This is a genomic window from Atopococcus tabaci DSM 17538 (assembly GCF_000429585.1).
Classification (GTDB): domain Bacteria; phylum Bacillota; class Bacilli; order Lactobacillales; family Carnobacteriaceae_A; genus Atopococcus; species Atopococcus tabaci.
The window spans coordinates 1-46,561 of sequence record NZ_AUCD01000009.1; the positions used below are offsets into that span (position 1 = coordinate 1).

Below are 46,561 nucleotides of genomic sequence, written 5' to 3' on the forward strand. Positions count from 1 at the left end.
AACAATGTTGGAATACAAAGCAAAATGGTATGGAAAGCAAGTTTTCACAGTAGCAAAAAATTTTCCATCGAGTCAATTATGTTCAAATTGTGGCTATCAAAGTAAAGACGTTAAAAATCTCGGATTGCGTGAGTGGGAGTGTCCTAATTGTCATACCCATCATGACCGAGATATTAACGCAAGTTTGAATCTTAAAAATGAAGCCATAAGGCTTCTAACCGTAGGAACTACGGGGATAGCCTAATCAATAACTAGCCGATAGGCTGGTGTTCTTAGGAATCCACTATGGCTTTAGCCTAGTGGTAGTTCAACAATCTGCCGGTGAAAGATTTGGAGAAAAGCAACGTGTTCTTCCGCAAGATGGGATTTGAATTCAATCAAGATTACTGCGATGACAAAGGATGTTGTTTGGTTTTAGCCGATCACATATATGCCATGCTGTTGGTGGAAGACTTTTTTGCCGGGTTCACCAAAGCCGGCATCACCGATACTGCAAAAGACAATGAAGTCATCCTGTCCATTGCCGTGGATAATCCGGAAACCATGGAAGATATGATGGAGGCCGGATTGGAAGCAGGCGGCAAAGATCGTACCTCTCCTTTACTGCCGGAAGAAGAAGGCATGATGCAGTACTACAGATTGGAAGATTTGGACGGACACCTGTGGGAAATCACGTATATGAATACAACGGAGTCACTACCTAACCCAGCTCCAACTAACAACAATAAACCGGGCTGCCTTACCAGCAGCCCGGTTTATTGTTTTCAGTTTATTTTTGTTCGGGTGGATTGGCACTTGGCTCATTCATCGCATCCAACAGCTCTTTGGAGAGATTGTCAGAAGGCGGAAGATCTGTTTCCGGTGTGAGTGTGGAAGGTTCCATCTCTTCATCCACCGGAGACGGCGGCACATCCACGGCATCCATCGGCGGAGCAGTAGATGTCACTGTGTCCCCTTCCATACCTACAGAAGGTGAACTTGGAGGTTCGTTTTTCTGTCTGTGCATTTTATCTGTAACGGTTCCTTTTACATCCTGCATTTTGTGTGTAACCGTTCCTTTGACATCATGCACTTTGCCCTTGGCCTGCTCCATTCCTTTGTCTTTCATATCCATTGAACGAGTCTTCATGTCGGAGCGAAGTTCTTTCCCAGATTTAGGAGCAAACAACAATGCAGCGATAGCGGAAGCCCCGATGATCAACACCGATTTGGTCAAACTCAGTCCCCGCGTATGAGAAGTCGGTTCTTCCACTGGGACAGCCACAACCTCTTTCGTGCGTTTCTTCTTATCAGGCAACACATTTTTTGCTTTCTTCCCGTAATCGGCAGCATAATGAGAGGCCTTTGAAGCCATTTCCTTAGTGGTGGAACCGGCTTTCGAAGCATAATCCCTCGCTGCATCCGAAACTTTTGGTCCGTAATCTTTTGCCATCTTAACAACTTGCGGGCCGAAGCGTTTGGTCTGTTTGGCGACTTTGGCTAATTTAGGCATAGAAATACTCCTTCCTGATCAGTTCTTATTTACAACAGTTGAAAGAGATAAAAGTAACGTGTTTTTCTATATCTACTTTAAATGATTCTCTCCTTTAACCAAAGTGAAATGCTTTCCGAAGGTTGGTTTTCTAAAAAATCAGCAGCCCGAACGCAACCACAAAAATGATAAACAGCGTAACCGAAAGTATTGTCACCGTAGTTAGATTCATCGTGAACGGATACTCTTTCTCTCCTTGCAGAACGGAACTCTCTCTCAAATAATCAAACACGGCTTTGAAGCCGAACCATGCGTACACGAAACACATCAATCCCAGGATAATCAAGGCTCCACCAAGCAGTAAGGTGACATTTTGACTTTCCGAATCCCGCAACGCGGTTCCGAGTGTCCATCCTGCACCTGCAATGGTGAATCCCGTGCGAATCCAGGCAGCGTACATCCGCTCTGCCGCCTGCAGTGTCCTGCTTTCCGCCAATTCATTGCGAAGCTTCGCCAACTTGTTGCGGTCTTGTGCCAGCTCATTGCTGCTTTTGGAATTTTTGTCGGACTCTCCCATTTTTATCATCCCCTTTGACAGTTCTTTGCTAGTTTCTACAGTAACACTTTCCTCATTTATCCTAGCACATACGAACCGTTCAAACGAAAAAAAGATTGTTGACCGGCACAGCCTTAAAATGCGCTGCTTATGTAAAAAGCGTCTTCTCTTTAACATAGAAGGTCCTTTTCGCTATTTCTTTGTGAGAGTGCGCTCCTTTTCCACAAAAAAACCGCCCTTAAGAGGACGGCTTTTCCCATCAGATTTTTTGGTTAATTGGTAACTACAGGAATTTGCGCAAACTCTGCTTTGATTTTTTGCAGCAATGCTTCGTCATCGATGACGTCATATGCCGTGCGGACAAGCACTTCGATCGTGTTCATCATGGCTTGGTATCCAAATTCTGTCTTGGTGCACTCACGGAATTCAACGGTGTGCAGCGACATTTTTTTGCCGTTGGTGATTTCGAAGTACGGATTGATGGCCGGCACCACTTGGCTGACGTTCCCCATGTCGATGGAACCCATCGTCTCACGGTCATCATTTGACATGTCGATGCCGATGGCCGCTGCATTGCGGTTGTAGACTTCGGACAAGGTGTCATTGGTGATCATGTTGTGGTAGCTGTTTTCAAAGTTGCCATATTCCACCCGGCATCCGGCAGCAAGCGCACCGGCTTCCGCACAACGGATGACTTTTTCTTTCAATTCTTTCAAATACGGCAGGTCCATCGCCCGGACATAGAACTGGGCGTATGTGTAATCCGGAATCACGTTGGCTGCCTCGCCGCCGTTTTTGATGACGCCGTGAACGCGTGCATCCGGACGAATTTGCTGACGCAAGGAATTGATGTTGTTGAACATGTTGATGACCGCATCCAAAGCATTGACGCCTTCGAACGGAGCAGCGGCCGCGTGAGCCGTTTTTCCGTAGAACGAGAACTCCAAAGCTTCCATCGCCATGGATGTGCCGCTCTTATAGTTGCCGTCGGAAGGATGCGTGCACAACGCCACATCGATGTCGTCAAATGTGCCGCCGTCCGCCATGTTGACTTTCACTCCGCTCGTTTCTTCCGCTGGAGTTCCCAAAACCACAACCGTTCCGCCGATTTCATCGACCAATTTGGACAACGCGATGCCGGCACCTGTATCGGTGGTTCCCAACATGTTGTGGCCGCATCCGTGGCCGACGCCTGGAAGCGCGTCGTATTCAGACAGGAACGCGACTGTTGGACCGTCTTTTTTCCCGCGGTAAGTTGCTCGAAAAGCTGTTTCGAATCCCAAGTACGGGTATTCCACTTCAAAGCCATGTTTTTCCAGCAAATCGACATGTGCCTTTGAAGAAACTTTTTCTTCAAATCCCAATTCCGGATTGTCGTAGATAAAATCGCTGAGCGTCTGCAGCTCTTCACGCAAGCCGCTGACAACAGCATGAATGTTTTCTTTTGTCATGTGCTTTTCTCCTTAGAAACAATTTTTCTGTTTATTAAAACGGTCCGTAATTCATCCAATTCGCGAACAACAAGAAGGCCATTCCTATCAACAGCCAGATGATTATCAACGGCATCAAGAATTTCGCCCATTTTCCGTACGAAATTTTTGCCAGGGACAACTGCGCCATCAACACACCGGATGTCGGAATGATAGAATCCAAGAACCCGTCCCCCATCTGGTAAGCCAGTACAGCGGTTTGACGGGTGATGCCCAAGGAGTCTGCCAATGGAATCATAACCGGCATCGTGGCAGCCGCCTGTCCGCTTCCAGAGGGAATGAAGAAGTTGATGACAATCTGCGTGAGGTACATCCCAATGACAGCCAATGCATCAGGCAGTTGCCCGATAAGGTTCGTCAAAGCGTACACAAGTGTGTCCAAAATCAAGCCGTTTTCCATGACCACGAGAATACCGCGTGCCAGCCCGACAATCAACGCGGCAAAGACCATTTCTTGCGCACCTTTGACAAAGGACTCAGCAATTTGGTTAGGGTTCATTCCGCTGATCAAAGCACTCAACAGCCCCATCGCGAAGAAGACCGCGCCGATTTCAGTGATGAACCAACCATATTGGAACACACCAAAGGCGATTAAAATGAATCCTCCGACAAAGACAGCGGAGATGAGTGCGTGACGCTTGGTGAAGTCCGCTGTTTTTTCCGTGATATCTTCGTGGGCACCGTTTGCTCGTTCTTCTTTTTCCAATTCATACACAAGACTGTTTTCCGGGTTTCGTTTCACTTTTTTTGCATAGCGGATGATGTACCAAGAAGTGACAATCCATAGAGAAAAGAACAAGACCAAGCGCAATCCGACACCGGAAAACAGCGGCAGTTCCGCAATCTCCTGCGCGACCCCTACGCTGAACGGATTCATGAATCCTGCATAGAAACCAATGGCTGCACCCAACGCAATCATCGCCGTTCCAACCATTGCGTCGTATCCCAACGCCCGGGCCAGTGCCACTCCAAGGGCTACAAACACGATGGTTTCTTCTGCCAGTCCAATGGTGGCTCCTCCGATTGCCAACATCAACATGACAACCGGGATGACAATCGCTTCTTTCCCCTGCAACAGGCGAACGATTTTTCCAATAACCCCTTCAATCATGCCTGTTTCATTGATGAGCGCGAACGAACCGCCTGTCAAGAACAAGAAGAACGCAATATTTTGCACTTCCGCAAAGCCGTTCGGCAAAGCTTTCAATAAATCAAACCACCCCTGGGGATTGGATTCAATGATTTGGTAGGAACCCGGAACAACGACTGTCCGCCCGTCAATCATCACCCGTTCAAACTCTCCTGCAGGTACAACCCATGTCAACAGGGCCATCAATGCCATGATGCCGAAAAGCAATACATACGTATGCGGCATTGAAAACTTTCTTGGGAATTTGCTCAATACATTTTCCATCACAAAAAAACTCCTCCAAAAATTTTTTTGAACAGAGAGTATAGTCTTTTTGAGCAAACAAAAAGACTATGAGCAAAAGGAGCTCATAGTCTGTCTGCACAGTATCCCTTTTGCCCGCAACACGGCAAGCACACCTTGGAAGGATTTGGGCAATCCTCCCAGACAGTGACATACTTATTCAGCATGCCCCCAACACATTTCTGCATTTCGGCGGCCAACCCTTTCGCTTTCGCTACTCTTGTTGGTCGCGGCCTCTACACCGTATCGACTCGATTCATTCAATTGCTACCTATTCTAGCGGAGAAAAAACCCCTTGTCAAGAAGAAATCAAATTCAAATACGCGGTCTTTTTCGTTAAACAAGAAAGATTTCCGAAAATAGTCTATACTAGACTTAAAAGAAAGCAGTGTCAAAAAGGAGGCGTTTTATGGCTGACTCTCTTCAACCACACATTCAACTTCCCGCTACTTTAGACGTTCGCTACGCCCTGCTTCCCGGCGATCCAAAACGATTGGACAAAGTTAAACCGTTTTTGTCGGACCCTCAAGAACTTGCATACAACCGGGAGTACCGCAGCCTTATGGGCACGTACAAAGGCGTCCCTGTACTCGGTCTGTCCACCGGCATCGGTGGGCCTTCAGCCGGAATTGCAGTGGAAGAATTAGCTGCCATCGGCGTGACTACCTTAATCCGCATCGGAAGCAGCGGTGCCCTGCAGCCCGGCAGCCGGCAGGGAGATTTGATTTTTGCCACCGGGGCGGTTCGGGATGAAGGGACCTCTCATGCGTACATCGACGCTTCATATCCGGCGGTCCCCGATTCCGATTTGCTCTCCTTGTTGGAGGAAGCGGCTCGGGATTTTGATGTCCCTTACCGCAAGGGGCTTGTCCGGAGCCACGACAGTTTTTACACCGATAAAGAAGAAACCGTGGACACATATTGGAGCGAAATGGGCATCATCGGTTCGGATATGGAGACGGCCGCCCTCTTTGTCATCGGCCGCTTGAGAGGGTTGAAGACCGCATCGGTTCTCAATGTGGTGGTGCCGTATCAAGGAAGTTTGGAAAGCGGCATTCAAGACCTCGTTTCTGGCGAAGAAGCCGCCGACAAAGGAGAAACGCTGCAGATTCAGCTGGCCCTTGAAGCCATTTACAAAGATGCCACCAGATAAAGGAGGAACAACGATGAACAACAAAGGAAACCGCCGCAGCATGTGGTCGTTGAATTTGTCCACCGCCGCCATTGCATTAATTCCTGCCGCTATCGGGATCAACTATCTAGGGAAATTATTTGCTGGATTATTACGGCTGCCTCTGTGGCTGGACTCCATCGGCACGGTGCTTGCCAGTATCCTGGCCGGTCCGGTGATCGGAGCCTTGGCCGGCATCATCAACAACGTGATTTTCGGCCTCACCGCCGATCCCATCTCCACCGTCTATGCCGTTACAAGCGGCGCCATCGGGCTGGTGACCGGAATCATGGCTTACAAAGGATGGGTATCCAGCATCAAAACAGCCGCCATCACCGGGCTGGTGGTCGGATTGGTCGCCGCCGTCGTCTCCACGCCCTTGAACATCCTGTTTTGGGGTGGACAGACGGGGAATGTGTGGGGAGATGCCTTTTTCGCTTACCTCATCAACAATAACGTCCCGCTTTGGCTGGCTTCGTTCGGAAACAGTATCATCGTGGACGTACCTGACAAAATCGCAACGGTTCTCATCAGTTATTTCATCTTTAAAGCACTGCCGAACAACTTTAAAAACATTTTCCGCGGAGGCCATGAAATCGAAGAACTTTAAGAGGTGTTTCTTATGGGTGCGATGACATTGTATGTGAAACAACGCTCACCGGTTCATTCCATGGACCCATTGACGAAAATCCTTTATGTGATTGTCAGCATCGCCGTCACCTACATCTTGAGGGAGCTGTGGGCGATTGCCGCGATGACCGCTGTGACGTTTCTGCTGCTTGTGATTGGAAAAGTCTTCCGGAAAATCATTCCCGTTCTGGGACTCAGCCTGCTGCTCATTGTTTCCATCATCGTTGTGCAGGGTTTTTTCAACCCCGAAAACGAAACCGTGCTGTTTGAACTCGGCTTTTTGACCTTTTACGAGGAAGGGATGCGGGCGGCTGCCCTGTTCACGCTGCGCATTTTGAACATGATCGGGTCGTTCGGGGTATTGATTTTGACGACCAAGCCGGATGACTTGGTGGAATCCCTCATCAAACGTGGCTTCTCCCCGCGGTTCGGGTACATCCTGCTTTCGGTTCTCCAGTTGATTCCGCAGATGTCGGCGACGATGGGGAAAATCACGGATGCCCAGCGCTCCCGGGGAATGGAAACGGACGGAAACTTATGGGTGCGCACCAAAGCGTTCTTCCCGCTTATCGTCCCGGTGGTCTTGAACTCGCTGAACGAAACACGGGAACGCGCCATCGCACTGGAAGTCCGCGGTTTCAGTTCCAAAGGCAAACGGACCTTTTTGAACGTCACAGAAGACTACCCTTACCGGCATGTCATCCGCGGGGTGCTGCTGGCAGTGTTGATTGGGGCCATCGTTTGGAGGGTGTGGACATGAGTATCATCCAAGTACAAGAACTGAAATACCGGTACCCAGATACCGAGCGTCTGGCATTGGACAACGTGTCTTTCGAAATCGAACAAGGCGAATTCATCGGGATTGTCGGACGGAACAAATCTGGAAAATCGACTCTTTGTTATGCCTTGGCCGGGTTGGCCCCCCACTTTTTTGGCGGAGGGTATGGGGGAAAAGTCGTTGTCAACGGCCTGGAAATCCGGGCCAGTGAAATTGAAGAGATCACGTCAGATGTTGGTCTTGTATTCGAAAATCCTTTCTCCCAAATGACGGGGTCGAAGTTCACAGTGTTCGAAGAGATTGCGTTTGGTTTGGAAAACAAAGGCATCGACCGGACAGAAATGGTGCAACGGATTGAAGAAAGTCTATTTTTACTGGATATTGAAGAAATCAAAAACAAAAACCCGTTCAGCCTTTCAGGCGGGCAGATGCAGCGAGTCGCCATTGCCAGCGTCATCGCGATGAAACCAAATGTGCTGATCCTCGATGAGCCGACGTCCCAGCTGGATCCTCAAGGCTCCGAGGATGTGTTCCGGGTGGTGGAAAATTTGGCCAAGGAAGGCATCACCATCGTGATGGCGGAACATAAAATTGAAAAAGTCGCCCAGTATTCCGACCGGGTCCTTTTATTGGATGACGGCAAACTGGTGGACATCAACACGCCGGAACACATTTTTTCCAGGGACGATTTGGAAACGCACGGAATTCTCGCTCCGGCCGCCACCCGCATCGCCCAAGCTCTCGACATAAGAGATCCATTGACCGGCCTTTACCCCGTCACCCTCGCCGGCATTCAACGACAGAGAGGAGAGATTTGATGGCCAAACTGGAAACCCGCGGGCTGCATTTCTCCTACACCGCTGAAAAAAAGGTCCTGAACGGTATTGATTTGATTCTGGAAGGCCCACCGACCGCGATTGTCGGACAAAACGGCGCCGGCAAGACCACTTTTGTGAAAGTGTTGAAAGGTTTGCTGCGGCCGTCCAAAGGCAGCGTGTACTTTAACGGAGAAGACATCAAAGATCAAACTGTCGCCCAGTTGTCCCGGCACATCGGGTTGATTTTCCAAAACCCCAATGATCAAATTTTCAAAAACCGCGTGTTGGATGAAGTCATGTTCGGACCATCTAACATCGGTGCCTCTCGTGACGACGCCCGGGACCAGGCGATGGCGGCATTGGAACGGCTGGGATTGGAAGATGAAGCCGATGCCAACCCGTATGATTTAAGCCTGTCGGAACGGAAATTGATTGCGGTGGCGTCCATTTTGGCGATGGACCCGGACGTGTTGATATTTGACGAGCCGACGATGGGGCAGGATTTTGAAGGAAAAGATTTGTTGAAACAAATCATCCGGGAAGAACATGCCCGGGGAAAGTTGATTTTGTGCATCCTCCATGACATGGATTTTGCAGCGGATGTGTTCGACCGCACGATTGTGTTCAATCAAGGGAATGTGCTGCTCGACGGTCCGACACGCGAGGTGTTTTCGCAAAAGGACATCTTGGAGAGCGCCTTCTTGGAGCAGCCCTCGCCCACGCAGATTGCACGCGTGCTCGGTCTGGACGGCTGCTATTTGACGGATGCAGAACTGATCGCCGCTTTGAAGAACTAAAAAGACAGCCCCTTGCGCTATTATCTGCGCAGGGACTGTCTTTTTTTGCATTCTCTTTCCACTTGTCCGTAAAAGAGGTTTCTACGGACAAGTGATGAACGGTCAGCCGATTTCAATCTGGGCGTGGCTGCCGGTGGCATTTTTTTCCACTTTGATGTGCGCCGGGATGCGCGTTTTCAATTCGTCCACGTGGGATATGATGCCGACCAGGCGGCCTTTGGCATTCAAATCCAACAGGGTTCCGATGGCCATATCGAGCGAGTCGGAATCCAGTGTCCCGAACCCTTCATCGATGAACAAAGTATCCACGCTCACCCCGCCGTTTTGGCTTTGGATGACGTCGCTGAGTCCCAATGCCAAAGACAGCGAAGCTTTGAAGGATTCACCGCCCGAGAGCGTGCTGATGCTGCGTTCTTTTCCGGTGTACCGGTCCAACACGTCCACATCCAATCCTTGCGCGCCGGCACCTTTGCCTTTTTCCAATTTGCGCTGCATCTGGTAACGCCCATTGGTCATGTGGGCGAAACGTTGATTGGCTGCCAGCAGAATTTCATCGAAGTAAATCCCCAATACAAAGCGCTCAAACGAAATATAATCGGTCTCTTTTGAACCGTTCGCCATGCTGGACAGTTCGCCGTAGATCCGGTACTCCTGTTCCAGTTCTTTTCCTGACTGGGAGTACTTTTCGATGGTTTCTTTTGCGCGTGTGTTGCTGGACAGACGGCGGATCAGCGCTTCCCGTTCTTCTTCCAAGCGGCTTCGCTGTTCCTTCGCCTCTTCCAGACGTGTTTGATGGATGTCTTCCGTCTCCACTTCGTCTGCAGCGGACAGCTTTTCTTCCACTTCTTTCAACGAATGTTGGTTGACCAATCGTTTGTCTTCATGGTCTTTGATGGCTTGTTTCCAATCCTGAACCAGTTCGGGTGCCAAAAGGTATGCGGAAAACGTCTCATCCAACCCGGCTTCCTGCAATCGGTCCTGCCATTCTTGGAATTGGGCGCGGTGCTTCTCTTCCAGGCGGTGTTGTTCGTTTTGGTCGGATTCAACCGCAGTGTTCAAGCCCGCTTCTGTTGTTTCCAACTGTTGGATGGTTTCGCGCTGTTGGTTGTACGCCGATTCGGTTTCTTTGATATCTTTTTCCACTTGCATCCGTTTGTCAGATACAACGTCCAACGATTCGTGCGTCAGTCTTGCAGCGATGTCTTCAGCTTCTGCCTCCAACTCTTTTATCTGTTCTGTTGCACGTGTCAGAATCGTTTTCGCTTCCTGCTGGCTACGCTCCGCCTCCAATTGGGCAGTCCGGACTTCTTCCAGACGGGCTTTCACCTGCAGTTCGGCTTCCACCTGCAACTGAAGCCGGTGGCATGTTTCTTCTTGAGCGGCCTGCTCTTTCAGCAATTCCGCTTCTTGCTGCAACAATGTTTCCCACTCGTTTTCTGCATCCTCCGGTGTAATCTGCAATTCGTCCGCCAGTTGTTTCACGGTTTGGGTGATATGGGCAGTGCGGGAGCGTGCCGCTTCGTAACGTTGAAAAGCGGCGTCTTTCGCTTCATTCAATTCTTCCAGTTCGGCCTGGGAAACGGCATCGTGCGAAAGCCCGGCTTTTTCGGGGTGATCCAAGGATCCACAAACCGGGCACGGTGCGTTTTCTGCCAAATCCTGCGCCAACAAGCCGGCAATGTTGCGGCTGTACGCAAAGTACGCTTCATCGTAGCGGTTTTTCGCCAAGCGGTAGACGGATTCTGTTTCTTGGAAATCTTCCACCGCTTCTTTTTTCCGGCCAATTTCTTCCCGCAGTTTGTCCATGTCTTTTTTTCGGACGTTGAGTTGGGAGTGGGCATCGTTCAGCCGGTGCAGCGCTTCTTTTGCCTTATCCCACTCCGCGCGTGCTTTTTCGATGGCTTCCAACTCAGCGTTCAGCCCGTCGCTTTGCTCTCCCAGCTTTTCCAACGCTTGTCTGGATTGTTCCTGTTTGCGGGTGTGTTCTTGGACCCGCTCTTGTTCGGTTTCAATTTCTGTCTGTAGGTTACGTTTTTGGACAAACAGCTGCTCTTCGACTTTGAGTGCATCGACCTGCTGACGCATGGCATCCAGCCCGTTAAAGGCTGTTTTTAATGGGATCCACGCTTCGCGGGCCTCTTTTAACTGCTCCTGTGTTGCAGCCAGTTGTTGCCGGCGTTGGGTCAGTGTTTCCCGGCGTTCCGCCAGCTCGCGTTCTGTTTCATCCAACCGTTGCTTGTACTCCTGTATTTTCTCTGCTTTTTCATGCAGCGCGAGTTGTTCTTTTTTACCGGAAATGTCTGCTTCCATCTCATTCAACAACTGCTGTTCCTCCATCAGCTGCTGTTTCTGTGTCAGCCATTCCAACACCTGCTCGTTCCAGCGGACAACTTGATGGAGGGTATCTTCTTTTTCTTTGATCGAATCATAATGCTTGCTGTCCTGGTCGATGAGCGTACCTAATTCTTTCAACACCGCGGAGGCATCTTCTCGGGCGATAGCTTCTTCCAGTTCGCCCGCTTCCTCGTAGTCGATCAGCTCCATCGCCTGTTTGATGGCTTGGAAATAACTTTCCCGCTGTCCGGACAACGCTTTGGTTTTTTCTTTCAATTTCAATTGGAATTCTTCAAAAATATCCGTTTGGAAAATGTTTCGGAAAATCTCTTCTTTTTCCCGACTGTTGGAATCCAGCATGCGCTTGAACTCCCCTTGCGGCAGCATCACGATTTGACGGAACTGTTTGTAGGTCAGCGACAGCAGTTCCTGGATTTTTTGATTGGCTTCGTTGATTTTTGTTTCCACTCCGCCGTCGTAGTGAAACTCGACGGTGGCGGGATGCTCTTTCGTTTTGGTTCGTTTCCCGGGTCCGGTCTGGGCCGGCTGGCGGCGGACGAGGTACGTCCGACCGTTCAGTTCAAACTCCAATTCCACGTAACAGAGGTCTTCGTTTGTGGCGAACTGGGATTTGAACGAATCTTTTTGACGGCTGTCCCCGCTGGCATTGTCGTACAAGGCGTAGGCAATCGCATCAAAAATCGTCGTTTTTCCCGCCCCGGTCGGACCGCCGATCAAAAATAAATTGTGCTGGTTGAACCGGGTGAAGTCCAATTCCACTTTGCCTCTGTAAGGACCGAAGGCGTTCATCACCAATCTCAACGGTCTCATGTGCGTTCGCTCCTTTCCAATTCGTCCATCAAGGATGCCACCACTTGTTTTCTGGCTTCATCCAGTTCCCGGTCGGTGTAGCGGGCGTAGAAATCCGCAAACAAATCGGGAAGGTTTCGCTCTTCAATCGCCGCCTGCGTCAACACAGGCGCATCACTCTGCCGGTTCTGACGCGCCACATATTCCAACCCCATCGCATACGGGTACCGTTTCTTAAGTTGGTTCATCGCATCCATCTGGTACTCTTCATCCAGCAGTTCAAAAAAGATGTAGTCCTCGGAAGCCTGTTCCATCAAATCTGAAAAGAAGCCTTTGACGACACGCATGTCGCGCTTCCGTTCCAACTCAAACGGTTCCACCTCTACCCCGCTTTTGTCCAGCGTGACGTGCAGGAGCTGCTTTTTGTGACGGGTTTCCGATTTGGAATACTTCAATGGACTGCCGCTGTAGCGGACTTTTTCCCATTTGACCTTTTGGGCTTTATGTAAATGCCCCAGTGCCACATAATCAAAGTCTTCAAATAATTCCACCGGCACATATTCAGCGGTTCCGATGCTCAACGGCCGCTCTGAATCAGACGTCTCCACGCTCTCCAATCCACCGTTGACCACATAGCCGTGGGCAATTAGGACGTTCACCTCTTCCGGGTTCATCTCCTCTTTGATGCGTTCGATCTGGACCCGGGTGGCGTCTTCCAAATCGTGGATGGTGTCATCGTTGAGCAATTTTCGGATATACACCGGATCGGAAAACGGCATCAACCAAAAGTGAACGCCTTGAATGGTCACTTTCCGGGTAAGGGACTTGACGGTGCCTTCGATAAACAAGTCGCTCGCTTCCAATAGCTGCGAACCGTACTCCACCCGTTCGTTGCTGTCGTGGTTTCCGGCGATCGCCAGCACCGGAATGCCGACTTCTTTGATGATGCGGGTGAAGGTTTTGTTGGCCAGCGCGACGGCTTCTTTCGGTGGAAAAGCCCGGTCATACAAATCGCCGGCCATGATCAGCACGTCTGCGTCCATTGTTTTCAATTTTTCGATCAACTGATCCAAAAAATACTCTTGGTCTTCCAGCATCGAAAATTCGTTGACGATTTTTCCTAAATGCCAGTCTGCTGTGTGGACAATTTTCATCTTTTTTCTCCTCTCTTCCTATAGTGGTTAGTCAAAGGTCTGGATCAGCTCATGGAAACGCGGCTCTTCGACTTCCAAGTCTTCCAACAGACCGGTCAAAAATTGGATCATCACGCGGTGGCGCTCTTCTCCAATCCGCTTCGCTTCTTCGGTGTGGTACGACCCTTTCAGCTGTAGCAGTTTTTCGTAAAAATGATTGACAGTTGTCGCCTTCACCGTCCGGTCTTTGTATTCATCGGGCGTCAACCGCAGGCGCGGCTCAATGGTCGGGTCGAATAAAGCCTGTCCGGCGTGCCCGCCGTATGCAAACGTCCGCGCGATGCCGATATACCCCACCGCATCCAAGCGATCGGCGTCCTGTACAATTTTCCCTTCCAAGGTCTGCATGGCGGTCTTGTTTTCAGACCCTTTGTAAGACAAGTCCCGGATGATGGCCGCCACATGTTGGACGGTGTCTTCATCCGCTCCGTTGTCCCGCAGCCATTCCATGGCTAATCGTGGTCCCACGGTATCGTCGCCGTCATGGAACTTCCAGTCCGCGATATCGTGCAACAGCGCCGCCAGTTCCACCACTTCCGTCTGGACGGACTGCGGTTCTCGTTGGGCCAGGCGCCGCGCCATTTTCCAAACACGTTTCGTGTGTTCCCAGTCGTGTCCGGAAGCTTCGTTTTGTTGTTTTTCTCGAATCATTGCTTCTGTTTTTAAGAGGAGTTCAGTCGTCATGGGTTTCTCCTTACTCTGTTGTGAAGTGAACAATTGTTCGTACAGCAACATTCTACCAAATCTCCCCTCAATAAAACAGTCCCCCCTGTTTTCGACAAACAAAAAAAGCCTCTCCCAAATGGAAACAGCCCGGTCGCAATTTTTGATTACGGAACTGGCACCAACCGGTACTCCAAATTCTTGAACACCGCCAACTTCTGGACACCTTGGCGCTTCAATAAATCAAACGCTTTGTCGAAATGGGCTTCATAGTCTTCCACTTTGTGTGCATCGGAGCCGACCGTAAACAACTTTCCGCCCACCGATTGGTACAAGCCAATGGCGTATTCATAAAGATGGACGTTTTGGTGTTTGTACATACTGCTCGTATTGAGTTCAAACGCGATGCCATGTCGGATCATTTCTTCAAAGATGCGCTTCAATATCCTTTCCACCGTCTGCAGTTCTTCAATCGACACATCGTACCTTCGCAAGCCGTAATCAAAATGCGCCAACACATTTGCCTGCGGAAAGGACCGCACCCCCTCCAACATCATGGCGTAGTATTCCTCCAAAGTCCGGTCAAGCGGCACATCGTCATTGCCCACTTCCATGAAGTTGTACCAGCCGTTGTGGTGGATGCTCAACAACATCAAGTCCAATTCTTTTCCGTCTAAATAGTATAAGATGGCCTTTTCATCTTCTTTTCGAAACCCCACTTCCAACCCTTTCAAGATACGGTTGCCGTACCGGGCGTTCAATCGTTCAAATTCCGCTTCATAAGCCGCAAAATCCGGAATGTGGTCGGGTTTGTTTTGAGCAGGGGAAAAGAAATCAAGGTGTTCAGTCGTCACAATCGGTTTCTCCGAAAGCGCCAAGTAATTTTCAAACCGCTCCACGGAATCTGGAGAATGATGGGTATGCATGTGCTGGTCGTAGTACATCGTCGTTTCCTCCTTTCCTTCATTTTACCAGACTTCTGCAAAAGGACAGGATGATTACACCCACCGTCCAAAAACGACTGAACGTCTCTTGACGGTTTGTTCAAAAATATTTTTCCGATAAAACGTTTGCCTTTAAAACGGAACTTGTACCCCACTATATATGGTGGTATGATGGACAATGGATGTTAATTGATGACTACATATAGAGACAGGAGATCTGACTCATGGAAGGGGTAACCGGAGTGATTGTACTAGCAGGAATGATTGGTGCCGGTAAAAGCACGTATACAGAATTCATTTCCAACCAACTGAACAGCACTGCATTTTACGAGAGCGTGGATGACAACCGTATTTTAGAGAAATACTACAGCGACCCTGAGCGTTGGGCATTTTCTTTGCAGATTTACTTTTTAAACACTCGTTTCCGCAGCATCAAACAGGCGTTGACGCACCGCCACAATGTATTGGACCGTTCAATTTACGAAGATGCCTTGTTTACACAAATCAACTATGAAGATGGAAACATGAGCAGCGCAGAGATGGACCTTTACTTGGATTTGTTGGAAAACATGATGGAAGAATTGGACGATATGCCGAAAAAGGCGCCTGATTTGTTGATTTACTTGAGAGGATCATTGGACATCCATTTGCAGCGCATTGAATCACGGGGCCGTTCCTTTGAACAAATCGACGGCAATCCAGGATTGTTGGATTACTACAAAAAATTGCATTCCCGCTACGATGATTGGTTCAATGCGTATGACAAGAGCGACACGTTGGTCATCGATATCGACCAGACCGACCTTGATCGGGAAGAAGATCGTCAATGGGTGATGGAACAAATCACTCAAAAACTGAAAGCCGCGAACTGCACTGAGGTAAGAAGCTGAGACAATGAATCAAAAGACCCGCCGCATCCACTTGCCGGCGGGTCTTTTTTTAACTTACGGAATGATCAGTACTTGACCGACGCGGATGAGGTTCGGGTTGGTGATACGGTTGGCGGAAGCGATTCGTTGAACCGTCACCCCGTAACGACGAGCGATGCTGTACAAGGTGTCCCCCGCGCGGACTGTATACACTTGGCCACTTGGGGCAGAAGACAAATTCAACATTTGAGAAATGGTCACGAAGCGGTAACCCATGCTCTTCAAGCGCGTGATGATGGTCGGCAAAGCGCTCGGGGTTCCGGAAGCGCCCGCCCCGGTATGCATCAAAATGATGGCCCCTGGGGTGATACGGGACATGACGCGGTTGACGATGGTAGTGGCGGAATCTCCTCTCCAGTCAATCGTATCAATCGTCCACATGATGGTACGCGTGTACCCGGCATCCCCTACCGTTTGCAACACACTGGAGTTATATGCCCCATAAGGAGGACGGAAATACGGTTTGGTTGTTCTTCCCGTCAATTGTTGGATCAGTGTCTCTGTCCGCTGCAGTTCATTTCTCATCTGCGCAGCGCTGATTTGGGTGAAGTACGGATGAGTGTAGGAATGGTTCCCGATTTGATGCCCTTGGCTGGCGATGTTACGGATTTTCTGTCCGTGATTCGCTGCTCCCGACCCGGTCAAAAAGAAGGTGGCTTTGACATCATGGGTAGAGAGTGTTTGAAGGATACGTGAGATATTTGCGCCATCCGCTCCATCATCAAAGGTGAGGGCCACGACTTTTTCCGTTGTGTTTCCTTTACTGACGACTTGAGACGGAGCCGCTGAAACTGGCAATGCAAAGGACATCAAAAAGCCGAGCAATAACGTCACTAAGAGAGCAATGATGCTCTTTTTTCTCTTAGCCGTTCATGTTTCTCATCTCTTTTCAATCGCTAAGCAAAAATCAAGGCTTTCTTTACGCCTATATTATAACACTAACGTTACGAATGTTGCATAATTATTACACGGGAAAACAGAGAACTTTTGAGGATAAATCCAAAAAAGAAGCCGGAAACAAGCCGGCTTCTCTAAGTGGTACTGCTTATTCTTCTTCCATTTTTGCAATGCTCAACGCGCGCAGTTTTGGCGTTTTCTTATACTGGTGTTCCTGCATTTTTTCAAAAATTTGATGCAGCATGTCGACAGCTTCCACCACGTAGGCGCCTTTATTCAACATCACGCATTCCGCGCGGCCGCCTTCCGCCGCATCTGTCACTTCCGCACGGGTCGGGATGCCGGTGTTGATCATGTTGTCCAACACTTCCGTCCCCCATACCACTGGGATGTCCGCGGCTTCGCAGATCCACAAAATTTCCTGCTGCAATTCAGCCAGACGGATGTAACCCGTCTCCACCGCCAAATCGCCGCGTGCAATCATCACACTGAATGGATTCTTAGCGGATGCGGTCAAGAGGATGCGCGGAAGATTTTCCACTGCCTGCACGGTTTCAATCTTCGCCATCAACGCCATGCCGGCAGCTTTATCTCCAAGGATGGAGTGGATTTCCTGTTGAATCTGTACGATATCTTCCTCATCCCGGATGAAGGAACAGCCGATGATGTCCGCATGCTCGCAGGCGAAGGCCAGGTCTTCTCTGTCTTTCTCGGTCAACAGTTCGATGTCGAATTCCGTATCAGGAAAGTTCAAACCGTTTTCCGCTTTGATACGGATACTTGAACCATTGACGTGCTTTACCTCGACAACAGCCTCTTCATCGGTTACTGATACCACTTTCCCTTCGACCGCCCCGTCATCGATGGAAACAGGGTCTCCTTTTTTCAGTGCTTGAAAAATCTGCGGGATGCTGCAGCCGACGGTGACTTTTACTTCGTCGTTCGGAGGCAGGTCCGTGTAGTTTCTGGTCAATCGGAACCGGTCTCCCGGCTTCACTTTCGGTTTTTTGCGGGTAGTGAAGATCCAGTCGATACGAATCTTCGGTCCCGCAATATCCATCAAGATTTTCACGTCTTTTTTCTTTTGACCGGCCGCATGACGGATGTTTTCAATCATTTTCGTCCAAATCTTTGGATTGTCGTGGGCACAGTTGATACGGGCCACGTTCATTCCTTTGGCAATCAAATCTTTCACGAGTTGCTTGTCTTTGGCGGCTTCCGTAGGCATGGTCACCATGATGCGCGTGCTGCGTTTTTTTGGTTTCTTCCCGAATAAGTCTTCCGCATTCTGGAGGAGCCGCTCTTGGCCTTCCACAAACGATTCATACGACGGACGGGCCATCGGTGAAGACTCATCCGCCAGTTCTCCCAATGTGGCAATCACCGCTTCCAAGTTGCTGAGGGTTTTTGGTTCCAAGCGCCCCAAAGAAGACAATCCCCATGGACTCAATTCCGACTGCAGTCCCCGAATGTCCCGCCTTCTTAAGGCCAGATAATAACTCAAATTCTCTGCACTGTCGACAAAGGCATCCCGTTCAATCTTTGGTTCCCATTCTTTGAAAATTTCTCTTCCCTCAGAAGACACGTCGTCGTATAATTCGGTCATTTTTTTCAATAATGCTTTTGGGTCTTTTGCTTTTTTCTCTCGAGCCATTCCGTTCCCCTTCCTTCCTGCTTCTTTCCTTGATTATAACAACTTTCACAGTTAATCCCGCATACAACGCTTAACAGAAGGAAAGGAAAAACACATCAAGAAACACCGTCACCCTTGAATGTCCCGTTTGTTGTACCCGATGAATCCAATGATGGATGAACCAAGCGCAATCCCGCTGAGTGCCCATATCGGCGGCCACTCCATCTCTCCATAAGGAAGCTGCGGAATATGATGAAATGGGGACAAATTGTTCAGCCAATCGGGAAAGTCCAACAAATTCCCGATATATAAAATCAAAAAGGCCAGTAAAACATACCCCCAAATCCATTTCGCTCCTCGGGGAATCCAACCGACAAGCAGGACCGTCAACCCCAACATGACCCAGACAGCCGGAAGATAAACAAAGCTCGCCTCAAGAAATGTCTGTAGTGAAAGGGAGTCTTCCATGACTTGGCTCGCGGAGAGATACAGACCCAGCCCGATCCCGGTCTGCATGAGAACAGACGCCACTAAACCAAGTCCAAGGTAGCTTCCCAACACTGTATTGCGTGCCACCGATCGGCTGTAAAAGTGCTCTGTCCGCTGGAGTTGTTCTTCTTTCACTAAACTCAAGACCACTGACAAAACCGGAGCAATTGCGAAGATAGATAAAATGCCAATGATGAGTGCGAGAAATTGATCGATGATCGCCGTCGGGTCCAGTCCGCCGGGAATAATTTGTTGAAACAGCTCCATATCAGCAAAGTAGGTTTCAAAATCGCCCAAAACGGAGCCGGAAGCCACACTCATCAAGAATATTCCGACGACCCAGCCAATCAAAGAATTTCTTTCCAATCGCCAGACCAACCCTGGAAAAGTTTTTAAGAAGTTGGAGGCCCGATCGTTTCCTTTGCGAGCGGGGAGAAACCCTGCCTACATATCCCGCTTCTTGTTCAAATAAAAAGCCAAAAGCGCAAAAAGTGCCGCACCTGATACCAATGCCCCAATCGGCCACCAGTCATTTTCCAAAAACACGTTCGTCCGCACGGTCCATCCCAACGGAGACAGCAGCGACAAGGTGTCGCTCTGGACATCTCCCACTGCCCGCACAGCATACGCCAGAATCAACAAACCTAAGGAAAGGCCCTTGGTTCCCCGTGAAGATTCGGCCAGCTGTGCGCTTAAAGCAGTGACGCCTGCAAAAAACAACCCTGTGGCGGCAAGTACCGCCCCGTATAAAAACGATCCTTCCGTCATCATCGATTCATGCCCGAGCACAGCCAATCCGGCACCTAAAAGCAAAAACACCGATACATTTACCGCTGTGATCATTAAAATGGATGCACTCAAGTACGCGAGACGACCGACCGGGAGCGCGCGTATCATTTCCAATCGGCCTTCTTCTTCATCCAGGCGTGTACTGGAACTGACCAGCAAAATGTTCATGACGGCAACGGCAATGGCCGTAAACAGCAGCAACTCCGCTGCTAAAATCATGGCAATGGTGTAGCCTTTCAATGGATATGCTGGGCCAATCATTGCCACCATCGCAGGATTTTGCACTGTCACAGCGAATCCTAAAATGTCTTCTTGCGTCCGATACACTTCTGGAAAAGCCAACGCCGCTGCAAGCGTCACACCAATGATTCCTGTCACCCAAAGCAGGATTTCCAATCGGTTCTGCCGGAAAAGAAGCCTTGTGATGCGGCCCGTCCCTTTAAACAAATGACTCTTCATCGGCCGGCCCCTCCTTTGGAAACTTCCCCGCCTGTTCGTTCGTAGTGGCGCATAAACAAATCTTCCAGTGTCGGCGGCGCACTCTCCAGTTTCAGTATGCCGTGTGGGCTGATGCGGCGGATGACCTGGTCCAAGTCTTCCGTGTCCACTTGGAATTCGGCATGCACACCCGTCTGCTGCACTTCATGCACACCCGTCCATTCATTCAAACTTGTCAACGGATCGCGCGTTTCGACCGTTAATTTTGACCGTGTCAGATGCCGCAGTTCATCCAAGGTTCCTTTTTCGATGATTTCTCCTTCGCGGATGATGGCCACCCGGTCACACAACTTCTCCACTTCCGAAAGAATGTGGCTCGACAACAACACGCTTTTTCCCTGGGCTTTGACTTCCAAAACCAGTTCCTGGAAAATGCGTTCCATCAACGGATCGAGTCCGGAAGTCGGCTCGTCCAATACATACAAATCCGCATCCGAGGCAAACGCTGCAATCAAGGCGATTTTTTGTCGATTTCCTTTGGAATAAGTCCGGCATTTTTTTGTCGGATCCAAGTCAAACCGCTGGATCAGTTCATCGCGACGCGCCGTGTTTCCGTTGCCGCGCATACTCAAAAACAGGTCGATGACCTCGCCACCGGTCAAGTTAGGCCACAGATTGGCTTCTCCCGGAACATAAGCGATCCGCTTATGGATGTCCACCGCATCCTTCCACGCATCTTTTCCAAAAACCGTCACCTTTCCAGCAGTGGGCTTCAGCATCCCCAACAACACACGGATGGTCGTCGATTTTCCGGCTCCATTCGGTCCGATGAAGCCATATATTTCCCCTTTGTCCATTTTCAACTCAATGTTTTTCAATGCTGTGAACGAACCGAATCGTTTAACCAATCCGTTTATTTCCACTAAACTCATATCGCTTTCCCCCTCTTTGTCTCCACAAAAACACTCCCACGCACGCAATATGTACGTATACAAAGTGTAGCCTTTTTCACTGAACCGGGTCAAATTCATCAGCAATCAAATACAAAAACTCCCGAAAGCCCGTCACAAAGAACGTTTGCGATGACTCTCGAGAGTTCCCACTACTTTTAACTGAAAAATTGAAGCAATACCCCGGCAGCTACTGCTGAGCCGATGACTCCGGCCACATTCGGACCCATGGCATGCATCAGCAGGAAGTTGGTGGGGTTGGCTTTTGCGCCTTCTTTTTGCACCACCCGTGCGGCCATCGGAACAGCGGATACTCCTGCCGAGCCGATCATTGGATTGATTTTCCCTTTCGACAGAACGTACATCACTTGACCCATCAGGATACCGCCTGCAGTTCCGGCCGCGAAAGCCGTCAAGCCCAAAAGGATAATCAATCCTGTTTCAACCGAAAGCAGCACATCCGCTTCTGCTTTGGCGCCGACACTGATTCCCAGAAGAATCGTGATGATATACATAAAGGCATTCTCAAGGGTTGCAGCGATTTTAGGCACTCGGCCGCTTTCTTTCACTAAATTCCCCAACATCAGCATTCCAATCAATGGAGCGGAAGACGGTACAAGCAGCGTGGTGAACAAAGTGACGACAATCGGAAACACAATTTTTTCTTTTTTGGAAACCGGGCGCAGTTGTTCCATCTTGATTTTCCGCTGTTCGGGAGTGGTCAGCAGCCGGATGATCGGCGGTTGGATGATCGGGACCAGCGCCATGTAAGAGTACGCAGCCAACGCAATCGACGACAGCAATCGAGGCGCCAATTGACTCGCCACATAGATGGCGGTCGGCCCGTCCGCTCCCCCGATAATCCCGATGGAAGACGCTTCCGGACCAGTCATGCCGAGAGCGATGGCGCCAAAGAAGGCCACAAAAATCCCGATCTGCGCTCCCCCTCCCAATAAAAGTGTGACAGGATTGGCAATCAACGGACCAAAATCAATGGTGGCGCCTAAACATAGGAAAATCAACGGCGGGTAAATCCCCAGTTCAACGCCTTGGTAAAGGTAATAAAGCAGTCCGCCTGCACTGTCGGCTGTCGGCGGAGCCATCAACCCGCCCAAGGGCAAGTTTACCAGCAGCATGCCGAAAGCAATCGGCAACAGTAAGTATGGCTCATACCCTTTTTTGATGGCCAAATAAAGAAAGAGAGAGGCGATGCCGATGGTTACGACTTCTTTCCATGACAAAGCCATCAACCCGGTTTCCTGCCAGAATTCGAGTAACATCTCAAGCATGAAAGTTTCTCTCCTTTCACTTCCCCGCAGTCATCGTCAACACGTATGATTCAGCGATTATGTGCTGTCAGAAACGGCTCCTTTTGCATTCATCCGCTCGACAGAAACAACCGTATACTGATTGTCCGGAGTTTCTTCGTTTGCGACAATCAACGCCGTCAAGGCCGCTACCATTTCAGGATCTTTGTTGAGCGGAAGCGTGTCTGGAACAGGTGCTTTTTCAAGGCCAGACCGTGGGGCAGGCGCTTTTTCAGACGGGGGTTCCTTGAAAATGTACTTGAATGTCATTGTCACCAACATCAGACCGACTAAAACCAGAAAGACCATTGCAATGGACGTAAAAGCAATCAACAGCGCTTCTGTTAAACTCAACCCCATTCAGATTCCTCCCTTTAAGAAACCGCTTACTTTTTTGCCGAACGATGTCTATTCAAATACACGATGGTTTGGTATACTAGGCCCATCAACGAATAGAAAGCGAGTATTTGGTATGACGACTGACGAAACCGTTTATTACGCCACTCTTTCTCACCCTGATTGGCCGCTCGTTTTAGCTGCAACCGAAAGAGGATTTTGCTTCTTGGGTTCATTAGGAAAAGATGTCTCTGAACTCCAAACATGGGTACAAAAGACGATTCCTCGCGCCGAATTGAAACAAAGCGAAGAAAAACTGTCTCCTTTCGCTGCGCAATTCACTGAATATTTCGAAGGGACACGTACCACTTTTGACTTCCCTTTGGATATGCGCGGCACCCCGTTCCAACAATCCGTCTGGCAGGCACTCCTGGACATTCCTTATGGGCAAGTGCGCACATACAGCGACATCGCCGAGCACCTGCAAAAACCGAAAGCGGTCCGAGCGGTCGGATCCGCCATCGGAAAAAATCCGGTTATGATTGTGGTTCCTTGTCACCGTGTCATTCAAAAAAGCGGCGCCATTTCCGGGTACAGAGGATCCCTGGAAATGAAACGACAATTACTGAAACTCGAAGAAGCCCCCATCACCGGATAACCTTCATTGTTGTTTCTAATACCGTGAGCAAAATTCCTGCCTTGAAAAAAGACGAGAGTTTTTGTGTTTCTATGTTACTTTTCTTCAAAATCAAATGAATCGATGGAATAATCGGTTGCTTGAATATCTTCAATGGCCAAGAATTGATCTGTCAATTCCACAGGAATGGTGAAATAAAGCGGCATCGCCGTATTCGGTTCCAGCACTCCAAAAGATTGTTCACTCAGGTGGTATGATTTCTCGTCCAAGAAAACCGTACCGACATCTGAACTGAAAGAAATGTCCATCTTAATGTTTTTCATGGCAACAGGGGTTCGATTCACGATGACAAAAACAGCTGAAAGGCCTTCCGGGTACTCCAAGTAAAGACCGCTGTTGTGAATCGCGACATCTCCCTCAATACCCACTTCTTCCGTATTGTTGAGAAGCTGCTGCAATTGAGACAACGTTTCGTCGGTTTCAACGGTAAACCCTGCTTCAATATCGGATTCCTGAGGAACCAACACAATCTCATGGGGAGCGTCTGTTTCAGATCCAGAAGTTACTGTGGTATCCCCTGTATCCGGTGCCGTGCCCCTGCCTCCACGCGTATTTGAAATATCTTGCGTTTCGCTGTTGATTTCTTGGTAAGTAAACGAATCGATGGACAAGGTTTCATTGCGTGTCTCTATAATGTTCAACAACACTTCTTCTTTGTCCGTGTCGACGGTGATGTATAGTGGCATGGCGGTATTCGGTTCCAATACTCCGAAACTGTCTTCCGGGAGCTGAACCGGCGTCCGGTCCATCACCATTTCTCCGTCTGCTGACCCGAACGACAATTCAGACTCCACATTGGTCATCGCCATGTCCGTACGGTTGACAATCAAGAAAATGGCGTCTTTTGATTCCGCGTTATCCAAATATAATCCCGTAAAATGAATCGCCACGTCTTCCTCAACGCCCAATTCGTTCTCATCCGCTTCCAGCACCAACTGCTCCAACATGCGGAGTGCTTCATCGTTTTCAACGGTCAACCCTGCTTCAATGTCCGATTTTTGAGGCACAAACAAGATTTGACTCGCCGTGTCGTCCTCTCCCTGCCCATTGCTCGGCACATTCCTTCCGCTTGTGCCCGTTGCGGAACCAGAGTCTGTCTCCGAGGTGTCGGCAGAGGTTCCTTCTTCCGCTGAAGTATCTTCCACAATGGTTGTGTCAACGGCAACCCCCGCATCCGTTGTGTCTTCTGTTGTTCCGCCGCCTGCACATCCTACGAGAAAAAAAGCTCCCAATAACCACCCAACCGCTCTTTTCACTGTGTCCCACTCCTTTTTTAAGCCCACTCACCTTTCTTATTATAAGTATACGAAATCCCACCTTTATCCACTAATAATCTGCCCGGAATACATCCAAGTCAATGAATATTTATTATTTCGGTTGGATGCGCTCCCCGGTTCCTCTTGTGAGTCAGAACAAAAAATCGATTGAAATCGCTATAATTGACAGCGTTTAACTCGTTGTGCTAGATTGAACTTACGAATGAGTACGTGGAAAAGGAGTGGGATATATGGGTAGAGGAGGAGGCCGCGGCGGCGGTGGAGGCGGCTTCGGCGGAGGGGGCAGCTTCGGTGGCGGTGGCTTCCGTGGCGGTGGTTTCGGCGGCGGACGCGGGAGCGGCGGTCGAAGCAGCGGTGGCGGCCGTGGAGGCGGCAGTTTCGGTGGTGGTGGCGGCTTCGGAAGAGGCGGTGGCTCCAACCGACGCCCCGGAGGTTATCGTCCACGAACCGGCCCTATTTTCATAGGTGGCGGGCCCCGGTATTATGGACGTCGACGCAGGTACGGTCCGGGCGGGCCGTACGGAGGCGGCGGTGGCGGCTGCGGCTTTATGGGCTGCGGCAGTATTTTCTTCATCGTCCTCTTGTTTATGTTCTTATCCGGAATCTTTTCTGCTGGAGGCGGCGGAGGCAACATCACAGCTTCCACACAGGAACGAGAACCGTTGCCAGTCGGTGCTGTCAATGAAACGGAATATTATACAGATGAAATGAATCCGCCGTGGATCGGAAACCACACACAGATGGTCAGCGGCCTGGAGCATTTTTATGAAAAAACCGGTGTCCAGCCGCATGTTTATATCACCGACAACATCAATGGTTCATCCAATCCATCGCCGGAAGAAATCGAACAGTTTGCCCATCAAACGTATGATGAGTTGTTCACCGACGAAGCCCATCTGTTGCTGGTGTTTTTCGAACCGCGGCCTTCCGTGTACACGACTTATTACGTGACGGGGTCGCAAGCCCGGAGCGTCATCGATGCCGAAGCGGGAGACATCTTATTGGATTATTTGGACAGGAATTACACCAACACCAGTTTGACCGATGAACAGTATTTCAGCAATTCATTCCGGGATGCGGCAGATCGGATCATGGAAGTCACCACTTCTCCATGGATTCCGGTATTGACCATCTTCGGAGTCGGGTTGATCCTGTATCTCTTGTACAGATGGTGGAAACAACGACAAGCCCGCAAAGAAGCAGAAGCCAAACGGACCGAAGAAATGCTCAATCGTCCGTTGGATACATTCGGCAGCTCTGAAGCCGAAGAATTGTCCAAAAAATACGACAATGACCCTAATAATGATTAAAAATTGAAAACCATTTAGGAGGATGCCACATGGCTATTTTAGACCGTTTTACCGATATCATCAGTGCAAACGTCAACGCCCTCATCGACCGGATGGAAGATCCCGAAAAAATGATCGACCAGTACTTACGGGGCATGATGGATGATTTGGCAGAAGTCAAACGCAACACTGCCGGTGTCATGGCGGAAGAAACCCGTGCCAAACGATTGGTGGACGAAAATGAAGCGGAAGTTATGAAATACACCAATTTTGCGAAAAAAGCTTTGGAAGCCGGAAACGAAGACGATGCACGTGTCTTCCTGGAGAAAAAACAAGAATTGGAAGACGTCGGAACTGGTTTGGCAAATGCGTATGCCAAAGCACACGAAAACGCCACGAAGATGCGTCAAATGCACGACAAACTGGCTTCCGACATCGAGAAGCTTAGAAACCGCCGCGCGATGATCAAAGCCCAGATGTCTGTGGCAGATACGCAGGAAAAATTGAACGACGTCAGCAAATCCATCGGCAAAACGCAAGGCGCGATGGGCAACTTCCAACGTATGGAAGAAAAAGCCGCACGCAGATTGGATGAAGCAGAAGCGATGGCCGAGTTGAACGAAGAACCGACTGACCCGGCTAAAGAGTTGGAACAAAAATACGCCAGCTCTTCCAGCTCCGCAGCGGTGGAAGACGAGTTGGCCCGCTTGAAAGAAGAGATGGGGCTTTCCTCTCCTGATGCCGACGACGCGGACGACGTTCCTGAATAAAAACGATAAAAAAGAGGGCGCTCAGACGAGCCGCCCTCTTTTCTTGTGCTTTTTTGTCGACCACGATAGAGAAAGGTCCAAATAACCTATCCGCTCTGATAAGATTTGGATCGATTTCACCTATTTGGGCCAAATCCGCTGTGTTTTACCTTCAGATTTGGACGCAAAACAGCAAAATGGACCAAATCCGCAAAAAGTTGTCCTTTTATTTGGTCCAATCTCCCACACTGCATCGAGTACACGCAAAAAACACCGGCCCCCCATTTAGACTAACACAATAAAATGAGACAATATAAAACACCTTCGAAATGGTATAATCAAGAAAATACTCTATCGGAGGTGTTTTTGCGTGGGCAAAAACATGTATTCAAGTGAAGTGAAATGGGCAGTAGTCAAAGCCAAACTTAGCGGCGACTTAACCAACAAAGAAATCATGGAAAAATACGGCATAAAGAATGTCTCTCAAATCAAAACATGGATGAAGTGGTACCGAACGAATCAACTCCATCGTTTTAACCAGCCGATCGGGAAACAGTATTCCTATGGATTCGGGCCGGAATCAGAAAGCGAAGAAGAAGGCAAAAATAGACAGCTGGAACAGTTACAGATGGAGAATGAGATCTTAAAAAAGTACTTGGAACTGAGCGAGGAGTTGAAAAAGAAGTAGTCCACCAATTGGTGGACCGGTTTAGAGAAAAGTATACGGTAACGGCTATTTTAGGTGCATTGGGTGTCGCCCGTTCGACGTATTACCGCTGGACGAAAGAACCGAAGAAGGTTTTGTCGAAAGTCGAATCAGCCATTACAGAACTATGCCGCACACACAAATACCGTTATGGACACCGGAAGATCGCGAAACTCTTGAAGCGCAAATACAAAATGAAAAATGGGTGACCGACATTACGTATATTCAATACGGCCCGGAAACACTGTATCTTTCGACCATTATGGATTTGTATAATAACGAAATCGTCGCCTACAAGCTGTATCCGCACCAACGGACCGCTTTGGTAGTGGATACGCTAGAAGCAGCCTTGAAAGTGAGAGGGAATCCTAAAGGCGTCCTCATTCATTCAGACCAGGGGTCTGTGTATACTTCTTATGCATTTCAACTTTTAGTAAAAGAAAACGACTTGGTGAGCAGTATGTCGAGAAGAGGCAATTGTTGGGATAACGCAGTGATCGAATCGTTTCATTCAACGATTAAATCAGAAGAGTTTCAGTATATTAAGTACCATTCGTTGTCCTCGCAGCAAGTCATCACTCGTGTGACAGACTACATGAAGTACTATAACCAGGAACGAATTCAAGAAAAATTAGGCTACTACTCCCCGATGGAATTCAGAGGAATAGCAGCCTAAGAAGGTGTTTTATAAGTGTCTCAAATCAGTATGTCAGTCTACGAAAGAACTTGGTTTTTTTGTTTACATCAAAGTGCCTTTGATATTCAGTTTCCGTTTGAAGTAGAACTTGGCTGCAAAAGCCGCGGCTCCAATGAGCAAGGTCAACCATCCTGGAAGAGGAATATTGATGGACGGTGGAATGATCACTGTCGCGAATGTCATCAATAAAATCCACGCAAGCATGGCGACGATTGACACGAGAATATAGCGTAGCATACCGCCTTTTCGTCCTGGAACAGGCGCATTTTTGGTGATGGCCAATACCACTGCTCCACCGACTAGGAAATTAAAAATCAAGGTGATGAGCCCCATCTGATTTTCCGGGTTTTCGTTTCCGAACAGATAAGACAGGCCGGAAATCAAAGCGAACATTCCTCCGAGGAGCAATGCTCCATCCAAATACAACTTCCAGCTTTCGGAACGCTCAACGGTTCCTTCTTCTGTCTGCGTTGGGGACTCCAAGATGGAACGGGCCTGGTCCGGCACCGTACCGTACAACTGGCGGGCAGTGATTCCCAATCCTTGTTGTTCCACCAATGTTTTGAGCATGTCATTGAAAATCTCTGTCCGCTGTTCCGCCGGCATATCCGCATTTTCCAAGCGGCGGTTCAATTTCACCATATAGTCCCGGTTTTTGTTGGTCAACCGGTCAAAGAGCTCTTTGTTTTCTGCTTGTTTTTGTTGCAAAACATCCACGGTATCGTGTTGATTGTTTTCTGGTTCCAACTGAGTGGCTCCTTTCTTTGCAAACGGATTTTTTTACACGTTGAAGCGGAAAAGCATGACATCGCCGTCTTGGACAACGTATTCTTTTCCTTCCGAACGGTAAACGCCGGCTTCGCGGGCAGCTTGGAAGCTTCCATGTTTGTCGAAGTCTTCATAAGAGACTGTTTCGGCACGGATAAATCCACGCTCAAAGTCACTATGAATGACTCCGGCCGTTTGTGGAGCTTTCATTCCTTTGCGGAACGTCCATGCACGCACTTCTTTTTCACCGGCTGTAAAGAAGGTGGCCAGTCCAAGCAAGGTGTACGCAGAACGGATCAGTTTGTTTAGTCCCGGCTCTTCAATGCCCAAATCTTCTAAGAACGCCATTTTTTCTTCGTCTTCCAATTCTGCCAGTTCTTCTTCAATGGACGCACAGATGGTGATGACTTCTGCGCCTTCTTGTTCTGCGATTTCCCGTACCTGCTGTACGTATGGATTATCTTCAGGAGACAACAAATCTTCCTCGGAAATGTTGGCCACGTAAAGAACCGGTTTGCTTGTCAGCAAGAACAATGATTTCACCACCGGCAGTTCTTCTTCTGTGAATTCCAGTGAACGGACGGGTTTTCCTTCTTCAAGAACCGGTTTGATTTTGTCCAACACCGCCAATTCAGCCACGGCGTCTTTGTCTTTTGTTTTTGCTAATTTAGCGGTTTTCGAGTAGCGTTTGTCCACGCTCTCCAAATCTGCCAACGACAACTCCAGGTTGATGGTTTCGATGTCTTCCACCGGGTTTACCCGTCCGCTGACGTGAGTGATATTCTCGTCGTCAAAGCAACGGACCACGTGGCAGATGGCATCCACTTGCCGGATGTTGGCCAAGAATTTGTTTCCGAGCCCTTCGCCTTTGCTGGCGCCTTTGACAATCCCTGCAATATCCGTGAACTCAAATGTTGTAGGAATGGTTTTTTTCGGGTTTACCAATTCCGCCAAGCGGTCCAGGCGGCGGTCCGGCACTTCCACCACACCGACGTTTGGATCGATGGTTGCAAACGGGTAGTTCGCCGCTTCGGCTCCCGCTTTTGTGATGGCGTTAAAAAGGGTTGATTTCCCGACGTTCGGCAACCCTACAATTCCTGCTGTCAAAGCCATAGTATTAACTCACTCTCTCTGTTAGTTTCTTCTTACTTATCCAGTACTTTTTTCATTTTCCGTTCGAATTCCCGACGCGGCATCATCACCAATTGGCCGCAGTTGTCGCACTTGATGCGGATGTCTGCGCCCATACGGATGATTTCCCATCTGTTGGTCCCACAAGGATGAGGTTTTTTCATTTCGACGAAATCATGGAGGTCATAGTTTTTTTCCATTTCGGAAATCGCTCCTTTTCATTTGTTAAACGACAAAACTAATCATCAAAACTTATTTCTAAAATGTCTAAAATGCGTGTCAAATCGTCCAAAGAGAGATATTCAATCTCAATTTTTCCTTTGTTGGCTTTTTTCTCACGGATGACGACACTCGTACCGAATTTGTTCATCAAGCGCTCTTCGCTCTCGATGATGTAAGCCGGCTTTTTCTCTGTTTCAGGTTTCTTTTTTTCTTGGCCGTTTTGGTTGGCTTCGTTGACAAGCAGTTCCAACTGACGGACGGTTGTGCCTTCTTTGGCCACTTTTTTCGCCAGCTCCACAATTTTGTCCTTGTCTTTCAATCCCAGCAGCGTCCGTGCCTGCCCCATCGAAATGTCATTCCGCTGCAGGAGGGTTTTCACTTCGTCCGGCAATCCCAACAGCCTCAAATAGTTGGCGATGTACGGCCGGCTTTTCCCTAGTCGTCTGGCGACTTCTTCCTGCGTTAAATTCAATTTCTTCATGAGCATCGCATATGCTTCTGCTTCTTCCAATGACGTCAAATCTTCCCGCTGCAAGTTTTCCAAGACAGCGGCCTGCATCATTTTTTCTTCGTCCAATTCCCGCACGATGGCCGGAACGGTTTCTTTTTCTGCCAGCTTGGACGCTCGCACCCGGCGTTCTCCGGCTACGATTTCGTATCCTTTGACGGTGGATTTCCGCAAAATGACCGGCTGCAGCACCCCGGTTGCGCGGATGGAATCAGCCAGTTCATCCAAGGCCACCGGATCGAAGTTGCGGCGCGGCTGATACGGGTTGGGGCGTATTTCCTCCAATGGCACGGCCTGCACACGTTCGTCATCCGCTTCGACGTTTTCCAATTCCGGGATATCTTGGAAAAAAGCGTCGATGCCTCTTCCCAGACCCTTCCCTTTCTTGTTAGCCATTTTGGATCACTTCCTCTGCCAATTCCTGGTACACTTGTGCCCCTCTGGAGCGGCGGTCGTAATCAACGATGGACAATCCGTAACTTGGCGCTTCCGACAAACGGATGTTGCGCGGGATGATGGTCTTGTAGACTTTTTCGTGGAAGTATTTTTTCACTTCTTCCACAACTTCGTATCCCAGATTGGTACGGGCATCCAACATCGTCAACAGTACGCCTTCAATTTTCAAATTCGGGTTGAAGTGCTTTTGAACCAAACGAATCGTGTTCAACAATTGACTCAATCCTTCAAGCGCGTAGTACTCACACTGGACCGGGATCAGAATCGATCCGCTGGCAGTGAAGGCGTTGATGGTCAAATGTCCCAAAGACGGCGGGCAGTCAATCAAGATGTATTCGTATTGATCTTCCACTTCGTGTATCGCAGCTTTCAACCGCGATTCCCTGGCCATCAAGGTCGTCAGTTCCACTTCTGCTCCCGCCAATTGAATGGTCGCCGGTGCGATCCACAAATTTTCGCGGCTGGACGGTTGGATGACTTCACTCAACGGCAGTTCGTTGATCAACACGTCATAAATGTCTTTGTCCACTTCCGCTTTGCTGACGCCCAATCCGCTTGTCGCATTGCCTTGCGCGTCCATATCAATCAGCAGCACTTTTTTTCCGGTATTCGCTAATGAAGCACCCAAATTGACGGTGGTGGTCGTTTTGCCCACGCCGCCTTTCTGGTTCGCAACGGCAATTATTCGTGCCATGTTTCATCCTCCATCTGTATTCGCGTCTGTATTGATCCAGCAGTTGTCTGAGTTCGTCTTATTCGATCGGTTTTTTGTTCGGTGTTCCCGGTTTGCGAGGGTATTTGTTGGGTGTTTCCTTTGTCTTGTCAATCAAGATGATGTGCCGTTCCCCTGCTTCTTTCGGCAAATCGAAGGCGATGTCTTCACGCAGCTTCCCGCCCAAGGTGGCGATGGCTTTCTGGGCGTCTTCCAGTTCTTGGTCGGCATTTGCGGCTTTCATCGCAATGAACGTGCCGCCTTTTTTGGCTAATGGGAGGCACAATTCCGAAAGGACGCTCATCCGTGCAACAGCCCGCGCCGTGACGAAATCAAACGATGCCCGGAACTGTTTGTTCTGCCCGAATGTTTCCGCCCGGTCGTGATACAAATGCACCCCGTCGAGGCCCAGTTCTTTTCTCAACGTGTCTAAAAATTGGATCCGTTTGTTCAAAGAATCCACAATCGTGATTTCCAACTCCGGATACATGATTTTTAGGGGGATGCTGGGGAAGCCAGCACCTGAGCCTACGTCGCATAGACTGTGGACCCCTTGGCTAAAATCAATGAACAATCCGGCTGTCAGAGAGTCATAAAAGTGTTTCAAATATACTTCTTCGCGTTCAGTGATTGCAGTAAGATTGATTTTTTCGTTCCATTCCTGTAACAATTCCAGGTAGCGGTCAAACTGTGCCATTTTTTCTTCTGTCACAGGAAGCCCCTGTTTCTGGAGTTCAGCTTTGAATTCTTCCGGATTCATCTAAAAAACCCCTTATATAGCATTTTGTGAAACACATTTGTTTCACAACACATCTCCTCTAACTTTATAACAAAAATGTCTTAAATACAATGGTTCCAGCGAAGTTTTTTCTACTATATATGGCGAAAAACCGTGTCGCCTTTTAAAGCAAAAAACTCACCCTTCTCAACACACGGTTGAGAGGGTGAGTTTTTTTGGTTGGATTAAAACAACATGTTGTCGCTTCCGAATGTTTCGCCGAGTGCTTCTTGGGCGAGGACGTTCAAGTAGTTCCACGGACGGTTGAATCCCGGTTGGAAAAAGAAGTCCTGCAAAGCTAATTGTTCCAACGTCCATCCAGCAGAAATTGCAAGGGACAATGTGTTGACTGCCGCGGTGACGTCTTCAGTGGACATCAATTGGGCGCCGACAATCCGGTGGCTGTCTTTTTCGAAGTGTATTTTCATCAAGACGGTGTCGTTGTCACCCATGAATTTCGGGCGCACTCTCTCTTCGACGAATTTGCTTTCCACTTCTGCGCCGATTGAATCCGCGTCAATGTCTTTCACTCCCGTGGAAGCAAACTTGTAGTCAAACAGAGACAGTCCGGATGTACCGGAAACAGCCGGCATTTTCAATGTTTTCTCTACGATGTTTTTCGCTGCCACCGCTCCTTGACGACGCGCGTTGGATGCCAACGCAATCAGCTTTTCTCCACCGTTTGGCGCGAACGGAACATGGGTGGCGTCTCCGGCTGCAAAAATGTCTTTTTGGGACGTTTCCATGTACTCGTCCACCACAACGGTGCCGTCTTCGTTGAGATCCACGATGCCTTGCAACCATTTTGTGTTTGGTTTCACACCTGTCGCCATGACGACAGTGTCCACTTCGTATTCGCCTTTGTCAGTCACCACTTTGGCGACCGCTCCGTTTTCACCGATGATTTCTTTGACCATTTCGCCTGTGCGAACAGCCAGACCTTTTTCTTCCATGTGTGCTTCCAATACATCGGTGAACTCTTTGTCCAAGTACGTGTTCAACACGCGGTCCAATGCGTCCACCACAGTGGTTTCGATGCCGTGTTTCGCAAAAGCTTCCGCGACTTCGATACCTATGTATCCGCCGCCGACCACTACTGCTTTTTTCGATTCGTTCATGCGTGCTTTGATTTTCTCTGCCCAATCACGACCGCGTACATAAAAGACATGGTCAAGATCTGTTCCTGGAATTGGCAGTTCAACCGGTTTGGCACCAGGAGTGATGATCAATTTGTCATAACTTTCTTCGGTTGTGCCGTTTTCATTTTTTACTGTGATGGTTTTGTTGTCGGGGTCGATTCCCACCACATCGCTGTTCATGTGTACGTTTACGTTTTGTTCCTTGTAAGACGCTTCAGTTGCATAGTGCAGCTGATCAGTGGAAGTGGAGATGCCTTCTAAATAACTGTGAATGCCGCATGACAAGAAAGATGCAGTTGTTCCACGTTCATAAAGGTGCAAATCTACATCTGGGTGATCTTTCAAAATCGTTTCGATTGCTTCGTAACCTGCGTGAGATGTTCCTACAACGACTACTTTCATTAACAAAATGCCTCCTAAAATCAATTCGGTACAGGTGCATTATAACAAAAATCGAATGGTTTGTGAAGAATATCTCACTATTAATTATTGTTATACCTTTCATGAGTCAAATTGCTTGACTTGATTATCTTTTTGTTGTGTTAACTAATTAACTTGTTGCCCAAAACCATACAAGTTACATGCATAAAAAAGCCCCAAAAAGATAGAAGTAAGTCTGTCTTTTGGGGCTGGTTATGAGCTTATTGAATGTCAATGCGCCGAGATGTCGGTGCCTGCGGTTCTTTTTTCGGTAGGTGAACGGTCAACACGCCGTTTTCAAACGATGCTGCAATGTTGTGTTCATCTACGTCCCGAAGAAGAAACTGCCGTCTGAATGAACGTGATGTCCGCTCACGGCGGAGATAATTGCCTTCTTCGTCCGTTTCATCTTTTCCTTCTTCTTGCTGTGCGGCGATGGAAAGAACGTTGTCATGGTACTCCAAATGGATGTTTTCTTTAGCCATTCCCGGCAAATCAGCTTCTAAAATATATTCGTTGTCCGTTTCACGGATGTCGGTATTGAATCCCGCTGCGTTTCCAAAAGAGGGATCGAACATGACGTCAAACAAGCGTCTGCTGAAGTCCATAAAATCTCGTCTTCCAGGAAACATGTCGTACATCATCTATTTCCCCTTTCTGAGTTTTTGGAACTTTTTTACCAACTTCTTTTCGTTACATGTATATTTTATCCCCTTTTATTTTTCGGGTCAAGCAAGTGCCGTCGGTCTGGAGGCACAAAAAAAGACGAGGCAGCGAATGCCTCGTCTTTCATATGATGGTCCCTACTGGGCTCGAACCAGTGACCCCTACCTTGTCGAGGTAGTGCTCTCCCAACTGAGCTAAGGAACCGTGGTGTTGACTCCTTTAACAGTATAGGTCATTTCCATTTTTTTGTAAAGCCCTTTTTGAAAAAATGTCTTTCCTCTTTGTTTCACACATAATCCAGCCACTTCATCTTGCGGATAATCCGAGCAGTCTCTCCATCTGTGTACTCCTCATCCGTGAGCACCACGTATTCCTTGTCTTCCAATAGATGCAGCTCAACATGATCACTGACAAAGGGTGTGAAGATATAAAAATCCGTTCCATCCATTTTTAACTGTTCGATGTCCCCATAGGTGTTATCGAAATCCACTCGGAAGTTCAGCTTTTCTTCTTCAACCGCCGTTTTTAAGTTTTTCTTCAATCGATCAGCCCGCGTTTTTTTGAACGGGTTCAACGATTCAAACCCCATCGGCATATGATATCCGGGAAGGACAGTTTGATTGACAATGACTGCTTTTTTCATTGAATGAATCCCCTTCCTTTTTCTTTATCATACCTTTTCTTATCGCTCCTTTCCACTTTCATGTGGTATGCTTGGGGTATCAATTCGAGAACGAAAGGATGTCTCCTGTGGATTTGTCTAAACTATCCAAATTTTATAAAAAAACCAAATCTGAAAAAATCGACTCCCTCCTTCAAGCAGGGGTGATTTCCAAAGAAGATGCGACCCTGTTATCCGAAAACGGTTTGGAACTGCCGGACGAAATTGCCGGAAACATGATTGAAAATCAAATCGGCCGTTATTCTCTGCCATATGGCGTGGCCTTTCATTTTTTGATCGACGGCAAAGACTACGCTGTCCCGATGGCGATGGAAGAACCGTCTGTGGTGGCGGCCGCCAGTTTTGCGGCAAAAATCATCCGCGAAGCCGGTGGGTTCCGGACGTCTCTGACGGACCGGCGTATGATCGGACAGGTGGCCTTGAAAAGCGTCCCGGACGTACAAAAAGCCATCCAGAACATCGAACAGCACACCGAGGAAGTTTTGTCACGAGCCAACGAGGCACATCCTTCCATCGTCAAACGTGGCGGTGGTGCCCGCGAAGTACACGTCCGTTTGTTGGAAGCCGACACGATAGAAGACACGCCGGAATTTTTGGTGGTGCATCTTCACATTGAAACGTTGGAAGCGATGGGTGCAAATATTGTGAACACGATGATGGAAGGCATCGCCCCTTACTTGGAAGAGTTGACAGGCGGCACCGCCTTGATGCGCATCCTGTCCAACTATGCCACCGAATGTTTGGCAACGGCGGAATGCCGCATCCCAACTCGTTTGTTGAAGCACGGTTCCTTTACCGGAGAAGAAGTCCGGGACCGAATGATTGAAGCCGGGCACTTTGCGTGGGCAGACCCGTACCGCGCCGTCACCCACAACAAAGGCATCATGAACGGTGTGGACGCTGTGGTGCTGGCCAGCGGAAACGACTGGCGGGCCATCGAAGCCGGCGCGCACGCTTATGCCGCGAAATCCGGACAGTACCGGGCTCTCTCACGTTGGAAAAAAGGTGAAAACGGCGAATTGGTCGGCACGTTGACTCTGCCGCTTCCTGTAGGCGCGGTCGGCGGTTCCATCGGAATCCACCCAGCTGCCCAGTTCACCAAGCGTCTGCTGGGTTATGAATCCGCCGCAGAACTCGAGCGGATTATCGTCTCAGTGGGACTGGCCCAAAATTTTGCGGCGATGCGGGCATTGGTCACGGAAGGCATTCAAAAAGGCCACATGGGACTTCAGGCCCGTTCACTAGCCATCAGCGCAGGAGCGAAAGGCGCCGACATCGACAAAGTCGTGAATCAATTGAAAGAAGCGCCGAACATGAACCTGGCCACCGCCAAAGACATTTTGGAAAATCTGGAAAATTAAACCCCACAGTCCGAACCGCTGCGTTCGGACTGTGGGTTTTTCGTTTGTTGCTTTGTTGTATCCAAATAACCGCCGGCTGGATTCACGATTTGGGCCATTTTGACCGATTCGGGCCAAATATTTCCAAAAAAATTGGGCGATTTGGTCCAGAACGCCTGAAAAGGACCAAATCACCCATTAAAATTCATTTTATTTCGCCACATGCCGCTTGCTTTCTCGTCAACCGAATTTCTCCACGATTTTTCTCAGCGTTTCCGCATCTTGTTTGAGTTGCCCGGGGTCATCCTCTTTGACAAATTCCAACAAGTAATGATGCGTATAAGGTGAGTGGGTCAAAATGCGGCTGATGTAGTCTTCCCAATCTTCCGCGCCTTCCTCTAAGCTGAATCGGTTGTTGAAGTTTTCCCAATGGAAGACATGGACATTGGTGATCCATTCGCCCAGAAGAGACAGGCTGCTTTTGCGTTCTTCCACCGTCAGTGTTTCTGCCGGCTGCCAGTATAAGAAGACATTCGGCGCTTCGATGGCTTCCATCAGTTGGCGGGCGCTCTCCGGTGTATCGGTCAGCGTGTCGCTGTGGTATTCAAAACTGATGGACATACTTTTTTCATGCGCCAGTTTGGCGATTCGTTCCGCGTCTGCCACTACCTCATTAAACCACGCTTCATCCGCTTCCTCAGATCCTTTGTCCCCGGCCCACACCCGGATTATTTTCGTGTCCAAGGCTTCCGCTACGGCGAGAATGGAGTCAAACGATTCGTTGGTGCCTACTTTGTAGTAGGTTCCATACGAACTGGTGACCAATCCCGCGTCTTTCGTCAATTGGGCGACTCGTTTGGCTGTTTCCAACTCTGTCGGCGGCACGTGGTTGTTTCCGCCCCATTCAATGGCCTCCACCCCTGCATCTTTTGCGATTTGAATGATGTCTTCTGGTTGTTTGTCGCGAAACGTCACTGAACACAATCCAATCATCTTTTTCCCTCCTTAAGTCATGTGCGCGTAACTTTCTTTAGCAATACGATACTCCAAAGGTTTGCCGTTTACATAGCGTTTGGCCTCTTCCAACATGAATGCCCCCAGCCGCTCCGTTTCGGAACCGGCACTGCCTGCGATGTGCGGCGTGACCACCACATTATCCAAATCAAACAACGGCGAATCTTCCGCCGGCGGTTCCGGATGCGTCACGTCTAAAATCGCCGTCAAATCCGACCGCTTTTTCATCACTTCAATCAGTTCCTCTTCCCGTACAATGGCGCCGCGTGCCGTGTTGATAAATATCGCGTTCGTTTTCATGGAATGAAGCAAATCACCGTTAATCATGCCGATCGTTTCCGGAAGCAGCGGCGAATGCAGCGAAGCCACATCGGAACCCGCGAACAATTCTTCCAACGACACTTTTTCGACGCCCAGTTTGTCTGCTTCTTCTTCTGAGACGAACGGGTCATAACAAACCACGTCGAGGTCATAAGGACGCAACAGTTCCAACGTTTTGCGGGCGACTTGGCTCAGCGAAATCAATCCCACCGTCCGTTTGTATGCGCCCAATGAGTGGTACTGCCCAAATCGGTACTTGCGATCTTTCCGCACCTACCGGGTGATCTGCCAGCCATTTTTCAAAGAAAATAAAATCTGGCTCACTGTGTATTCGGCTACAGGGATGGCGTTGGCCACATTGGCAGTCGTCACTTGAATCCCTCGGTCCCACACGTCATCCGTCAACAGCCGTTTCATCGCTCCGCCTGCATAAAAGATGGCTTCCAAGTTCGGTGCCTTTTCCAAGAATGACGCATCAAAAATCGGCGCTCCCCATCCCGAAAAAATGACTTCCGTCTGTTCCAACAGATCCGGATACTCCAAACATTCTTCAGCGGTCAACGGGGCAGCCAACAGCTCAATGTGCTGCCGGATTTCTGCCCGTGTTTCCGCGGAATACACCGCATCGACAAAGCGATCGGTCATGATGATTAAGCCTTTTTTTCATATTCTCTCTCCTCAACGTATAGAATTGGATGCTGCCTCGCGTTGCTTGGCAAAAACATTGCGATAAGCGGTCGTCAACGGCCCGATCAACAACGCGGAAATCAAGGTTCCTTCCCGAATGCCGGTGATATCCCCCATGACCAGCCAGGACAGCACCAGCGCCGACACCACCATCGTGACATCAAACGCCATTTTGACGGTTCCGAAATTTTTCCTCACCACTTCTGACAGCGCATTCACAAAGCCTTCTGCCGGGTTGTAAATTGCCCGTGCTTCCAACTGCAAGTAAATGCCGAACGCCAAAACTGCACTCCCTGCCACAAGATACAACAGTCGGGTCACATAAAGCTGCGGCTGGATAAAGTTCAGCATTACCGCGGACAGGTCAATCGCGCCGCCCAATAGAGGCCCCACCGTCAATTGCAGCCATTGCCTTTTTTCAAATCTCCCGCGCAACAGCACTGCTTGCAGTACCACCCATAGGATATTGAACCACATCGTCATGGTTCCGAGGCTCACTTTCCATATCCGGCTGACGACAAAGGGCAGGCTGGTCACTGCCGTGGTTCCCAGTCCGGTTTTCGTAATGATGGTGATTCCGGTACCGATAATGACCACACTTAACAAAAACACCCCATACCTTTTCAGCACATTTCCCATCTGCTCCCCCCCTATTTGTAAAGCGGTTTCTAAGACACATTTACTATATCATAACCCAACCACTCATTTCTGTTCTTTTAAATCAGTCTTCGTTATACTGGAGAATGTAGAAAAGGAGTGAAAAAGAACATGTTGCAAGAGTTCAAGGAATTTATCATGCGCGGAAACGTGATGGATTTAGCGGTCGGGGTCGTCATGGGGAGTGCCTTCACCGCCATCGTGAACGCACTGGTGGATCACATCATCACCCCCATCATCACCGCTTTGACCGGGAATGCTTCCGTGGATGACCTGTTTATCCAAGTGGGTGCCGCAGAATTGCGGTACGGGTTGTTTTTGCAGGCTATCATTGATTTTCTCATTATCGGGGCCGTCCTGTTCGTTGCCATCAAAGCCATGAATAAGGTGATGCGCAAAAAAGAAGAAGAGCCGGAAGAAGAACCGATCCCGGTTACGGAACAGTACTTAAAAGACATCCGGGATGCCTTGGTGGAACAAAACCAGTCCACGAAGCTGGATGCCACTGATGACTGGCCGACACATATTGAATAACTTTCTTAAAACGAAAAAAGCCCGCTTCATCCGTTCAAGGATGAGGCGGGCTCATTTTTTACTTGTTGATGTACTCTCTGATTTCGTCCCGTACGCCGGCCAACACGACTGGAGCAGGGTCTTTCTCCACTTCCAACTCAATGGCAGAGCCGTCTGTCGGTAAGGATTGTTCAAAGATGTCTTCGTATTCCTCAATGCTCAATTCTTTGCGGTTGTCCAACATTTCCTGGTGTTTTTCACCCAGCATATACTGTTGGTAGCCGGCTTTCAATGTGCCACTGAAGAATTCGCCGACCGCGCCGGAACCGTAACTGAACAACCCGATGCGTGCCCCTTCAGTCAGTTCTTCGCCTTGTTCCAACAAGGACAACAAGCTCAAGTACAATGAGCCGGTGTAAATGTTCCCGACCACTTTGTTGTACGCGATGCTTTCTTCGTACCGCTGTTTCAAGCTCTCCTGCACTTCCTCGGAAGCTTCGTCGATGATGGCACGGAACGCTTTGCGTCCCATCTTCGTATACGGAAGGTGGAAACAAATTGCCGCCATGTCATCCAAGGTACGTCCTGTTTTTTCCTTGTATTCGTTCCAAACGGTTGTGAAGAACTTGATGTAGCTTTCGTTGGAGAATTTCCCGTCAACAAACGCTTTGTCGGAATGAATCGGACGCCAGAAGTCCATGATGTCTTCCGTCAAGAGAGCCTGTTCTTTGTCCAATGCCAAGATACGAGGGTTTGCACTGATCAACAGCGCCACCGCTCCCGCTCCCTGTGTCGGTTCGCCCCCGGAGCGCAGACCGTATTTCGCGATATCCGAACCCAATACCAACACTTTGCTTTCCGGATTCAATGCGATGTGTCCCATCGCCAACTGGATGGCTGCAGTCGCTCCATAGCAGGCTTGTTTCAATTCCACCGCACGTGCTCGCGGTTGGATACCCGCCAGATGATGCACCCAGACAGCGCCGGATTTGGAATGGTCCACTCCGGTTTCGGTTCCAAACAACACCATGTCCACCGCTTGCTTGTCTTCATCATCCAAAATTTCCAATGCCGCGTTGGCCGCCATCGTCACCGAGTCTTGTGTCGTTGGCGCAACCGCCATTTTCTCTTGTCCGATTCCAACCAAGTACTTTCCAGGATCGGTGTCACGGGCATGCGCCAGTTTTTCCATATCCACATAAAAGTGAGGCGTGTAAAAACCAATTTTATCGATTCCTATTTCCATTTCGAGTTCCCCCTAATAGTTGCTATAGATAAATGTCTATAAATTTGTGTCATTCATTTTTTCAGATTCTTCTGTATTATAACGGTGGAAGTTTAAAAAAAAATTAAGGACGCTCACGGCGGCCACCACTCTGCATTTTTGAATGTTAAGACCGTTCTAATGCGTGTGTATAAACATTCCAAATCTCATCCTTAAGACGGATGCCGACGGAAGTTCAAATCGTTATAATTATTTCAACGTAATCCATTGCCTTCTGAACTTTCTAGCCACATTTATAGAAAGGAAAATGAATATGAAAACAAGAAAAAAAACAATTAAAACACCAACCTCTAAAATCAAACATTTGGTCTTGTCCCTGTTTAATGGAAAATTGGACAACAAAAAGAAACTGGCTGTTCTTGGAATCATCCTGTATATCGTCAGCCCGATTGACATCGTTCCGGATTTCCTTCCGGTTGCTGGTTACGCCGATGACATCCTCCTGCCGATTCTGCTGATTGTCGCAGACAAGTTGATTCAAGACAATCCAGAGGATCCGGAAATCAGTGAACCTCACTCCAATAGACGACAAGTCAATTAATCCACAGAGAAGCCTCAAAGCGGGAACCGCCGCCTTGAGGCTTTTTTCAGGTCCTTTGGTTGTCTCAACACGCTGAGCAGTCGATGGTGGATTGGTTTATTTCACCTTTACGACCAATTTCCCGCGCGTGTGGCCGGATTGACTTTGTTTGTGGGCTTCTCGCACACCTTCTTCTGTGAATGGGTACGTCTGGGATACGATTGGAATCAGTTCGTTTGTTTCCATCAGCTCAGCCAGTTTTTTCAAGCGTTCTCCGGTCGGTTTCATGGAGAAATACACGCCTTCGATTCCATGTTCTTTCAATTTTTCTTCGTCCGGCTCTTGGACGAGCGACACCAACCGTCCGCCGGGTTTCAACACGGAATAACTTTTTTCCTGCGTTTTTCCGCCGATTGAGTCGATGACGAGATCAAAGTCCTTCAGTTTTTCTTCGAAATCCTCGTTCTTGTAGTCAATGTGTTCGCTTGCTCCGATGGATTTGACAAATTCTGCGTTTTCTTTGCTGGCAGTGGTTGCGATATACGCGTTGAAATATTTGGCGATTTGAATGGCCGTAGACCCCACACCGCCTGCACCGGCATGAATCAACACGCGGTCGCCGTCTTTGATTTTTCCTTGTTCCACGACTGCTTCCCATGCGGTTTGGCCTACCAACGGAACCGCAGCAGCTTCTTCAAACGACATGTTATCGGGAATTTTCGCCGTGACTTCTGCCCGTGCACGGGTATACTCTGCATAAGTCCGGGCCGCATTGGCAAACACGCGGTCACCCGGTTTCAAGTCCTTCACTTCCGAACCGATTTCTTTCACGATTCCGGCAACATCGCCGCCCAAAACCATCGGCAGTTTGCCGCCTACCTTGCCTTCTCTTCTTTTCCAATCAACCGGATTGATGGAGAAAGCATACACTTCAATCAGTACTTGATTCTCCTTAAACGTAGGCATCGGCATGTCTTTTTCTTTCAACTGATCTACAGCGCCGAACTCTTCGATTAAAATCGCTTTCATTTCTTTGCTCCTTTCTTCTTTTCTTCATTCCATATCGTACCATATTTTCGTCGCCTTCCATAAAAGTAGCCCTCCTTCTCTAAGGCGTTTTTGTTTCCTAATCATTTCCGAATCCGCTATACTACAACTAGAAGAACCTATTCTATATTTATTTTAAGGAGGAAAGGGAATGGCTAAGTTTTTGAAAGGCGTCGCAATAGGAGCTGCATTGGGTTTGCTGTTTGCACCGAAACCTGGAAAAGAGTTGCGCAAGGATTTGAAACACCGGTTCAATCAATCGAAAGAACAAGCAACAACACAGGCAAAAGGATACAAGGAGGCAGCCGTCAAAGCTGGAAGCAACGTGCAGCACAGTACATCTGAAGCCGCAGAGAACATTAAAATCACTCTCAAAGAAACTGCAAAAGAAATGAAAAACCAGATGCAGGAAGCTTCCAGTGAAGTGAAAAAAGAGGCGCAAAAAGTTCAATCAGATGCTCAGACAGAAATGAAAAAAGCACAAGAAGAAACGTCTGATTCGCCTTCTTCTGACAGACTACCCTCCGATTAAGGTTAAACGTCGGCTGTTGTACTCAGAGTTCCGCAGCAAGTTGAATTTTGCGGAGGAAGGAATGATTTGATGAAAAAGGCAGGACCAATCATCGGCCTCATTATTGCCCTTGCAGTGGCACTCATCGCTTTCTTGAATCAGTCCATCGTCACTTTGGATCTTTGGCTCCAACAAGTTTCTCTTCCCCTTTGGGCGCTTCTGGCTGGGACATTCTTATTAGGATTGTTGGCCGGCGCGTTGTTTATGATGCCGCTTCTCGGCAGAAGGAAAGACCGCGTCCATGACTTGGAAGATGAGCTGGAAAAAACCAAACGGGAACGTGACTCCATCGCCGAAGAGACACGCAAGGAATCGGAAGCCGATTTGACACAGAAAAATTCTGAAATCAAAGGGTTGCTTGCTCGTATCGACAGTTTGGAAACAGAAGTCCGAGAAAGAATCCGCAACACACAAACGGCACCTGTTCAAAGTGACGCTGCAGTCGCCACTGACTACGACAATACACCTAATGGAGGGAATGGCTCGATGCCTTCTAGAAAAGAACGACGCGCAAACAAAAGAGATGCAGATACAACTCAAAACAACGTTGATTATCCTGAATCTCCGGAGAACAACATGAACCGGGATGACGTAAGGGATACCGCTTCTCCGAGAACGGATCACAAAACATTTGACCGCCGGGAAGATTCACCTGCCGACACCACAGATCGCAGAGACCATAAAACGTTCGACCGCAGAGAAGATCACGCTCCTGAAGACACCGGCAACCGTACGGACAATCGGACTTCCGGTTCGGACTCTGCAGATGCGGACCTTGTGGTGAAGGAAATCGACGACACAGACAACAAGAGAAGATAGATAGAGAATTTTGCGTCTAAACAAAGCCAGCCTGGAAGATACAACTTTCAGGCTGGCTTTTTGCTGTTCTTTGTTGTCGCCTTATAGTATATCAGTTACTTAGATAATGCTTATTAACACTTGGTCAGGATATAAATCAAAGAAGATTGCGACTTCATCTTTGTTCTACCGGTTCCACTATGCTTATTTATTATTCAGAAACAAAGTTTCTGCTTTCTCTTTTGAACCCAAGTTCTGAAACCCCAAAGCTGCTTATGTCATAGCAATTCAAAATTGTTCCAAAACTGTTAAGTTATGAAACGAGAGGAATATATCGAATGAATATATCAGTTATAAAAAGAGGTCCAAATTAATTTAATCTGGGCCTCTTTTTATAATGTTTTTTGAAACCGTATCATTTGAAGGATGAATTTATATGACTTACTGTTGTATATGTAGGATTGATTTGGAAAAAACTAATCCTACATATGACACTATAATATATCAGGAGGACCGTTATATGTATATAAGAAAGTCAAACTTACAGTATCATGCGAAGCCTGAGAAAAGTAACCCCATTCTTGCACGACGCCTGCAAGAAATTTTAGGCGGCCAATGGGGAGAAACTACAGGAATGCTGGCTTATACCCTTCAAGGCTGGAACACTGTCGGTAATGAAAAATATAAAGATTTATTATTAGACACCGGTACGGAAGAAATAGGCCATATGGAAATGTTAGCAACCATGATCAATGACCTATTACGTGACGCTCCTACTGAAACGATAGAAGAATTTGCGAGAAATAGTGATCCAGCGACTGCTGCAATACTTGGCGGTATGGACCCTCAACATGCGTTCGTCAATGGTCTTGGTGCAGGGTTATCTGATTCTAACGGAAATCCTTGGAGCGCAAATTACATTATTTCAAGTGGTAACTTACTCGCTGATATGCGTTTCAACGTTGTCCGTGAATCACAGGCTCGCCTTCAAGTATCACGTAACTTCCTGCAAACGGAGGATAAAGGTGTTCGCGATATGCTAAGTTACCTCATGGCTCGCGAAACGCAGCACCAGCTTCAATTCTTAAAAGCTTGTGAAGAATTGGAAGAAAAATACGGTCCAGTTGTACCACATGGTACTCAAGACTTACAAAAACAAGGTAAAGAGTTTACACATACACTTTACAACTTCTCAGAAGGAGAAGCCTCTCAAGCAATCGAAGGAGAAACTGCTCGTGACGGGAACAAATTCAACTATAGTAGTAATCCCATTAGTGCAGGCGGCGAACCTGATTTAACAGCTGCACCAGAAATATTAAGAAATACTCCACCTGAAGATCCAAACACTGCAGTTGAAGAAGGACGCAGAATGCTTGAAGGTGAACAAAATACAAGTAAATAGTGAAAAAAATAAAAATATACTTGGCTTAGACTTATGTGATATGCATAAGTCTTTTTTTGTGTAGCCTTTTCATCGAAAGGAGGATTTTTAGCCCATAGATAAATCATAATTTTGGTATACGTTTTTCTCTTCTTACGAATGACGAACTAGATTCCTAAAGATCCCATGATACGTATTATATGTTTAAAAGACAGGAAAATACCCTCATTATCTAAAGTCGAATATGTAAGAAGGGTATTTTATGAGATTTCTTGATTGACCTAAACTAGAAAAGATATGTTCAAAGTTTTGAGATATTAGTCCAGAAGGCGACAAAAGGTGAGAGTATAAAATATTTTGTGTAAATAGAAAAAAGGAAGTCCCTTCTGTAGAATAAAGTTACCACACCCATTCACAGAAAAGAGGACTTCCCTATGAACGATTTTACTACAGAACTCCTGCAGACTCTAGCCACCAAAGGCGATTTGAACGAATTATTCCGCTCCCATCTGGAGCTGGCCGTGAACACGCTACTGCGGACGGAGCTGACGGCCTTCCTGGATTACGAGAAGTACGACCGGATTGGGTTCCACTCCGGCAATTCCCGTAATGGCACCTATGACCGGACGGTCAAGACCGAGTACGGGGAGCTCCACCTCGAAATCCCGCGCGACC

General features: G+C 48.4%; 52 protein-coding genes, 1 tRNA gene and 1 riboswitch. Of the genes, 21 read left to right on the forward strand and 32 right to left on the reverse strand.

Annotation, left to right across the window (positions count from 1 at the left end; translation table 11 throughout):
- Positions 1-244, forward strand: a 244-nt coding sequence (locus tag G470_RS12445) for a zinc ribbon domain-containing protein (protein ID WP_035444913.1), incomplete at its 5' end; no start/stop codon positions are given.
- Positions 245-330: 86 nt separating this feature from the next.
- Positions 331-867 carry a VOC family protein gene (locus G470_RS14000; protein ID WP_156907909.1) on the forward strand — a complete coding sequence of 179 codons (537 nt, stop codon included), beginning with the start codon at positions 331-333 and terminating at the stop codon, positions 865-867.
- On the opposite strand, the gene G470_RS13735 is transcribed toward G470_RS14000, so the two are convergent.
- From G470_RS13735 to G470_RS0102525, 4 genes are all read right to left on the reverse strand, one after another.
- The gene (locus G470_RS13735; RefSeq protein ID WP_051258376.1) at positions 770-1,492 is read right to left on the reverse strand and encodes a YtxH domain-containing protein; all 723 of its coding nucleotides are present in this window, start codon (positions 1,490-1,492) and stop codon (positions 770-772) included. The two genes, G470_RS14000 and G470_RS13735, sit on opposite strands and share 98 nt — an antisense overlap.
- Positions 1,493-1,622: 130 nt before the next feature.
- Positions 1,623-2,048, reverse strand: a complete 426-nt coding sequence (locus G470_RS0102515; protein ID WP_028273458.1) for a DUF202 domain-containing protein — start codon at positions 2,046-2,048, stop codon at positions 1,623-1,625.
- Between the two features lie 251 nt (positions 2,049-2,299).
- The gene (locus G470_RS0102520; protein ID WP_028273459.1) at positions 2,300-3,478 is read right to left on the reverse strand and encodes a M20 family metallopeptidase; all 1,179 of its coding nucleotides are present in this window, start codon (positions 3,476-3,478) and stop codon (positions 2,300-2,302) included.
- A gap of 34 nt (positions 3,479-3,512) precedes the next feature.
- Positions 3,513-4,931 carry a YfcC family protein gene (locus G470_RS0102525; RefSeq protein WP_028273460.1) on the reverse strand — a complete coding sequence of 473 codons (1,419 nt, stop codon included), beginning with the start codon at positions 4,929-4,931 and terminating at the stop codon, positions 3,513-3,515.
- Positions 4,932-5,049: 118 nt separating this feature from the next.
- Positions 5,050-5,196, reverse strand: a riboswitch (Lysine riboswitch).
- A 162-nt stretch (positions 5,197-5,358) separates the two neighbouring features.
- Between G470_RS0102525 and G470_RS0102530 the strand changes: the two genes are divergently transcribed.
- The 5 genes from G470_RS0102530 to G470_RS0102550 are packed head-to-tail and all read left to right on the forward strand — an operon-like array spanning position 5,359 to position 9,143.
- Positions 5,359-6,102: a nucleoside phosphorylase gene (locus tag G470_RS0102530; RefSeq protein ID WP_028273461.1), complete on the forward strand. Its 744-nt coding sequence runs from the start codon at positions 5,359-5,361 to the stop codon at positions 6,100-6,102.
- Positions 6,103-6,115: 13 nt separating this feature from the next.
- Positions 6,116-6,730 carry a hypothetical protein gene (locus tag G470_RS0102535; protein WP_035444915.1) on the forward strand — a complete coding sequence of 205 codons (615 nt, stop codon included), beginning with the start codon at positions 6,116-6,118 and terminating at the stop codon, positions 6,728-6,730.
- 12 nt (positions 6,731-6,742) lie between these two features.
- Positions 6,743-7,510, forward strand: coding sequence for an energy-coupling factor transporter transmembrane component T family protein (locus tag G470_RS0102540; RefSeq protein ID WP_028273463.1), 768 nt, complete (start codon positions 6,743-6,745; stop codon positions 7,508-7,510).
- On the forward strand, positions 7,507-8,346 hold the full coding sequence (locus G470_RS0102545) for an energy-coupling factor ABC transporter ATP-binding protein (protein WP_028273464.1): 840 nt from the start codon (positions 7,507-7,509) through the stop codon (positions 8,344-8,346). Before G470_RS0102540 ends, G470_RS0102545 begins: the two co-directional genes overlap by 4 nt.
- Positions 8,346-9,143 carry an energy-coupling factor ABC transporter ATP-binding protein gene (locus G470_RS0102550; RefSeq protein WP_028273465.1) on the forward strand — a complete coding sequence of 266 codons (798 nt, stop codon included), beginning with the start codon at positions 8,346-8,348 and terminating at the stop codon, positions 9,141-9,143. The genes G470_RS0102545 and G470_RS0102550 overlap by 1 nt, the downstream gene beginning before the upstream one ends.
- Before the next feature lie 102 nt (positions 9,144-9,245).
- Here G470_RS0102550 and G470_RS0102555 read toward each other — a convergent pair whose 3' ends face one another.
- From G470_RS0102555 to G470_RS0102570, 4 genes are all read right to left on the reverse strand, one after another.
- Positions 9,246-12,308, reverse strand: coding sequence for an AAA family ATPase (locus tag G470_RS0102555; protein ID WP_028273466.1), 3,063 nt, complete (start codon positions 12,306-12,308; stop codon positions 9,246-9,248).
- Positions 12,305-13,441, reverse strand: a complete 1,137-nt coding sequence (locus G470_RS0102560; protein WP_028273467.1) for an exonuclease SbcCD subunit D — start codon at positions 13,439-13,441, stop codon at positions 12,305-12,307. The genes G470_RS0102555 and G470_RS0102560 overlap by 4 nt, the downstream gene beginning before the upstream one ends.
- A 27-nt stretch (positions 13,442-13,468) precedes the next feature.
- Positions 13,469-14,164, reverse strand: a complete 696-nt coding sequence (locus tag G470_RS0102565; RefSeq protein WP_028273468.1) for an HD domain-containing protein — start codon at positions 14,162-14,164, stop codon at positions 13,469-13,471.
- A 146-nt stretch (positions 14,165-14,310) separates the two neighbouring features.
- On the reverse strand, positions 14,311-15,087 hold the full coding sequence (locus G470_RS0102570; protein ID WP_028273469.1) for a PHP domain-containing protein: 777 nt from the start codon (positions 15,085-15,087) through the stop codon (positions 14,311-14,313).
- Positions 15,088-15,311: 224 nt separating this feature from the next.
- Between G470_RS0102570 and G470_RS0102575 the strand changes: the two genes are divergently transcribed.
- On the forward strand, positions 15,312-15,977 hold the full coding sequence (locus G470_RS0102575; protein ID WP_028273470.1) for a deoxynucleoside kinase: 666 nt from the start codon (positions 15,312-15,314) through the stop codon (positions 15,975-15,977).
- Between the two features lie 54 nt (positions 15,978-16,031).
- On the opposite strand, the gene G470_RS12455 is transcribed toward G470_RS0102575, so the two are convergent.
- The 7 genes from G470_RS12455 to G470_RS0102605 all read right to left on the reverse strand — a co-directional run bounded on the left by G470_RS12455 (position 16,032) and on the right by G470_RS0102605 (position 22,879).
- Positions 16,032-16,850 carry a polysaccharide deacetylase family protein gene (locus G470_RS12455; RefSeq protein WP_051258377.1) on the reverse strand — a complete coding sequence of 273 codons (819 nt, stop codon included), beginning with the start codon at positions 16,848-16,850 and terminating at the stop codon, positions 16,032-16,034.
- Between the two features lie 211 nt (positions 16,851-17,061).
- On the reverse strand, positions 17,062-18,567 hold the full coding sequence (locus G470_RS0102585) for a pyruvate kinase (protein WP_028273471.1): 1,506 nt from the start codon (positions 18,565-18,567) through the stop codon (positions 17,062-17,064).
- 108 nt (positions 18,568-18,675) lie between these two features.
- Positions 18,676-19,401, reverse strand: coding sequence for a hypothetical protein (locus G470_RS14810; RefSeq protein WP_240470628.1), 726 nt, complete (start codon positions 19,399-19,401; stop codon positions 18,676-18,678).
- Between the two features lie 78 nt (positions 19,402-19,479).
- The gene (locus G470_RS14815) at positions 19,480-20,283 is read right to left on the reverse strand and encodes a hypothetical protein (protein WP_240470629.1); all 804 of its coding nucleotides are present in this window, start codon (positions 20,281-20,283) and stop codon (positions 19,480-19,482) included.
- Positions 20,280-21,194 (reverse strand): ABC transporter ATP-binding protein, encoded by a 915-nt coding sequence (locus G470_RS0102595; protein WP_028273472.1) that lies wholly within the window; start codon positions 21,192-21,194, stop codon positions 20,280-20,282. The genes G470_RS14815 and G470_RS0102595 overlap by 4 nt, the downstream gene beginning before the upstream one ends.
- A 176-nt stretch (positions 21,195-21,370) precedes the next feature.
- Positions 21,371-22,501, reverse strand: a complete 1,131-nt coding sequence (locus G470_RS0102600; protein ID WP_028273473.1) for a sodium ion-translocating decarboxylase subunit beta — start codon at positions 22,499-22,501, stop codon at positions 21,371-21,373.
- 57 nt (positions 22,502-22,558) lie between these two features.
- Complete coding sequence (locus tag G470_RS0102605; RefSeq protein ID WP_028273474.1) at positions 22,559-22,879, reverse strand: OadG family protein; 321 nt, start codon at positions 22,877-22,879, stop codon at positions 22,559-22,561.
- Between the two features lie 112 nt (positions 22,880-22,991).
- Between G470_RS0102605 and G470_RS0102610 the strand changes: the two genes are divergently transcribed.
- Entirely contained in the window at positions 22,992-23,513 is a 522-nt protein-coding gene (locus G470_RS0102610; RefSeq protein ID WP_028273475.1) for a methylated-DNA--[protein]-cysteine S-methyltransferase, read from the forward strand.
- Between the two features lie 74 nt (positions 23,514-23,587).
- On the opposite strand, the gene G470_RS0102615 is transcribed toward G470_RS0102610, so the two are convergent.
- Positions 23,588-24,808: a hypothetical protein gene (locus G470_RS0102615; protein ID WP_028273476.1), complete on the reverse strand. Its 1,221-nt coding sequence runs from the start codon at positions 24,806-24,808 to the stop codon at positions 23,588-23,590.
- 251 nt (positions 24,809-25,059) lie between these two features.
- Here G470_RS0102615 and G470_RS0102625 point away from each other — a divergent pair, with 251 nt between their 5' ends.
- The 5 genes from G470_RS0102625 to G470_RS14830 all read left to right on the forward strand — a co-directional run bounded on the left by G470_RS0102625 (position 25,060) and on the right by G470_RS14830 (position 28,249).
- A complete protein-coding gene (locus G470_RS0102625; protein WP_156907913.1) occupies positions 25,060-26,139 on the forward strand; it encodes a TPM domain-containing protein in 1,080 nt (359 codons plus the stop codon).
- Between the two features lie 29 nt (positions 26,140-26,168).
- Positions 26,169-26,888, forward strand: coding sequence for a PspA/IM30 family protein (locus G470_RS12470; protein ID WP_051258378.1), 720 nt, complete (start codon positions 26,169-26,171; stop codon positions 26,886-26,888).
- 349 nt (positions 26,889-27,237) lie between these two features.
- Complete coding sequence (locus tag G470_RS14820; RefSeq protein ID WP_028273479.1) at positions 27,238-27,555, forward strand: helix-turn-helix domain-containing protein; 318 nt, start codon at positions 27,238-27,240, stop codon at positions 27,553-27,555.
- Between the two features lie 11 nt (positions 27,556-27,566).
- Entirely contained in the window at positions 27,567-27,782 is a 216-nt protein-coding gene (locus G470_RS14825) for a transposase (protein ID WP_240470632.1), read from the forward strand.
- Positions 27,701-28,249 carry an IS3 family transposase gene (locus tag G470_RS14830; RefSeq protein WP_240470630.1) on the forward strand — a complete coding sequence of 183 codons (549 nt, stop codon included), beginning with the start codon at positions 27,701-27,703 and terminating at the stop codon, positions 28,247-28,249. The genes G470_RS14825 and G470_RS14830 overlap by 82 nt, the downstream gene beginning before the upstream one ends.
- Positions 28,250-28,312: 63 nt before the next feature.
- Here G470_RS14830 and G470_RS0102645 read toward each other — a convergent pair whose 3' ends face one another.
- The 10 genes from G470_RS0102645 to G470_RS0102695 form a co-directional block, all read right to left on the reverse strand.
- Positions 28,313-29,017, reverse strand: a complete 705-nt coding sequence (locus tag G470_RS0102645) for a DUF1129 domain-containing protein (RefSeq protein ID WP_051258379.1) — start codon at positions 29,015-29,017, stop codon at positions 28,313-28,315.
- A gap of 33 nt (positions 29,018-29,050) precedes the next feature.
- Entirely contained in the window at positions 29,051-30,151 is a 1,101-nt protein-coding gene (ychF, locus tag G470_RS0102650; protein WP_028273481.1) for a redox-regulated ATPase YchF, read from the reverse strand.
- Between the two features lie 32 nt (positions 30,152-30,183).
- Complete coding sequence (locus G470_RS0102655) at positions 30,184-30,369, reverse strand: DUF951 domain-containing protein (RefSeq protein ID WP_028273482.1); 186 nt, start codon at positions 30,367-30,369, stop codon at positions 30,184-30,186.
- 38 nt (positions 30,370-30,407) lie between these two features.
- Positions 30,408-31,295, reverse strand: coding sequence for a ParB/RepB/Spo0J family partition protein (locus G470_RS0102660; RefSeq protein WP_028273483.1), 888 nt, complete (start codon positions 31,293-31,295; stop codon positions 30,408-30,410).
- Complete coding sequence (locus G470_RS0102665; protein ID WP_028273484.1) at positions 31,288-32,049, reverse strand: ParA family protein; 762 nt, start codon at positions 32,047-32,049, stop codon at positions 31,288-31,290. Before G470_RS0102665 ends, G470_RS0102660 begins: the two co-directional genes overlap by 8 nt.
- A 58-nt stretch (positions 32,050-32,107) precedes the next feature.
- The gene (rsmG, locus tag G470_RS0102670; RefSeq protein ID WP_028273485.1) at positions 32,108-32,827 is read right to left on the reverse strand and encodes a 16S rRNA (guanine(527)-N(7))-methyltransferase RsmG; all 720 of its coding nucleotides are present in this window, start codon (positions 32,825-32,827) and stop codon (positions 32,108-32,110) included.
- Positions 32,828-33,030: 203 nt separating this feature from the next.
- The gene (locus G470_RS0102675; RefSeq protein ID WP_028273486.1) at positions 33,031-34,386 is read right to left on the reverse strand and encodes an FAD-dependent oxidoreductase; all 1,356 of its coding nucleotides are present in this window, start codon (positions 34,384-34,386) and stop codon (positions 33,031-33,033) included.
- A 239-nt stretch (positions 34,387-34,625) separates the two neighbouring features.
- The gene (locus G470_RS0102680; protein WP_240470631.1) at positions 34,626-35,048 is read right to left on the reverse strand and encodes an Hsp20/alpha crystallin family protein; all 423 of its coding nucleotides are present in this window, start codon (positions 35,046-35,048) and stop codon (positions 34,626-34,628) included.
- A 153-nt stretch (positions 35,049-35,201) separates the two neighbouring features.
- Positions 35,202-35,274 (reverse strand) — tRNA-Val (locus G470_RS0102685).
- Positions 35,275-35,356: 82 nt separating this feature from the next.
- A complete protein-coding gene (locus G470_RS0102695; RefSeq protein WP_028273488.1) occupies positions 35,357-35,713 on the reverse strand; it encodes a hypothetical protein in 357 nt (118 codons plus the stop codon).
- 98 nt (positions 35,714-35,811) lie between these two features.
- On the opposite strand from G470_RS0102695, the gene G470_RS0102700 reads away from it, so the two are divergent.
- Positions 35,812-37,113, forward strand: coding sequence for a hydroxymethylglutaryl-CoA reductase, degradative (locus G470_RS0102700; RefSeq protein WP_205617869.1), 1,302 nt, complete (start codon positions 35,812-35,814; stop codon positions 37,111-37,113).
- Between the two features lie 219 nt (positions 37,114-37,332).
- On the opposite strand, the gene G470_RS0102705 is transcribed toward G470_RS0102700, so the two are convergent.
- Genes G470_RS0102705 through G470_RS0102715 form a run of 4 tightly spaced genes read right to left on the reverse strand, consistent with a single transcriptional unit; the run spans position 37,333 to position 39,753 of the window.
- On the reverse strand, positions 37,333-38,085 hold the full coding sequence (locus G470_RS0102705) for a sugar phosphate isomerase/epimerase family protein (protein WP_028273490.1): 753 nt from the start codon (positions 38,083-38,085) through the stop codon (positions 37,333-37,335).
- A gap of 12 nt (positions 38,086-38,097) precedes the next feature.
- Entirely contained in the window at positions 38,098-38,700 is a 603-nt protein-coding gene (locus G470_RS14640) for an NAD(P)-dependent oxidoreductase (protein ID WP_205617870.1), read from the reverse strand.
- Entirely contained in the window at positions 38,701-39,072 is a 372-nt protein-coding gene (locus G470_RS14645; RefSeq protein ID WP_205617871.1) for a Rossmann-fold NAD(P)-binding domain-containing protein, read from the reverse strand. It abuts the gene before it with no gap.
- 33 nt (positions 39,073-39,105) lie between these two features.
- Complete coding sequence (locus G470_RS0102715; RefSeq protein WP_028273491.1) at positions 39,106-39,753, reverse strand: YczE/YyaS/YitT family protein; 648 nt, start codon at positions 39,751-39,753, stop codon at positions 39,106-39,108.
- Between the two features lie 129 nt (positions 39,754-39,882).
- Between G470_RS0102715 and mscL the strand changes: the two genes are divergently transcribed.
- Positions 39,883-40,305, forward strand: coding sequence for a large-conductance mechanosensitive channel protein MscL (gene mscL, locus G470_RS12485; protein WP_035444917.1), 423 nt, complete (start codon positions 39,883-39,885; stop codon positions 40,303-40,305).
- A 58-nt stretch (positions 40,306-40,363) separates the two neighbouring features.
- On the opposite strand, the gene G470_RS0102725 is transcribed toward mscL, so the two are convergent.
- Positions 40,364-41,530 carry a hydroxymethylglutaryl-CoA synthase gene (locus G470_RS0102725; RefSeq protein WP_028273492.1) on the reverse strand — a complete coding sequence of 389 codons (1,167 nt, stop codon included), beginning with the start codon at positions 41,528-41,530 and terminating at the stop codon, positions 40,364-40,366.
- A gap of 292 nt (positions 41,531-41,822) precedes the next feature.
- Between G470_RS0102725 and G470_RS12490 the strand changes: the two genes are divergently transcribed.
- Positions 41,823-42,110, forward strand: a complete 288-nt coding sequence (locus G470_RS12490; protein ID WP_051258381.1) for a YkvA family protein — start codon at positions 41,823-41,825, stop codon at positions 42,108-42,110.
- A 96-nt stretch (positions 42,111-42,206) separates the two neighbouring features.
- On the opposite strand, the gene G470_RS0102735 is transcribed toward G470_RS12490, so the two are convergent.
- Positions 42,207-43,118, reverse strand: a complete 912-nt coding sequence (locus tag G470_RS0102735; protein WP_028273493.1) for an NADP-dependent oxidoreductase — start codon at positions 43,116-43,118, stop codon at positions 42,207-42,209.
- Positions 43,119-43,287: 169 nt separating this feature from the next.
- Between G470_RS0102735 and G470_RS12495 the strand changes: the two genes are divergently transcribed.
- The 4 genes from G470_RS12495 to G470_RS0102755 form a co-directional block, all read left to right on the forward strand.
- Entirely contained in the window at positions 43,288-43,668 is a 381-nt protein-coding gene (locus G470_RS12495; protein WP_035444919.1) for a YtxH domain-containing protein, read from the forward strand.
- Between the two features lie 69 nt (positions 43,669-43,737).
- Entirely contained in the window at positions 43,738-44,526 is a 789-nt protein-coding gene (locus G470_RS12500; RefSeq protein WP_035444921.1) for a lipopolysaccharide assembly protein LapA domain-containing protein, read from the forward strand.
- Positions 44,527-45,025: 499 nt separating this feature from the next.
- On the forward strand, positions 45,026-45,907 hold the full coding sequence (locus G470_RS0102750) for a manganese catalase (protein ID WP_028273494.1): 882 nt from the start codon (positions 45,026-45,028) through the stop codon (positions 45,905-45,907).
- A gap of 413 nt (positions 45,908-46,320) precedes the next feature.
- Positions 46,321-46,561: transposase (locus tag G470_RS0102755; RefSeq protein ID WP_028273495.1), on the forward strand; the 241-nt coding region annotated here is incomplete at its 3' end.

Excerpts from the sequence above, each read along its gene's own strand:
- G470_RS13735 (WP_051258376.1), bottom strand. The coding sequence starts at position 1,492 with ATGCCTAAATTAGCCAAAGTCGCCAAACAGACCAAACGCTTCGGCCCG.
- G470_RS0102515 (WP_028273458.1), bottom strand. The coding sequence starts at position 2,048 with ATGGGAGAGTCCGACAAAAATTCCAAAAGCAGCAATGAGCTGGCACAA.
- G470_RS0102520 (WP_028273459.1), bottom strand. The coding sequence starts at position 3,478 with ATGACAAAAGAAAACATTCATGCTGTTGTCAGCGGCTTGCGTGAAGAG.
- G470_RS0102525 (WP_028273460.1), bottom strand. The coding sequence starts at position 4,931 with ATGGAAAATGTATTGAGCAAATTCCCAAGAAAGTTTTCAATGCCGCAT.
- G470_RS0102530 (WP_028273461.1), top strand. The coding sequence starts at position 5,359 with ATGGCTGACTCTCTTCAACCACACATTCAACTTCCCGCTACTTTAGAC.
- G470_RS0102535 (WP_035444915.1), top strand. The coding sequence starts at position 6,116 with ATGAACAACAAAGGAAACCGCCGCAGCATGTGGTCGTTGAATTTGTCC.
- G470_RS0102540 (WP_028273463.1), top strand. The coding sequence starts at position 6,743 with ATGGGTGCGATGACATTGTATGTGAAACAACGCTCACCGGTTCATTCC.
- G470_RS0102545 (WP_028273464.1), top strand. The coding sequence starts at position 7,507 with ATGAGTATCATCCAAGTACAAGAACTGAAATACCGGTACCCAGATACC.
- G470_RS0102550 (WP_028273465.1), top strand. The coding sequence starts at position 8,346 with ATGGCCAAACTGGAAACCCGCGGGCTGCATTTCTCCTACACCGCTGAA.
- G470_RS0102555 (WP_028273466.1), bottom strand. The coding sequence starts at position 12,308 with ATGAGACCGTTGAGATTGGTGATGAACGCCTTCGGTCCTTACAGAGGC.
- G470_RS0102560 (WP_028273467.1), bottom strand. The coding sequence starts at position 13,441 with ATGAAAATTGTCCACACAGCAGACTGGCATTTAGGAAAAATCGTCAAC.
- G470_RS0102565 (WP_028273468.1), bottom strand. The coding sequence starts at position 14,164 with ATGACGACTGAACTCCTCTTAAAAACAGAAGCAATGATTCGAGAAAAA.
- G470_RS0102570 (WP_028273469.1), bottom strand. The coding sequence starts at position 15,087 with ATGTACTACGACCAGCACATGCATACCCATCATTCTCCAGATTCCGTG.
- G470_RS0102575 (WP_028273470.1), top strand. The coding sequence starts at position 15,312 with ATGGAAGGGGTAACCGGAGTGATTGTACTAGCAGGAATGATTGGTGCC.
- G470_RS0102585 (WP_028273471.1), bottom strand. The coding sequence starts at position 18,567 with ATGGCTCGAGAGAAAAAAGCAAAAGACCCAAAAGCATTATTGAAAAAA.
- G470_RS14815 (WP_240470629.1), bottom strand. The coding sequence starts at position 20,283 with ATGAAGAGTCATTTGTTTAAAGGGACGGGCCGCATCACAAGGCTTCTT.
- G470_RS0102595 (WP_028273472.1), bottom strand. The coding sequence starts at position 21,194 with ATGAGTTTAGTGGAAATAAACGGATTGGTTAAACGATTCGGTTCGTTC.
- G470_RS0102600 (WP_028273473.1), bottom strand. The coding sequence starts at position 22,501 with ATGCTTGAGATGTTACTCGAATTCTGGCAGGAAACCGGGTTGATGGCT.
- G470_RS0102605 (WP_028273474.1), bottom strand. The coding sequence starts at position 22,879 with ATGGGGTTGAGTTTAACAGAAGCGCTGTTGATTGCTTTTACGTCCATT.
- G470_RS0102610 (WP_028273475.1), top strand. The coding sequence starts at position 22,992 with ATGACGACTGACGAAACCGTTTATTACGCCACTCTTTCTCACCCTGAT.
- G470_RS0102625 (WP_156907913.1), top strand. The coding sequence starts at position 25,060 with ATGGGTAGAGGAGGAGGCCGCGGCGGCGGTGGAGGCGGCTTCGGCGGA.
- G470_RS12470 (WP_051258378.1), top strand. The coding sequence starts at position 26,169 with ATGGCTATTTTAGACCGTTTTACCGATATCATCAGTGCAAACGTCAAC.
- G470_RS14830 (WP_240470630.1), top strand. The coding sequence starts at position 27,701 with ATGCCGCACACACAAATACCGTTATGGACACCGGAAGATCGCGAAACT.
- ychF (WP_028273481.1), bottom strand. The coding sequence starts at position 30,151 with ATGGCTTTGACAGCAGGAATTGTAGGGTTGCCGAACGTCGGGAAATCA.
- G470_RS0102655 (WP_028273482.1), bottom strand. The coding sequence starts at position 30,369 with ATGGAAAAAAACTATGACCTCCATGATTTCGTCGAAATGAAAAAACCT.
- G470_RS0102660 (WP_028273483.1), bottom strand. The coding sequence starts at position 31,295 with ATGGCTAACAAGAAAGGGAAGGGTCTGGGAAGAGGCATCGACGCTTTT.
- G470_RS0102665 (WP_028273484.1), bottom strand. The coding sequence starts at position 32,049 with ATGGCACGAATAATTGCCGTTGCGAACCAGAAAGGCGGCGTGGGCAAA.
- rsmG (WP_028273485.1), bottom strand. The coding sequence starts at position 32,827 with ATGAATCCGGAAGAATTCAAAGCTGAACTCCAGAAACAGGGGCTTCCT.
- G470_RS0102675 (WP_028273486.1), bottom strand. The coding sequence starts at position 34,386 with ATGAAAGTAGTCGTTGTAGGAACATCTCACGCAGGTTACGAAGCAATC.
- G470_RS0102680 (WP_240470631.1), bottom strand. The coding sequence starts at position 35,048 with ATGATGTACGACATGTTTCCTGGAAGACGAGATTTTATGGACTTCAGC.
- G470_RS0102695 (WP_028273488.1), bottom strand. The coding sequence starts at position 35,713 with ATGAAAAAAGCAGTCATTGTCAATCAAACTGTCCTTCCCGGATATCAT.
- G470_RS0102700 (WP_205617869.1), top strand. The coding sequence starts at position 35,812 with ATGTCTCCTGTGGATTTGTCTAAACTATCCAAATTTTATAAAAAAACC.
- G470_RS0102705 (WP_028273490.1), bottom strand. The coding sequence starts at position 38,085 with ATGATTGGATTGTGTTCAGTGACGTTTCGCGACAAACAACCAGAAGAC.
- G470_RS14645 (WP_205617871.1), bottom strand. The coding sequence starts at position 39,072 with ATGACCGATCGCTTTGTCGATGCGGTGTATTCCGCGGAAACACGGGCA.
- G470_RS0102715 (WP_028273491.1), bottom strand. The coding sequence starts at position 39,753 with ATGGGAAATGTGCTGAAAAGGTATGGGGTGTTTTTGTTAAGTGTGGTC.
- mscL (WP_035444917.1), top strand. The coding sequence starts at position 39,883 with ATGTTGCAAGAGTTCAAGGAATTTATCATGCGCGGAAACGTGATGGAT.
- G470_RS0102725 (WP_028273492.1), bottom strand. The coding sequence starts at position 41,530 with ATGGAAATAGGAATCGATAAAATTGGTTTTTACACGCCTCACTTTTAT.
- G470_RS12490 (WP_051258381.1), top strand. The coding sequence starts at position 41,823 with ATGAAAACAAGAAAAAAAACAATTAAAACACCAACCTCTAAAATCAAA.
- G470_RS0102735 (WP_028273493.1), bottom strand. The coding sequence starts at position 43,118 with ATGAAAGCGATTTTAATCGAAGAGTTCGGCGCTGTAGATCAGTTGAAA.
- G470_RS12495 (WP_035444919.1), top strand. The coding sequence starts at position 43,288 with ATGGCTAAGTTTTTGAAAGGCGTCGCAATAGGAGCTGCATTGGGTTTG.
- G470_RS12500 (WP_035444921.1), top strand. The coding sequence starts at position 43,738 with ATGAAAAAGGCAGGACCAATCATCGGCCTCATTATTGCCCTTGCAGTG.
- G470_RS0102750 (WP_028273494.1), top strand. The coding sequence starts at position 45,026 with ATGTATATAAGAAAGTCAAACTTACAGTATCATGCGAAGCCTGAGAAA.